General features: G+C 72.8%; 51 protein-coding genes, 3 pseudogenes and 1 riboswitch. Of the genes and pseudogenes, 25 read left to right on the top strand and 29 right to left on the bottom strand.

What is annotated here, in order from left to right; genetic code table 11:
* The 7 genes from BLW04_RS16065 to crcB all read right to left on the bottom strand — a co-directional run.
* The coding region (locus tag BLW04_RS16065; RefSeq protein ID WP_091543394.1) for an MCP four helix bundle domain-containing protein at window positions 1–1,147 on the bottom strand (1,147 nt) is incomplete at its 3' end.
* A gap of 72 nt (window positions 1,148–1,219) precedes the next feature.
* Window positions 1,220–1,684, bottom strand: a complete 465-nt coding sequence (locus tag BLW04_RS16070) for a chemotaxis protein CheW (protein ID WP_217631080.1) — start codon at window positions 1,682–1,684, stop codon at window positions 1,220–1,222.
* A 1-nt stretch (window position 1,685) separates the two neighbouring features.
* The gene (locus tag BLW04_RS16075) at window positions 1,686–4,058 is read right to left on the bottom strand and encodes a chemotaxis protein CheA (protein ID WP_091543307.1); all 2,373 of its coding nucleotides are present in this window, start codon (window positions 4,056–4,058) and stop codon (window positions 1,686–1,688) included.
* Window positions 4,059–4,417: 359 nt separating this feature from the next.
* Window positions 4,418–5,161: a trehalose-phosphatase gene (otsB, locus tag BLW04_RS16080; protein WP_091543310.1), complete on the bottom strand. Its 744-nt coding sequence runs from the start codon at window positions 5,159–5,161 to the stop codon at window positions 4,418–4,420.
* Window positions 5,158–6,576 (bottom strand): alpha,alpha-trehalose-phosphate synthase (UDP-forming), encoded by a 1,419-nt coding sequence (locus BLW04_RS16085; RefSeq protein ID WP_091543313.1) that lies wholly within the window; start codon window positions 6,574–6,576, stop codon window positions 5,158–5,160. Before BLW04_RS16085 ends, otsB begins: the two co-directional genes overlap by 4 nt.
* A 13-nt stretch (window positions 6,577–6,589) precedes the next feature.
* A complete protein-coding gene (locus BLW04_RS16090) occupies window positions 6,590–6,943 on the bottom strand; it encodes a fluoride efflux transporter FluC (protein WP_091543315.1) in 354 nt (117 codons plus the stop codon).
* Window positions 6,940–7,377: a fluoride efflux transporter CrcB gene (gene crcB, locus BLW04_RS16095; RefSeq protein ID WP_254781665.1), complete on the bottom strand. Its 438-nt coding sequence runs from the start codon at window positions 7,375–7,377 to the stop codon at window positions 6,940–6,942. Before crcB ends, BLW04_RS16090 begins: the two co-directional genes overlap by 4 nt.
* Before the next feature lie 48 nt (window positions 7,378–7,425).
* Between crcB and BLW04_RS16100 the strand changes: the two genes are divergently transcribed.
* Window positions 7,426–8,535 (top strand): CaiB/BaiF CoA transferase family protein, encoded by a 1,110-nt coding sequence (locus tag BLW04_RS16100; RefSeq protein ID WP_175484088.1) that lies wholly within the window; start codon window positions 7,426–7,428, stop codon window positions 8,533–8,535.
* Window positions 8,536–8,551: 16 nt separating this feature from the next.
* Here the strand turns inward: BLW04_RS16100 and BLW04_RS16105 are convergent, their stop codons facing one another.
* Entirely contained in the window at window positions 8,552–9,037 is a 486-nt protein-coding gene (locus BLW04_RS16105; RefSeq protein WP_254781667.1) for a peroxiredoxin, read from the bottom strand.
* 73 nt (window positions 9,038–9,110) lie between these two features.
* Here BLW04_RS16105 and BLW04_RS16110 point away from each other — a divergent pair, with 73 nt between their 5' ends.
* From BLW04_RS16110 to BLW04_RS16120, 3 genes are all read left to right on the top strand, one after another.
* Complete coding sequence (locus BLW04_RS16110) at window positions 9,111–10,103, top strand: aldo/keto reductase (protein WP_091543317.1); 993 nt, start codon at window positions 9,111–9,113, stop codon at window positions 10,101–10,103.
* Window positions 10,104–10,167: 64 nt separating this feature from the next.
* Window positions 10,168–10,533, top strand: a complete 366-nt coding sequence (locus tag BLW04_RS16115; protein WP_091543319.1) for a hypothetical protein — start codon at window positions 10,168–10,170, stop codon at window positions 10,531–10,533.
* Complete coding sequence (locus tag BLW04_RS16120) at window positions 10,526–11,086, top strand: hypothetical protein (protein ID WP_254781669.1); 561 nt, start codon at window positions 10,526–10,528, stop codon at window positions 11,084–11,086. The genes BLW04_RS16115 and BLW04_RS16120 overlap by 8 nt, the downstream gene beginning before the upstream one ends.
* Here BLW04_RS16120 and BLW04_RS16125 read toward each other — a convergent pair.
* Window positions 11,026–11,739: a hypothetical protein gene (locus BLW04_RS16125; RefSeq protein WP_091543322.1), complete on the bottom strand. Its 714-nt coding sequence runs from the start codon at window positions 11,737–11,739 to the stop codon at window positions 11,026–11,028. The two genes, BLW04_RS16120 and BLW04_RS16125, sit on opposite strands and share 61 nt — an antisense overlap.
* Window positions 11,740–11,979: 240 nt before the next feature.
* Here BLW04_RS16125 and BLW04_RS28565 point away from each other — a divergent pair, with 240 nt between their 5' ends.
* Both BLW04_RS28565 and BLW04_RS28570 read left to right on the top strand, forming a co-directional pair.
* Window positions 11,980–12,306, top strand: coding sequence for a SpoIIE family protein phosphatase (locus tag BLW04_RS28565; RefSeq protein ID WP_254781671.1), 327 nt, complete (start codon window positions 11,980–11,982; stop codon window positions 12,304–12,306).
* Window positions 12,307–12,326: 20 nt separating this feature from the next.
* Window positions 12,327–12,491 carry a hypothetical protein gene (locus BLW04_RS28570; protein WP_371327795.1) on the top strand — a complete coding sequence of 55 codons (165 nt, stop codon included), beginning with the start codon at window positions 12,327–12,329 and terminating at the stop codon, window positions 12,489–12,491.
* Between the two features lie 6 nt (window positions 12,492–12,497).
* Here the strand turns inward: BLW04_RS28570 and BLW04_RS16135 are convergent, their stop codons facing one another.
* The 5 genes and pseudogenes from BLW04_RS16135 to BLW04_RS16150 all read right to left on the bottom strand — a co-directional run bounded on the left by BLW04_RS16135 (window position 12,498) and on the right by BLW04_RS16150 (window position 15,851).
* Complete coding sequence (locus BLW04_RS16135; protein ID WP_217631081.1) at window positions 12,498–13,001, bottom strand: flavin reductase family protein; 504 nt, start codon at window positions 12,999–13,001, stop codon at window positions 12,498–12,500.
* Window positions 12,998–13,957 carry a hydroxymethylglutaryl-CoA lyase gene (locus BLW04_RS16140; RefSeq protein ID WP_091543325.1) on the bottom strand — a complete coding sequence of 320 codons (960 nt, stop codon included), beginning with the start codon at window positions 13,955–13,957 and terminating at the stop codon, window positions 12,998–13,000. The genes BLW04_RS16135 and BLW04_RS16140 overlap by 4 nt, the downstream gene beginning before the upstream one ends.
* Window positions 13,958–13,991: 34 nt before the next feature.
* Window positions 13,992–14,312 (bottom strand): alpha/beta fold hydrolase, encoded by a 321-nt coding sequence (locus BLW04_RS28575; protein ID WP_371327796.1) that lies wholly within the window; start codon window positions 14,310–14,312, stop codon window positions 13,992–13,994.
* Window positions 14,239–14,880, bottom strand: a pseudogene (locus BLW04_RS29695) (alpha/beta fold hydrolase); the annotation flags it as partial. The gene BLW04_RS28575 and the pseudogene BLW04_RS29695, both read right to left, overlap by 74 nt.
* The gene (locus BLW04_RS16150; protein WP_091543328.1) at window positions 14,766–15,851 is read right to left on the bottom strand and encodes a M20 family metallopeptidase; all 1,086 of its coding nucleotides are present in this window, start codon (window positions 15,849–15,851) and stop codon (window positions 14,766–14,768) included. The pseudogene BLW04_RS29695 and the gene BLW04_RS16150, both read right to left, overlap by 115 nt.
* Before the next feature lie 232 nt (window positions 15,852–16,083).
* On the opposite strand from BLW04_RS16150, the gene BLW04_RS16155 reads away from it, so the two are divergent.
* Complete coding sequence (locus BLW04_RS16155) at window positions 16,084–16,530, top strand: DUF222 domain-containing protein (protein ID WP_091543331.1); 447 nt, start codon at window positions 16,084–16,086, stop codon at window positions 16,528–16,530.
* A gap of 862 nt (window positions 16,531–17,392) precedes the next feature.
* On the opposite strand, the gene BLW04_RS25995 is transcribed toward BLW04_RS16155, so the two are convergent.
* Window positions 17,393–17,626 carry a hypothetical protein gene (locus tag BLW04_RS25995; protein WP_139306866.1) on the bottom strand — a complete coding sequence of 78 codons (234 nt, stop codon included), beginning with the start codon at window positions 17,624–17,626 and terminating at the stop codon, window positions 17,393–17,395.
* A gap of 42 nt (window positions 17,627–17,668) precedes the next feature.
* On the bottom strand, window positions 17,669–19,399 hold the full coding sequence (locus BLW04_RS16160) for a glycerol-3-phosphate dehydrogenase/oxidase (RefSeq protein ID WP_091543333.1): 1,731 nt from the start codon (window positions 19,397–19,399) through the stop codon (window positions 17,669–17,671).
* 155 nt (window positions 19,400–19,554) lie between these two features.
* Between BLW04_RS16160 and BLW04_RS16165 the strand changes: the two genes are divergently transcribed.
* From BLW04_RS16165 to glpK (BLW04_RS16175), 3 genes are all read left to right on the top strand, one after another.
* Window positions 19,555–20,280 (top strand): IclR family transcriptional regulator, encoded by a 726-nt coding sequence (locus BLW04_RS16165; protein WP_091543336.1) that lies wholly within the window; start codon window positions 19,555–19,557, stop codon window positions 20,278–20,280.
* Between the two features lie 6 nt (window positions 20,281–20,286).
* Entirely contained in the window at window positions 20,287–21,789 is a 1,503-nt protein-coding gene (glpK, locus tag BLW04_RS16170; protein WP_091543338.1) for a glycerol kinase GlpK, read from the top strand.
* Window positions 21,790–21,917: 128 nt separating this feature from the next.
* Entirely contained in the window at window positions 21,918–23,435 is a 1,518-nt protein-coding gene (gene glpK, locus BLW04_RS16175) for a glycerol kinase GlpK (protein ID WP_091543340.1), read from the top strand.
* A gap of 36 nt (window positions 23,436–23,471) precedes the next feature.
* Here glpK (BLW04_RS16175) and BLW04_RS16180 read toward each other — a convergent pair whose 3' ends face one another.
* Window positions 23,472–24,335: a DUF559 domain-containing protein gene (locus BLW04_RS16180; protein ID WP_139306867.1), complete on the bottom strand. Its 864-nt coding sequence runs from the start codon at window positions 24,333–24,335 to the stop codon at window positions 23,472–23,474.
* An 80-nt stretch (window positions 24,336–24,415) separates the two neighbouring features.
* On the bottom strand, window positions 24,416–26,050 hold the full coding sequence (gene pgm / locus BLW04_RS16185; protein ID WP_091543344.1) for a phosphoglucomutase (alpha-D-glucose-1,6-bisphosphate-dependent): 1,635 nt from the start codon (window positions 26,048–26,050) through the stop codon (window positions 24,416–24,418).
* Between the two features lie 90 nt (window positions 26,051–26,140).
* Here pgm and BLW04_RS16190 point away from each other — a divergent pair, with 90 nt between their 5' ends.
* The 3 genes from BLW04_RS16190 to BLW04_RS16200 all read left to right on the top strand — a co-directional run bounded on the left by BLW04_RS16190 (window position 26,141) and on the right by BLW04_RS16200 (window position 30,159).
* Window positions 26,141–29,437, top strand: coding sequence for a DEAD/DEAH box helicase (locus tag BLW04_RS16190; RefSeq protein ID WP_091543405.1), 3,297 nt, complete (start codon window positions 26,141–26,143; stop codon window positions 29,435–29,437).
* A gap of 63 nt (window positions 29,438–29,500) precedes the next feature.
* Window positions 29,501–29,758, top strand: coding sequence for a type II toxin-antitoxin system Phd/YefM family antitoxin (locus BLW04_RS16195; protein ID WP_091543346.1), 258 nt, complete (start codon window positions 29,501–29,503; stop codon window positions 29,756–29,758).
* The gene (locus tag BLW04_RS16200; protein WP_091543348.1) at window positions 29,755–30,159 is read left to right on the top strand and encodes a type II toxin-antitoxin system VapC family toxin; all 405 of its coding nucleotides are present in this window, start codon (window positions 29,755–29,757) and stop codon (window positions 30,157–30,159) included. Before BLW04_RS16195 ends, BLW04_RS16200 begins: the two co-directional genes overlap by 4 nt.
* A 6-nt stretch (window positions 30,160–30,165) precedes the next feature.
* Here the strand turns inward: BLW04_RS16200 and BLW04_RS28580 are convergent, their stop codons facing one another.
* A complete protein-coding gene (locus BLW04_RS28580; protein ID WP_254781675.1) occupies window positions 30,166–30,915 on the bottom strand; it encodes a VOC family protein in 750 nt (249 codons plus the stop codon).
* Window positions 30,916–31,113: 198 nt separating this feature from the next.
* The gene (locus tag BLW04_RS27605) at window positions 31,114–31,497 is read right to left on the bottom strand and encodes a hypothetical protein (protein WP_217631082.1); all 384 of its coding nucleotides are present in this window, start codon (window positions 31,495–31,497) and stop codon (window positions 31,114–31,116) included.
* 175 nt (window positions 31,498–31,672) lie between these two features.
* On the opposite strand from BLW04_RS27605, the gene BLW04_RS16220 reads away from it, so the two are divergent.
* Genes BLW04_RS16220 through BLW04_RS16230 form a run of 3 tightly spaced genes read left to right on the top strand, consistent with a single transcriptional unit; the run spans window position 31,673 to window position 34,769 of the window.
* Window positions 31,673–34,081 carry a helicase-associated domain-containing protein gene (locus BLW04_RS16220; protein ID WP_175484089.1) on the top strand — a complete coding sequence of 803 codons (2,409 nt, stop codon included), beginning with the start codon at window positions 31,673–31,675 and terminating at the stop codon, window positions 34,079–34,081.
* A gap of 53 nt (window positions 34,082–34,134) precedes the next feature.
* Window positions 34,135–34,386, top strand: coding sequence for a ribbon-helix-helix domain-containing protein (locus BLW04_RS16225; protein ID WP_091543355.1), 252 nt, complete (start codon window positions 34,135–34,137; stop codon window positions 34,384–34,386).
* The gene (locus BLW04_RS16230) at window positions 34,383–34,769 is read left to right on the top strand and encodes a type II toxin-antitoxin system VapC family toxin (protein WP_091543357.1); all 387 of its coding nucleotides are present in this window, start codon (window positions 34,383–34,385) and stop codon (window positions 34,767–34,769) included. Before BLW04_RS16225 ends, BLW04_RS16230 begins: the two co-directional genes overlap by 4 nt.
* Before the next feature lie 3 nt (window positions 34,770–34,772).
* On the opposite strand, the gene bluB is transcribed toward BLW04_RS16230, so the two are convergent.
* From bluB to BLW04_RS16245, 3 genes are all read right to left on the bottom strand, one after another.
* Entirely contained in the window at window positions 34,773–36,521 is a 1,749-nt protein-coding gene (gene bluB, locus BLW04_RS16235) for a 5,6-dimethylbenzimidazole synthase (protein WP_254781677.1), read from the bottom strand.
* A 4-nt stretch (window positions 36,522–36,525) separates the two neighbouring features.
* Window positions 36,526–37,383, bottom strand: a complete 858-nt coding sequence (locus BLW04_RS16240) for a phosphomethylpyrimidine synthase ThiC (protein WP_091543360.1) — start codon at window positions 37,381–37,383, stop codon at window positions 36,526–36,528.
* A riboswitch (TPP riboswitch) is annotated at window positions 37,377–37,488 on the bottom strand. It overlaps the preceding gene by 7 nt.
* Before the next feature lie 273 nt (window positions 37,489–37,761).
* Window positions 37,762–38,484 (bottom strand): FadR/GntR family transcriptional regulator, encoded by a 723-nt coding sequence (locus BLW04_RS16245; protein WP_091543362.1) that lies wholly within the window; start codon window positions 38,482–38,484, stop codon window positions 37,762–37,764.
* Window positions 38,485–39,215: 731 nt separating this feature from the next.
* On the opposite strand from BLW04_RS16245, the gene BLW04_RS16250 reads away from it, so the two are divergent.
* The 7 genes from BLW04_RS16250 to BLW04_RS16280 all read left to right on the top strand — a co-directional run bounded on the left by BLW04_RS16250 (window position 39,216) and on the right by BLW04_RS16280 (window position 45,905).
* Window positions 39,216–40,376 carry an amino acid ABC transporter substrate-binding protein gene (locus BLW04_RS16250; RefSeq protein ID WP_175484090.1) on the top strand — a complete coding sequence of 387 codons (1,161 nt, stop codon included), beginning with the start codon at window positions 39,216–39,218 and terminating at the stop codon, window positions 40,374–40,376.
* Window positions 40,377–40,380: 4 nt separating this feature from the next.
* Window positions 40,381–41,256, top strand: a complete 876-nt coding sequence (locus tag BLW04_RS16255) for a branched-chain amino acid ABC transporter permease (protein ID WP_091543368.1) — start codon at window positions 40,381–40,383, stop codon at window positions 41,254–41,256.
* A complete protein-coding gene (locus BLW04_RS16260) occupies window positions 41,253–42,362 on the top strand; it encodes a branched-chain amino acid ABC transporter permease (RefSeq protein WP_091543369.1) in 1,110 nt (369 codons plus the stop codon). Before BLW04_RS16255 ends, BLW04_RS16260 begins: the two co-directional genes overlap by 4 nt.
* On the top strand, window positions 42,359–43,135 hold the full coding sequence (locus BLW04_RS16265) for an ABC transporter ATP-binding protein (RefSeq protein WP_091543372.1): 777 nt from the start codon (window positions 42,359–42,361) through the stop codon (window positions 43,133–43,135). The genes BLW04_RS16260 and BLW04_RS16265 overlap by 4 nt, the downstream gene beginning before the upstream one ends.
* Window positions 43,128–43,832, top strand: a complete 705-nt coding sequence (locus tag BLW04_RS16270; RefSeq protein WP_091543374.1) for an ABC transporter ATP-binding protein — start codon at window positions 43,128–43,130, stop codon at window positions 43,830–43,832. The genes BLW04_RS16265 and BLW04_RS16270 overlap by 8 nt, the downstream gene beginning before the upstream one ends.
* A 2-nt stretch (window positions 43,833–43,834) precedes the next feature.
* Window positions 43,835–44,623, top strand: a complete 789-nt coding sequence (locus tag BLW04_RS16275; protein ID WP_091543377.1) for an enoyl-CoA hydratase/isomerase family protein — start codon at window positions 43,835–43,837, stop codon at window positions 44,621–44,623.
* A 100-nt stretch (window positions 44,624–44,723) separates the two neighbouring features.
* On the top strand, window positions 44,724–45,905 hold the full coding sequence (locus tag BLW04_RS16280) for a CaiB/BaiF CoA transferase family protein (protein ID WP_091543379.1): 1,182 nt from the start codon (window positions 44,724–44,726) through the stop codon (window positions 45,903–45,905).
* Window positions 45,906–46,022: 117 nt separating this feature from the next.
* Here BLW04_RS16280 and BLW04_RS16285 read toward each other — a convergent pair whose 3' ends face one another.
* Window positions 46,023–47,609 (bottom strand): PucR family transcriptional regulator, encoded by a 1,587-nt coding sequence (locus BLW04_RS16285; protein ID WP_175484091.1) that lies wholly within the window; start codon window positions 47,607–47,609, stop codon window positions 46,023–46,025.
* 35 nt (window positions 47,610–47,644) lie between these two features.
* Window positions 47,645–47,881 (bottom strand): hypothetical protein, encoded by a 237-nt coding sequence (locus BLW04_RS16290; RefSeq protein WP_139306869.1) that lies wholly within the window; start codon window positions 47,879–47,881, stop codon window positions 47,645–47,647.
* 177 nt (window positions 47,882–48,058) lie between these two features.
* On the opposite strand from BLW04_RS16290, the gene BLW04_RS16295 reads away from it, so the two are divergent.
* Window positions 48,059–48,784 carry a haloacid dehalogenase type II gene (locus BLW04_RS16295; protein ID WP_091543385.1) on the top strand — a complete coding sequence of 242 codons (726 nt, stop codon included), beginning with the start codon at window positions 48,059–48,061 and terminating at the stop codon, window positions 48,782–48,784.
* A gap of 322 nt (window positions 48,785–49,106) precedes the next feature.
* Here the strand turns inward: BLW04_RS16295 and BLW04_RS16300 are convergent, their stop codons facing one another.
* Window positions 49,107–49,949 (bottom strand): alpha/beta fold hydrolase, encoded by an 843-nt coding sequence (locus BLW04_RS16300; RefSeq protein WP_091543387.1) that lies wholly within the window; start codon window positions 49,947–49,949, stop codon window positions 49,107–49,109.
* 124 nt (window positions 49,950–50,073) lie between these two features.
* Between BLW04_RS16300 and BLW04_RS16305 the strand changes: the two genes are divergently transcribed.
* A complete protein-coding gene (locus tag BLW04_RS16305) occupies window positions 50,074–51,882 on the top strand; it encodes a DEAD/DEAH box helicase (protein WP_091543390.1) in 1,809 nt (602 codons plus the stop codon).
* A 45-nt stretch (window positions 51,883–51,927) separates the two neighbouring features.
* Here the strand turns inward: BLW04_RS16305 and BLW04_RS29700 are convergent, their stop codons facing one another.
* From BLW04_RS29700 to BLW04_RS16315, 3 genes and pseudogenes are all read right to left on the bottom strand, one after another.
* Window positions 51,928–52,692: a LamG-like jellyroll fold domain-containing protein gene (locus BLW04_RS29700; RefSeq protein ID WP_371327797.1), complete on the bottom strand. Its 765-nt coding sequence runs from the start codon at window positions 52,690–52,692 to the stop codon at window positions 51,928–51,930.
* Window positions 52,669–52,920 (bottom strand): annotated as a pseudogene (locus BLW04_RS29195) (LamG-like jellyroll fold domain-containing protein); the annotation flags it as partial. The gene BLW04_RS29700 and the pseudogene BLW04_RS29195, both read right to left, overlap by 24 nt.
* A gap of 30 nt (window positions 52,921–52,950) precedes the next feature.
* A pseudogene (locus tag BLW04_RS16315) lies at window positions 52,951–53,237 on the bottom strand (ISAzo13 family transposase); the annotation flags it as partial.

Raw genomic sequence — 53,237 nt, forward strand, 5'->3', positions numbered from 1 at the left:
CGATCGAGGTGATCGCCTTCACCACCGCACCGATCTCCTGCGACGACGTCCCCAGCTTCGTGATCGTGATCGTCGTCGCCTCCGCCTCCGCCACCGCCGTCGCCGCCACCCGCGCCGCCTCGTTCGCGTTCTGCGAGATCTCCCGGATCGAGGCACCCATCTGCTCAGCACCCGCCGCCACCGTCGCCACGTTCCGGCTGACCTCCTCCGCCGCCGAGGACACCACCCCGGACTGCGCGCTGGTCTCCTCCGCCGACGCCGAGATCTGCGCCGACGACGCCGACAACTCCTCCGACGACGCCGCCACCGCATCCGCCGACGCAGCCACCGCCGACAGCACCGACCGCAGGCTCTGCTGCGCATCGACCAACGAGCCGGCCATCCGGCCCAGCTCGTCGGCGTCGCGGGCCTCGGGGACGACCGTCAGGTTGCCGGTCGCCATCGCCGTCAGCGACGCCTGCACCGAGCGGACCGTGCCGGTCATGCGACGGACGACGACCACAGTGAGCGCGACGGCCACCAGGACGGAGAGCAGCGCGGTGGTCACCAGCGTGGTGATGGCGCTGCTGGCCTCGTCGGCGGCCCGGGCGTTCCGCGCCGCCGCCTGCTCGGACTGGGCGACGCCTTCGGCCTCCAGATCGTCGGCCATGATCTGCAGCAGCGGCTGGAGCTGCTCGGACTGCACCTGGGCGAAGCTCGGGAAGTCACCCCGGTCGGCAGCCGGGAACAGCTGCTTCTCCACCACGTCGAGGAACCCCGCCCGGGTGGCGACGAACTCGTCCATGGCCGCCGGCGCCACGATGTAGGGCTGGTAGTCGGAGAGGGCGGCATCGAGGTCGGCGTTCTTCTCGTCCATCTGCCCGACGAGCTCGGCCCGCCGCTCGGGGGTCGACACCGCGTACTCGAGCGTCCGCACCCGGTGCGCAGCGTTCGCCCGCTGCACTTCGGCCAGGGCGTTCAGCGGCAGCAGGTTCTCGTTGTAGATGGCCTCCTGGCCCGACCGCAGGTCGTCGATGCGGTTGATGGCCAGCAGGTTGGTGCCCAGGACCACCGCCGCCAGCAGGGCGACGAGAGTGCCGATCTTGACGCCGACCGGGCGATCGGTGAACCACCCGAATCGCCGGGAGGGAAGGGCTGAGGTGCTCATGCGAGGACTCCTGGGCTGCGGGCGGGCGGGGGCCGGCGGTGCTGGGGGTTGCGTGGGGAGGGGCGGGAGAGATCAGGTGCCGACGGCGCGGTTGACGTCCAGGGCCAGTAGCAGCTGGCCGTCGAGCTTGTAGGCGCCCCGGATCAGCTCCCGAGCGGAGCCGTCCAGAGTGTCCGGCGGGGCCTCGAAGTCGCGGACGTGGACGTCGACCACGTCGGCGATGCTGTCGACGAGCAGGCTGACCGCCTCCCCGTGCAGCCGGACGACGATCACGACGGCCTCGGTGCCCGCGGGGCGGGCCGGCCGGCCGAGCCGCTCGCGCAGCTCGATCGCGGTGACGACCTGGCCACGCAGGTTGATCAGGCCGGCCACCGCCGGGGGAGCCAGCGGCACCCGGGTGATGCTCTGGCTGCGCAGCACCTCCTGGACGTGCTCGACCTCCACGCCGTAGAGGGCGCCGTCCAGCCAGAACGTGGCCAGCTGGCTGGTGGCGGGCATGGCGTGGGCGGCGGGGTGGGACGAGAGTGCGGTGCTCATGTCAGACCTTCGAGAAGGGGGAGGGGGCGCCGTCGAAAGCGAAGGCGGGGGACAGGCCGGCCGGGGCCGTGCCGGCGCTGGGGGAATAGAACGCCGGGTCCGCGGCGAGGATGGCGGCCCGGACGTCGAGCAGCTCGGTCACCCGGTCGCCGATGACGGTGGAGCCCAGCAGGCCCAGGTCGTCGATGTCGCTGTGCACGTTCGCCTCGCCGTCGACGATGTCAAGGATCTCCTCCACGACGATCGCGACGCTGCGGCCGTGGTCGGCGTAGACGATGACCTCGAGCACCTCGCGCTCGCCCCCGCCGAAGGCGCCCAGGTGCCGGTCCAACCGGACGATCGGCAGGATCGCGCCGCGGTACTGCACCACCTCGCGGGAGCCCACCCGCTCGACGGTCTCGCTGCGCACCTGCTCCAGCCGGGTGACGGTGTCCAGCGGGATGGCGACCCGCCGGCCGCCGCCGATGGCGGCGAGCAGCATCCGCTGGCGCTCGGTCGATGCTGCGGCGGCGGTGACGTTCTTCCGGCTCTCCTGGCGCTCGGCGGTCTCCGGCCGCAGCGCCCGGCGGGCCAGCGCCTGGACGTCGAGGATCAGCGCGACGGCGCCGTCCCCGAGCACGGTGGCGCCGGAGTACAGGCCGATGGCCTTCATCTGACCACCGACGGCCTTGACCACGATCTCCTCGGTGTTGATCACCCGGTCGACGACCAGGCCGAAGCGCCGTCCCTCGGAGCGCAGGACGGCGATGACCACGTGGCCGTCGTGCCGGTCCGAGGGCAGGCCCAGCACGTCGGCCAGGCGGACCAGCGGCAGCAGCTCGCCGCGCAGGCGGTACACAGACGCGCCGCCGACCTCCTCGACCGCGGCCGCGGCCTTCTCGGCGTCCAGCGCCACCAGCTCCTGCAGGCTGATCTGCGGAATGGCGTACCGGTCGCCGGCGCACTCGATGGTCAGGGCGGGGACGATCGCCAGGGTCAGCGGGATGCGCAGCCGGGTGCAGGTGCCCCGGCCGGGGACCGACTCGACCTCGATGGTGCCGCCGATGGACTCGATGTTGGTCTTGACCACGTCCATGCCGACACCGCGGCCGGAGACGTTGGTGACCGCGGCGGCGGTCGAGAAGCCGGGCAGGAAGATCAGCTGCAGGATGTCGGTCGGGCTCATCCGGGACAGCGCGTCGGCGGTGAGCAGCCCACGCTCCACGGCCTTGGCACCGACCTTGGCCGGGTCGATCCCGGCACCGTCGTCGGCGACCTCGACCACGACCTGGCCGCTCTCGTGGCGGGCCCGCAGGGTCAGCACGCCCTCCGCGGGCTTGCCGGCCGCGACGCGCGCCGGCGAGGCCTCGACCCCGTGGTCGACGGAGTTGCGGACCAGGTGGGTCAACGGGTCCTTGACCGCCTCGAGCAGGGTCTTGTCCAGCTCGGTCTCGCGGCCCTCCATCTCCAGGCGCACGTTCTTGCCGCACTGCAGGCCCAGGTCGCGGACGACACGGGGCAGCTTGGACCAGATGTGGTCGATGGGCTGCATGCGCGTCTTCATGACGCCCTCCTGCAGCTCGCTGGCGATCAGGTTGAGCCGCTGGGAGGCGCGGACCAGGTCCTGGTCGGTCTGCCGGCCCACGTACTGCACGATCTGGTTGCGGGTGAGGACCAGCTCCCCGACCAGCAGCATCAGGGCGTCGAGCAGGTTGACGTCCACGCGGATCGTGCTGTCGGCGACGGCCCGGCGGCCGGGCTGCTGACCCTTGCCCTCGGCATCCACCTCGGGCAGGGCCGGCTCGGCCGCGGGGGCGGCGGGCGTCTCCATCGGGACCTCCCCGGGGACCTCCACGGGGACCTCCGCCGGCGCCGCGGCGGCCGGCAGCGCGACGGCGGGCACGTCGAGGACCGGTGCGGGCAGCACCGGCAGCTCGGCGACCAGTGCGTCGGCGGTGGGCAGGAAGGTGGTGCGGGCCGCCGCCGGCTCCGGGGTCACCGGGGCGGGAACGTCCTCCAGCGCGGCGCTGAGGACGGCGACGGCCGGGGCCACGTCGACCCCTCCCTCGCCGCCGTTCGCCTCGATCGAGGCGAGCAGGGCGCGGACGCAGTCGACCATTTCCAGCAGGGCGGACGTGCGGTGCGGGGTGAGCTCGAGGGCGCCGTCCCGGAGCCGCGACAGCATGTTCTCCCCGACGTGGGCGACCTCCTCCAGCCGGTTGAAGGCGAGGAAGCCGCTGGTGCCCTTGATCGTGTGGATCGTCCGGAAGATGCTCGAGAGCCGGTCCCGCGACCGCGGGTCCTGCTCCAGGGCCACCAGGTCCTGGTCCAGTTGGTCGAGGTTCTCGTGACTCTCCACGAGGAACTCCTCGACGATGTCGTCCAGACCTTCCACGCCTGCCTCTTCCCCTTGGTACACCGGCGGGCCTGCCCCGCTCAGCGATGGGTTCTTCGGCACGACTCCTCACACCTTGAGGTGAGTTTCCCGCCTCGGACGCATTTCTCCGAATCGCCGGGGAGTGCATGGTGACCGCCATTCTGCGGCCATTCATGCACTTATCGACAATTGCGCGCGGTCACCGTCCGTGCAGGTGGGAGGGGCGTGACACCCATGTGACCGCAGGGATCGGCGGAAGAGCGCGCCGGGATGACCGCCCGTCCGCGCGCCGCGGCCGGCCGGTGTGGGCGCCGAGGAAGGAATGGCCTGTGGGAGGGGTGTGGTGCGAGTGGTGACGGTGCGAACGGGCCCGGACGTCAGCCGGTGAGGGCGCCGGCCAGCCGTTCCAGGACCCCACGCACGTCGGACAGGTCACCGACCCGGTGCCGGGCCGTGGTGTCCCCGGCGCCGACCTTGATGGTGACCGCCGGCGCCGGCAGCGCCCGGAAGACGTCCTCGTCGGTGACGTCGTCCCCGAGGTAGAGCACGCCCGCCGCCCCGAGGGACTGGGCCAGCCGGACGACGGCCGAGCCCTTGTCGGCGTCGGTCACCGCGAGCTCGAGCACCGCCTTGCCGGGCTTGGCGGTGAGGGCTGCGTCCGCGCCCGGGCCGGCGGCCACGTCGGCCAGCAACCGGGCGGCGGCGTCCGGGTCGGGCACCGTGCGCACGTGCACGGCCACGCTGGCCGGCTTGACCTCCAGTCGGGCCCCGTGAACGGCGCCGACCAGCGGCGCCAGCGCGGCGGCCAGTGCGTCGCGGCGGGCGGCGAGCTCCCCGGCGATCGGGCCGTCGAACTCCGCCCCGTGGCTGCCCACCCAGCGGAACGGCCCGATCAGGCCGCTCGTCGTCCGCAGGTCTTCGACGCCGCGACCGCTGACCAGCGCGACCGTGATGCCGTCCACCGCGGCCAGTCGGGTCAGCAGATCCCCGATGCCGGGTTCGAGCACGGCGGCCGCCGGGTCATCGCGCAGCCGGGCCAGCACCCCGTCGTAGTCGCTGGCCAGCAGCAGCGGGCGGCGGGGGAGCAGCCCGTCGAGCGCCGCGGCGAGCTCCGGGGTCATGCCTGCGCCTTGAGCGAGTCGAAGAACGAGTTCGCCCAGTGGTCCAGGTCGTGCCGGAAGAGGTGGCGGCGCATGGCGCGCATCCGCTTGGCCGCCTCGGCCGGCTCGATCCGCAGCGCGCGGACCAGTTGGGCCTTCACCCCGGAGATGTCGTGCGGGTTGACCAGGAACGCCTGCTTGAGCTCGGCCGCCGCGCCGGCGAACTCGCTGAGCACCAGCGCCCCGGCCAGGTCGCCACGGGCGGCGACGTACTCCTTGGCCACCAGGTTCATGCCGTCGCGGTAGGGGGTGACGAGCATGACGTCGGCCGCCCGGTAGAGGGCTGCCAGCTCCTCGCGGGGCATGGACTGGTTGAAATACTGGACGGCGTTGCCCGAGATCGAGCCGTACACGCCGTTGATGTGGCCGACCTGCTGCTCGATGGTCTCGCGCATGGTCACGTAGTGCTCGACCCGCTCGCGGCTCGGCGTGGCCACCTGGACCAGGACCGTGGCCGGGGCCTCGAGAACGCCTTCCTCCAGCAGCTCCTCGAACGCCTCGAGCCGGACGCCGATGCCCTTGGTGTAGTCCAGCCGGTCCACGCCGAGCACGATCTTCTCCGGCTGACCGAGCTCCTCGCGGATCTCCGCGGCCCGGGCGAGCACCTCCGGGGAGGCGGCGAGCTGGTCGAAGGCTGCGACGTCGATCGAGATGGGGAAGGCCTTGGCGGTGACTGTCCGACCGTCGTAGCTGACCGTGTTGCCCAAGGTCCGCAGGTCGTGCAGCCGCCGGGCCAGGGCCACGAAATTCGACGCGGCGCTGGGCTGCTGGAAGCCGATGAGGTCCGCACCCAGCAGGCCCTCCACGATCGCTCCGCGCCACGGCAGCTGGGTGAACAGCTCGTAGGGCGGGAAGGGGATGTGCAGGAAGAACCCGATGGTGAGGTCGGGTCGGCGCTGCCGGAGCATCGCCGGCACCAGCTGCAACTGGTAGTCGTGCACCCACACGATGGCACCCTCGGCGGCCACCTCGGCGGCGCGCTCGGCGAAGCGCTTGTTGACCTGGACGTAGGCGTCCCACCACTGCCGCTGGTACTCCGGCTTCTCGACGACGTCGTGGTAGAGCGGCCACAGCGAGGCGTTGGAGAACCCCTCGTAGTACCGGTCCACCTCCTGCTCGCTCAGCGGCACCGGGACCAGGGACATCCCGCCGGACTCGAAGGGCTCCGGCGCGGCCCCGGCCGACCCGGACCAGCCCACCCAGGCGCCGCCGCGACCGGCCACGAAGGGCTCCAGCGCGGTGACCAGCCCGCCGGGGCTGCGCTGCCAGCGGGTCGTGCCGTCGGGGTCGGTGACCTGGTCGACGGGCAGCCGGTTGGCGACCACGACCACCGGGCTGTCGGCGCTGGGCCGCGGATCGCTCGATTCGTCAGTCATACCGGCCCTGACCCTACTGAGCGAGCAGGTAGCCCGCTGCCGCAGCGCCCAGCCCGAGCAGCAGCGTCGCGACGAGGTAGCCGACGGCGCGGAGCACCGCCCGGGCCTCCACCAACCGGACGACGTCGTACCCGAACGTGGAGAAGGTGGTGAGGGCGCCGCAGAAGCCGGTGCCCACCAGCGCGACGACGGCGGGGGAGAGCCCGCGGAGCCCGAGCACCACGCCGAGGACCGCGCTGCCGACCACGTTGACCGCCAGCGTGCCCAGCACGCTGCCAGGGCCACGACGGGCGACGGCGATCCGGTCGGCCAGCAGCCGCAGCGGTGCACCGGCAAGTGCGCCGAGGGCCACCAGCAGAGGGGTCACGAGCGGCCCTCCCCGGCGGTCAGGTCGGCCTGGACCGGCTCCGGGGCCCGGACGACCGCCCGGGTCGTCATCAGCCCGGTGGCGACGGCGACCACCCCGCCGATGACCGAGGCCACCACGTAGCCCGCCGCCGTCCCCCACGCGCCGGCCTCTGCCAGTTGCACGACGTCGACGGCGAAGGTGGAGTAGGTCGTCCAACCGCCGAGCAGCCCGGTGGCCAGGAACGGGCGCAGCCAGGGGTGCGCGGGGAAACGGGCCAGCAGGACGGCGAGCAGGACGCCAATGAGCAGGCAGCCGGTGATGTTGACCACCAGCGTGGCAGCCGGCCAGGCGCCGGGGGAGTGCGGCAGCGCCCGGCCAACGGCCCAGCGGGCCAGTGCGCCGAGCGCCCCGCCGACCGCGGCGGCGAGGTAGCCGATCACATCGGGCAGCATGCCATCGACGGGGCCGCGCCGACGTGGTCCCACGTCGGAGGAGGTCGGATGGTCGCTGGGACGGGTCCGTTGCGCGGGGTGCGGGTGCTGGAGTTCGCCGGGTTGGGGCCGGGCCCCTTCTGCGGCATGCTGCTGGCCGACCTGGGCGCCGACGTGGTGCGCATCGACCGGCGGGGGAACCGCGGCGGCCTGATCGGCGCGCTCGGCGGCACCTCGCTGCTGGACCGCGGCAAGCGCTCGATCGCCCTGGACCTGAAGGACGCCGCGGACCTGACCGTCGTCCGGGCGCTGGCGGCCCGCTCCGACGTGTTGCTGGAGGGGTTCCGTCCCGGCGTGATGGAACGGCTGGGCCTGGGGCCGCAGGAGCTGATGGCCGACTCCCCGGCCCTGGTCTACGGGCGGATGACCGGCTGGGGGCAGACCGGCCCGCTGGCCGCCTCCGCCGGGCACGACATCGGCTACATCGCGCTGACCGGCGCGCTGGGGGCCACCGGCCGGCCCGACGAGCGGCCGGCGCCGCCGGCCAACCTGCTCGGCGACTTCGGCGGGGGAGGGGTGTTCCTGGCCCTGGGTGCCGTCGCGGCGCTGCTGCACGCCCGGACGACGGGGGAGGGGCAGATCGTCGACGCCGCCATCGTCGACGGCACCGCGGTGCTCACGACGATGCTGCACGGGCTGCTGTCGGGCGGGGCGTGGACCGACCGGCGCGGGGCGAACCTACTGGACACCGGGGCGCCGTTCTACGACGTGTACCGCTGCGCCGACGGAACCTTCCTGGCCGTGGGGGCGCTGGAGGAGCAGTTCTACGCGGCGCTGCTCACCGGCCTGGGGCTGGCCGACGACCCCACGCTCCCCGACCGCGCCGACCCGGCGGGGTGGCCGGCCCTGCGGGCCCGGTTCACCGAGGCCTTCGCCGCCCGTACCCGGGCCGAGTGGTGGGCGGTCTTCGCCGGCACCGACGCATGCGTGGCGCCGGTCTGGTCGCTCACCGAGGCCGCCGACGACGGGCACAACCGGGCGCGGGAGGTCTTCACCGAGGTGGACGGCGTCGTCCAGCCTGCCGTGGCGCCCCGGTTCTCGCGCACGCCCGGCACGGTGGGCACGGTGCCGCGGATCGGCGAGCACGACGCGGAGATCCGCGCCGAGCTCGGCCGGTGAGGGCCGGGCCTGGTCGTCAGCGGGCGGTGAGGGCGACCAGCGCCTTGTCCGCGTGGGCGGTGAACCGGAACCCGCTGCGGAACACCTCGCGCACCACGCCGTCCGCGCCGATCACCACGGTGTGCCGCTTGACGGGCGCGGCGCGCAGATTGCGGGCGACCCCGTAGGCGGCGCAGACGGCGCCGTTCACATCGGCCAGCAATGGGTAGCCTAACCCGTTGCTGTGGGCGAACTTCTTCTGCTCGGGCACCGTGTTGCGGCTGATGCCGACCCGCTGGGCACCGGCGGCGGCGAACTGGCCGTCCAGGTCGCGCACGCTGCACATCTCCGCCGTGCACCCGCTGCTGCTGGCCTCCGGGTAGAAGAACAGCACCACGGGGCCCGCCCCCAGCAGCGTGGAGAGCCGGCGGGGGACACCGTCGTGGTCCGGGAGCTCGAACTCGGGGGCGATCTCTCCGCGCTTCATGCCCACGGTTCGGCGCCAACCCCGGGTGCGGTTCACGTTCCACGTGGAACGCCCGGATCCCGGCGCCGCCGACCGGTTGCGCGCTGCACATCAGGGGCAGGAGGAGGCCATGCAGACACGCACGCTCCGCGACCTGACTGTCCCCGCCCAGGGCCTGGGGTGCATGGGGATGAGCGAGTTCTACGGCACCGGCGACCAGACCGAGGCCGAGCACACCATCCACCGGGCGCTCGACCTGGGCGTCACCTTCCTGGACACCGCCGACATGTACGGCCCCTTCACCAACGAGCGCCTGGTCGGCCAGGCGATCGCCGGCCGCCGCGACGAGGTGACGCTGGCGACCAAGTTCGGCAACGAGCGCGGCGAGGACGGGTCCTTCTTACGGATCAACGGCACGCCCGACTACGTCCGGCGCGCCTGCGACGCCTCGCTGCAGCGACTCGGCGTCGACGTCATCGACCTCTACTACCAGCACCGGGTGGACACCACGGTCCCGATCGAGGACACCTGGGGTGCGCTCAAAGAGCTCGTCGAGGCCGGGAAGATCCGGCACGCCGGGATCTCCGAGGCCGCTCCGGACACCATCCGCCGGGCGAACGCCGTCCAGCCGGTGACTGCGCTGCAGACGGAGTACTCGCTGTGGAGCCGCGACCCCGAGGACGACGGCGTGCTCGCCGTCTGCGCAGAGCTGGCCATCGGCTTCGTCGCCTACTCACCGATCGGCCGGGGTTTCCTGTCCGGGCAGATCCGCAGCGTCGACGACCTGGCCCCCGATGACTTCCGCCGGCACAACCCGCGCTTCCAGGGCGAGGCGTTCGCCCAGAACCTGGAGTTGGTGGACCGGGTGCGCCAGCTCGCCGAGGCCAGGGGCGTGACCGCCACCCAGCTGGCGCTGGCCTGGGTGATGGCGCAGTCGGGCCGGGCCGGCAACCCCACCGTGGTGCCGATCCCGGGCACCAAGCGGGTCAGCTACCTCGAGGAGAACGCCGCCGCGGCCGACGTCGAGCTGACCGACGAGGACCTCCGCGCACTGGACGAGGCCGCACCGCGGGGCGCGACGGCCGGCGACCGCCACCCGGACATGTCCTCGGTCCACCGCTGACCGCCCCGCGGTTCCGGGCTTGCAAGGATGGGCGCGTGCCCCCCTCCCTGCCCGGACCGCGCCGGTGACCACACCGCTGGTCCTCGTCGCGACCGTGCTGGCCGTCGCGGTCGCGCTGCTGGGTGCGCTGTCGACCCTGCTGCGCCGCCGGATCGGGCAGGCGCATCTGGTCGGTGCGGCCGCCCTGGAGCTGGTGCTCGTCGTCCAGGCCGTGGTCGCGGGGGTCGCGCTGGCCGGCGGCCACCGTCCGGTGGAGACGACGACCTTCCTGGCCTACCTGGGCACCGTCGTCCTGCTCCCGGTGGGCGGGGTGCTGTGGGCCCGGTCGGAGCCGACCCGCTGGGCCGGCACGGTGCTCGGCGTGGCCGCGGTCGCCGTCGCGGTGATGCTCTGGCGGCTGCTGCAGCTGTGGCAGGTCACCCGTGGCTGACCCGGACGCCGGCGCCCGGCCGGCCGACGACCGCGCCCTCGGCCGGCCCGCCGTCGAGTCCAGCAGCACGGACGGCGGCACTGCGCGCGGGCCGGGCCGGGTGCTGGTCGCGATCTATGGCGTGTTCGCGGTGGCCGCCGGTGCCCGCGCCGCCGTCCAGCTGGCCCTGCAGTTCGACGAGGCGCCGCTGGCGTACCTGCTGTCGGCGCTGGCCGCGGTCGTTTACCTGGTCGCCACCGTCGGGCTGGCCTGCGGCGGCCGCGGCGGCCGGCGCACCGCCACCGTGGCCTGCGCGGTCGAGCTGGTGGGGGTCCTGACGGTCGGCACGCTCTCACTGGCCGACCCGGCCGCCTTCCCGGACTCCACGGTCTGGTCGGGGTACGGCTCGGGCTACGGGTTCATCCCGCTGGTGCTGCCGGTGCTCGGCCTGCTCTGGCTGCGCCACCAGGCGGACGTCGCCGCGGAGGTCGCCGCCGAGCAGGCCGGGACGGCTCAGAAGTCGCCGCCACCACCAGAGTCGCCGCCGCCGAAGTCGCCGCCGTCGGCCGAGTAGTCGCCGCCGCCGTCCCCCTGGTCGTTCTCGGCGCCGTCCTGATAGCCGTCGGCGTAGGCCTCCTCGTCGCCGCCACCGAACAGCCCACCGTCGCCGAGGCCGGTGTCGAACAGCGCGTCGGCCACCGCGGAGCCGACGACGACGCCGGCGACCGTGCCGAGCAGGCTGCCGCCGATCATGCTGCCCATCCCCATGCCGCCCATCCCCATGCCCATGCCGGGCCCGCGGCCGTAGCCGTAGCCGCCCCCGCCGAAGGCACGTTCCAAGGTGCCGGGCTGCCGGACCTCGGCCCGGGTAGCCGCCCGGGCCAGTGACCGCGCGTCGTCACCCCGCGGGCGCTCGCCGCCCGGCACGGCGGCGAGCTGCTCGAGCACCTGCCGGCGCTGGTCGGGCGTGAGCTTGCCGAACGCCTCCTCGTGCGCGGCCTCCACCTGGTCCGGCGGGGCGGTGCGGAGCAGGTAGCGGTACCGCTCCAGCGCCTGCTCGTCGGCGGAGCGGGGGGCGGACCGTCCCGGCTGCCCGTCGGCGTAGGACCCGGCGTAGCCGGGCTCGTCGTACTGCTGCTGGTAGGGGCCCGCGTCGTACCCGCCGCCCTGCGGGCCGTAGGCGGAGGGTCGGCGCGATCGGCCGAGCAGCCGGTCCAGGAGTCCCATGACACGTCCTTCCTCAATCGGGTCCCGGCATCCCTACCCCGTAGGCCTCCTCGCCATCCCGGAGTCCACCAGGAAGCAAGGCACAGGCGGCGCTGCCCGCCGTGCTCTCCGACGTCCCGGTCGCCGTGCTCGTCATCGATCAGCTGGCCGGCAACGTCGGGCTCCCCATGCCGGTCGACTCCTGGGGCGCCGCGGTCGGTCTCACCGGCTGACGGGACGGTCGCCGTCGCGGTGGGCGACGTGGTCGGTCACGACCTGGCCGCGGCCGCCGCGATGGGCCACCTCCGCGGGCTGCTGCGCGCCTGCATGTGGAACGCCGCCGAACCCGACCCGGGCGCGGTGCTCGGCCGGCTCGACCGGCTGGTGCAGGGGCTCGCGGTCGCCCAGATGGCGACCATCGTCTACGTCCGGGCAGTGCGTCCAGCCGCCTCCGGTCGGCCACCGATGCTGCTGCGACCCCGACGGCTCGGTTCGGCAGCTGGACGGCGTCACCGGTCTGCTGGTCGGCGTGGACGCCACGCACCACCGCGACTCGGTCGTGGAGGACGTCGGCCGGCACGACGCTGATCGCCTACACCGACGGGCTGATCGAGCACCCGGGGCTGGACCCGGACCAGCGCATCACGGCGCTGGCCGACCCTCTGCGGGCCGCCCCGGTTGGCGCCGACCCCGCGGACCTGTGCCGGTACGCCGTCGGCCCGACGCCCGACCGCCGGGACGACGTCGCGGTCATCGCCGTCCGCTTCGACTGAACACGCCTACCGCTGCAGGCCGTACCCGCCGCGGTGGAACACCAGCGGGCTGCGGCCGGCGTCCGCGCCCAGGTCCAGCACCCGGGCGACGACAATCGTGTGGTCGCCGCCGTCGTACTCGGCCCACAACTCGCTGTCGATCCAGGCCACGACGTCCTCGATCACCGGAGAGCCGTGCGGGCTGGGTGCCCAGCTGACGCCGACGTACTTGTCGGTGCCGGACCGGGCGAAGGCCTGCGACAGGCCGCGCTGCTCGTCGGCCAGCACGTTGACGCAGAACCGGCCGGCTGTTCGCAGCCGCGGCCAGGTGGTGGAGGTGCGCGCCGGGGCGAACGCGACCAGCGGCGGGTCGAGGGACAGCGAGCTGAACGACTGGCAGGTGAAGCCGAGCGGCCCGTCCGGTCCTATCGCGGTCACCACCGTGACCCCGGAGGCGAAGTGCCCGAGCACGTCGCGCATCATCTGCGGGTCGACCACTGGGGGCGGAACGTCGGCCGCGTCTGCCGTCATCCGGCCGTCCCGGCACGGCCCACGGGCGCGACGGCGCCGCTCGGCGCGTTCCGCCCACCGGCCCGGACCAACGAGCTGGGCAGCGGATGGCCGACCGCTTTTCCGGTGACCGCGGCGGCGGCGAGGACAGCGTCCAGGTCGATGCCGGTGGCCACCCCGGCGTCGGTGAGCCAGTAGACGAGCTCCTCGGTGGCGATGTTGCCGCTGGCGCCGGGGGCGAACGGGCACCCACCCAGCCCGCCGACGGAGGCGTCCAGCTGGGTCACCCCCGCCTGCACGGCGACCAGCGCGTTGGCCTGGCCGGTGCCCCGGGTGTCGTGGAAGTGCACGCCCGGCGGCGTGCCGGGGCAGGCGCGGCGGACGGCGTCGAGCAGCTGGACGACGCGCAGCGGAGTGGTCGTGCCGATGGTGTCGCCCAGGCAGAGCGCATCGGCGCCGGCGGTCACCGCGGCGCGGGCGACGTCCACGGTGCGGACGACCGGCGTCCGGCCGTCGAAAGGGCAGTCCCAGGCGGTGGCGATGATGACCTCGAGCGAGCCGCCCGCGCCGTGGGCGAGCCCGGCGATCTCGCCGACGGCGGCCACCGCGGCGGCGGTGGGCCGGCCGGCGTTGGCCTGGCTGTGCGAGTCCGACGCGGAGACGACGTACTCCAGGTCGGCGATCCCGGCGTCCACGGCCCGGACCGCGCCGCGGGAGTTGGCGACCAGGGCGGAGAAGTGCACGCCGTCGAACTGGTGCAGCTCCGCGGCGAGCCGGTCGGCGTCCGCGAGGGCCGGTACGGCCTTCGGTGAGACGAAGGAGGTGACCTCGATCCGCCGGACGCCGGTGGCCACCAGGGCCTCGAGCATGGCGAGTTTGTCGACCAGCGGGATCGGGTCCTCCAGTTGCAGGCCGTCGCGCATGCCGACCTCGCGGACGTCGACGGCCGTGGGCAGTACCAGATCGAACTCGTTCACGGGGATCTCCTCGTCGTCCCCTGCATGATGCCCCTCACGAGAGGAAGTCGCGGACGGCGGCCAGCCACTCCGTGGGGGAGTCGACGTGCGCCATGTGCCCGGCCTCCTCCAGCACCACGGCCCGGGCGCCGGGCAGCAGCGCCGCAGCCTGCCCGGCCAGCGCGGCCGGGAACACCATGTCCTGCCGGCCGTGCAGCAGCAGGACGGGCAGTCCGGTGGCCGCCAGCTGCGCGACCGGGTCGGGGAGCCGGGGCGAGGGCAGCTTTCCGGCCCGCCACGGACCCAGCCACTCGGCGGAGAACCGGACGGCGGCCAGCCGGTCCAGGTAACCGGGCAGGGCGGCGGCCCGCCACACGTTCGCCGGTGCACCGGCGGACGCCGCGGCCCGGGCGAACGCGGGTCCGGACAGGGTCGGGTCGGCCCACACCGCCGCCTCGGAGGCCCGGAGCCGCCACGGCCAGCCGCTGGGCGACCAGCCCGCCCCAGGAGAAGCCGAGCACGTCGACCGGGCCCGGGCCGAGGTTGTCGACCAGCGCCCGCAGGTCGGCGACCACGGCGTCCGGGGTGTAGGCGTCGACACCGAGGCCGCTGCTGGAGCGGCCGCAGCCGCGCACGTCGGGGATGACCACTCGGTGCTGCCCGGCCAGCTGGGACAGCGGGTCGCGCAGGTAGCTGCCGTCCCAGTCAGGGCCGCCGTGCACGACGAGCAGCGTCCGGTCGGCCGGGCCGCCAGTGCGGGCGGTGAACAGCTGCACGCCCGGCGCGACCACGACGAGCTCCTCGGGGAACGGTTCCACGTGGAACGCGTTCACCGGGGCCAGCGGGCGAGCACGTCGCCCAGCGCGGCCGTCGCCGCATGCAGCTCGGCGACCTCCACGTACTCGTCGACCGCGTGCATGACCGCCGGCGTGCCGGGTCCCCACACCACGATCGGGGCATCGCCCACCACCGGCCGCAGCACCGAGGCGTCGGTGAAGTAGGTGGCCGGCTCGGCACGGACGCCGGCGGGCAGCGTGGCGACCCAGGGGTCGCCGGCCGGGGTCTGCACCGCCGGCAGGTCGACCAGCACCTCCACCTCGGCGACCTCGGGCTGCGCGCGCCACCAGTCCAGCAGCGCCGTCCCGTCGCCGACCGTGCGCTGGTCGACGACGACCTCCGCCCGGTCGGGGACGACGTTGGGCACCGTGCCCCCGGCGATCAGGCCCGGGTTCCAGGTCTCCCCGCCCAGGAACGGGTCGGAGCCCAGCGGCAGCCCGGCGCCGGCCCGGCCGAGCACCGACACGAGCCCCAGGACGGCGTTGCGTCCCCGCTCGGGCGTGCTCCCGTGCGCGGCCACCCCGTGCGCCCGCACCGCCAGCCAGAGCGCGCCGCGGTGCCCGAGCATCACCTCGTTCCCGGTCGCCTCCGGGACGACGACCGCGCCGACGGTCAGCCCGGCCACCGCCGCGGCGGCTGCGGCGGCGCCCTTGGAGCCGATCTCCTCGTCGCTGGTCAGCAGCAGCGCCACCGGGATCTGCGGATCGGCGGCGACGAGCGCGGCCGCCGCGGCGACCAGCCCGGCCTTCATGTCCGATCCACCCCGCCCCCACACCCTCCCCGCCTCCAGATCGGCCCCGAACGGGTCGCGCTGCCATCGGCCCGGCTCGGTGGCCGGCACGGTGTCGACGTGGCAGACCAGCAGCAGGCGCGGCCGGGCCGGGTCGCTGGGCGTGGTCAGCAGGGTCCACGGCTGGACCGGGTCGTCACCGTCGGTGCGCTGCAGGTGCGGTGCGGCCGCGGTGAGCACCTCGGTGAACACGCCCATGACGTCGCGCTGCGGGCGCGGGTCACCGGAGACGGTGGGCCGACGGACGAGTTCCCGGACCAGGTCGACCGGGTCGACGGTGGCGTTCATGGGCCGATCATGCACGCGCACGCCTGCCGTCGGACCCCCGAAATCGTCAGACCCCTCCGCTAGCTTCGGGGCATGGAGATGGCGGGCGGGTGGGGTCTGGCGTTGAGCATCGGCCCGCTCGTTCCCGACGTCGTGCCGCCGGGGGTGGCGCGGCGTACGCGGCTGACGGAGTTGCTGCGGCCGGATCGGTTCGACGACGTCCGGTGCGCATCCGAGCTCGCGGTGCTCGGACATGCGAGCCCAGCAGGACGCCTACGAGCTGGCGGTGGTGAAGCGCCTGGCCGACCTGCGGCCGGACCTGTGGGACCTGACGGCGGACGACCCGGGCGCAAGAGCGGAGGGGTGGGTGCCGGCGCGGACGATCGCCGGGGTCACGGAGTTCTTCGCCGACGAGCTGGCTCTGGTCCTGAGCTGCACGCGGACCCGCGCGCACAACCTCGCCGAGTGTGCGTTGGTGCTCACCGAACAGCTCCCGACCACGTGGGAGGCGCTGGCCGACGGGCGGATCGACCTGCGCCGGGCAGCTGCGTTGGCGAAGGCGCTGGGGTGGCAGACCAACGTGGACGCCGACGTCCTCGCGGCGGTGGAGCGGGAAGCGCTGGCCTGGGCTGTCGCGGGTGAGACCCCGTGCAAGCTCCAGGACCGGACCGCCGACAGGCCCAGAAGCTCTCCGACGTGAGCATCCGCTGCAAGCGGGACGGGATGGCCGAACTCGTCATCGACCTGCCGGGCCCGGTGGCGGCGGCCTGCCGGGATGCCAGCGACGCCTACGCCCGGATGTGGAAGGCGGACGGCGACGAACGCCCCATCGGGCAACTGCGGGCCCTGGTGGCCGCGGACCTGATGCTCCGCCCCTGGGACACCAGCCGGGTACCCGTGACCGCGCACCTGACGGTGCTCGCGTCCCTGCCCTCGCTCGTCGATGTGCGGGCAGCGGATGGGCCGACCGGCCCATCCGCTCGATCCGGTGGAACCGATAGGCCCGGGGTGCCCGGTGAGCCCGTCGAGCAGTGCGGGACCGTCGACGGGCAGCCCATCACTGCCGCGCACCTGCGTGAGCTGCTCACCGAGCTGGACGCCTTGTGCCCGGGCGGGCTGCAGCCGCCGATCGACGGCAGCCTCGACATCGCCCTGGTCGATCAGGCCACCGGGCAGCTCCGCGCCACCGTCACCCGGCCCCAGCTGGAGCGCCTGGTCCGACGGGGCTGCCCGGACCACCCCGCTCGAGCTGACGGTGCGCCACCGGCACGGGCCTGTACCTGCCCGGTGGTCGACCGGCCGCCGAAGGTCGACCGCTACGGACCCACTCCCCAGCAACGCCGGTGGGTGAAGGCCCGCGACCGCGGCTGCCGCCACCCGGGCTGCCGCAGACCCGCGGCGCGGGCCGACCTCGATCACGTCGTACCGCACGCCGATGGCGGGGACACCGACTGCGCCAACCTCTGCTGTCTCTGCCGGCGCCACCACCGGATCAAGACCTTCGCCCCCGGTGTCACCCGGGTCGGGTCGGGTCGGGGACGCCGATCCCGTTCACGCCGGCCTCATGCCCCGTACTGGCAGGCGGGGCACAACCCGGCGTCGTCCGGGACCTGCTCGGCGCCGACCACCCGCACCCACTCCCCGCACAGCGCCTGCACCGGAGCGGACGACTCCTGGGCGGTGCGGCCGGCCGCACCCGCCACCGCGTGCAGCGGGCCTTTCCCGGGTGGGGTCGGGGCGGCGTCCTCGTCTGCGGCGACGTCCCGGCGCACCTGGAACCCCACGACGTTCGGCATGCCCTCAGCCTGCCCGACGGCACTGGCTCGCGCCCCGCCGGATCATCCCAGCGCGCGGCCCACGGCGATGGCGCGGGTGTCCGGCGCGGCCACCCGGGCGGCGTCGGCCTCCTGGTCACCGGCCGCCTCCTGCGAGGCCCGCTCGGCCTGCACCCGGGCGGTGTAGCTGGCCACCTCGTTGGCGATCCGCTCCGCGTCCCAGCCCAGCACCCCGGCGACCGCGCGCGCCACCGGCTCGGCGGACTCGACCCCGCGGTGCGGGGTCTCGATGGAGATCCGGGTGCGCCGGGCGAGCAGGTCGTCCAGGTGCAGGGCGCCCTCGTGCGCGGCCCCCCACACCATCTCGACCATCAGGTACTCCTCCGCCCCGGGCACCGGCTCCAGCAGGCTCGGGTCGTCGGCGGCCGTCGCCAGCACGTCGGGGGTCAGCGACCCGAACCGGTTGAGCAGGTGCTCGGCCCGGAAGCGGGCAATGCCCCAGCGCTCGGCGAGGGTGTCCAGCTGGTTGATCATCGCGGCGTAGCCCTCGGCGCCCACCAGCGGCACGTTCTCCGTCACACTCGGCGGCACCCGGCGGGTCACGTCCTCGGCGACGGCGTCGACCGCGTCGGCGGCCATCGGCCGGTACGTCGTGTACTTGCCGCCGGCCACGGCGATCACCCCGGGCATCGGGCGGGCCACGGCGTGCTCGCGGGAGAGCTGGCTGGTCGACTCGCTCTCCCCGGACAGCAGCGGCCGCAGCCCGGCGTAGACGCCGGTGATGTCGTCGTGGGTCAGCGGGACGGCGAGCACCTCGTTGACGTGCTCGAGGATGTAGTCGATGTCGGCCCGGCTGGCCGCCGGGTGGGCCTTGTCCAGCGACCAGTCGGTGTCCGTCGTCCCGACGATCCAGTGGCTGCCCCACGGGATGACGAACAGCACCGACTTCTCGGTCTTCAGGATCAGCCCGGTCTCGCCGTTGATCCGGTCCCGGGGGACGACGATGTGCACGCCCTTGCTGGCCCGGACGTGGAAGCGTCCCCGGCCGCCGACCAGGGTCTGCAGGTCGTCGGTCCACACCCCGGTGGCGTTGACCACCACCTCGCTGCGGACGTCGACCTCCCGGCCGGTCTCCACGTCACGCACCCGCGCCCCGACCACCCGGCCGCCGGCATGGGTGAACGCGACGACCTCGGCCGAGTTGAGCACCGTGGCGCCGTAGTGGGCCGCGGTCCGGGCCACGGTGAGGGTGTGCCGGGCGTCGTCGGCCTGCGCGTCGTAGTAGCGCACCGCGCCGACCAGCGCGTCCGGCCTGAGCGCGGGGAACATCCGGCGGGCGCCGGTGCGGGTCAGGTGCTTCTGCCCGGGCATCGGGTTCGACAGCGCACCGACCCGCGCCAGGCCGTCGTACAGCGCCAGCCCGGCGGTGACGTAGGGCCGCTCCCAGATGCGGTGGGTGAGCGGGTAGAGGAACGGAACCGGCTTGACCAGGTGCGGGGCGATCCGGTTCACCGACAGGTCACGCTCGTGCAGCGCCTCGCGCACCAGCCCGAAGTCGAACTGCTCCAGGTAGCGCAGGCCGCCGTGGAACAGCTTGGAGGAGCGGGACGACGTGCCGCTGGCGAAGTCGCGGGCCTCGACCAGCGCCGTCCGCAGGCCACGGGTCGCGGCGTCCAGCGCGACCCCCGCGCCGGTGACGCCCCCGCCGACCACCAGCACCTCGAACTCGCCCTCGGCGAGCTCGGCCCAGGCGCGGGCGCGCTGGTCCGGGCCGAGCGGGGGGACTGCGGTCATCAGGACTCCTCGGTGTGCGGCTGCCGGGCGCACGACCGGTCCGGTCACGCTGACCCACAGGACTCGGCACCCACGGTAGGACCGCCCCGACCAGCGCGTCGACGGGCGCTGTCCTACATGGTCGTACGCCCCGCGATGGCCTAGCGTCGTGCGCCGTGCCCGGCACCGTGCAGTCCATCGAGCGGGCGGCGGCGATCCTGCAGGTCGTGGCCGCGTCGCACGGGACGCTGGGCGTCACCGACATCGCCGAGGCCGTGGGTCTGGCCAAGACGACGACGCACAGTTTGCTGCGCACCCTGCTGCTCGTGGGCTTCGTCGACCAGGACCGGGCCACCGGCCACTACGCGCTGGGCACCGGCCTGTTGCGGCTGGGCAGCAGCCACCTCGACGTCAACGAGCTGCGCGCCCGCTCGTCGAACTGGGCCGACGCGCTGGCCTCCCGCAGCGGGCAGTCCGTGCGGCTGGCCACCCTGGTGGGCGGCCAGGCCGTCGTCGTCCACCACGTGTTCCGGCCCGACGACTCCGCACAGGTGCTGGACCTGGGCACCGCGCTGCCCGCGCACTCCGCGCTGGGCATGGTCCTGCAGGCATTCGCCGTGCAGCGGCCGGCGGCGGCTCCGCGGCCGCCCGATGGGTGGCGGGAGGAGCTGGCCGCGGTCCGCTCCCGCGGGTGGGCCGCCGAGCGCGGTGAGCACGCGGCCGGGGAGGGCGGCCTGGCCGCGCCGGTGCGGGGGGCCACCGGTCTGGTGGTTGGTGCGCTGGGCGTCAGCGGGCCGGTGACCGCCGTCTTCGACGGCCGCCGCCAGCCGCGCAGCTCGCTGGTCGCGATGGTGACCGACGCCGCCTCGGCGGTCTCCCGCGAGCTCGGCCACGGCGGCTGAGTTCCGGTGACCGAGCGCTACGTGCTGGCCGTCGACCAGGGGACGACGTCCACCCGCTCGCTGGTCTTCGACCGCGCCGGGCGGATGGTCGCGGTGCGCCAGCGCGAGCACCGCCAGCACTTCCCCCGGCCCGGCTGGGTGGAGCACGACCCGATGGAGATCTGGGCCAACACCCAACGCACCGCGGCGCAGGTGCTCGGCGACATCCCCGACGCCGGCGACGTGGTGGCCCTGGGCATCGCCAACCAGCGGGAGACCACCGTCGTCTGGGACCGGCGAACCGGCCGTCCGGTCACCCGCGCCCTCGTCTGGCAGGACACCCGCACCGCTGACCTGGTCACCGAGCTGTGCGCCCGCCCCGACGCCGGTCTGGTGGCCGAGCGCTGCGGGATGGCGATCGCGGGCTACTTCTCCGGTCCGCGGCTGCGCTGGATCCTCGACGCCGTTCCGCACGCCCGGGAGCGGGCCGACCGCGGGGAGCTGCTGTTCGGCACGATGGAGACCTGGCTGATCTGGAACCTCACCGGCGGCCCGAACGGCGGCGTCCATGTCACCGACGTCACCAACGCCAGCCGCACGCTGCTGATGGACGTGCGGACCTGCCGCTGGGACCCCGACCTCCTCGCCTTCTTCGGCATCCCGGCCGCGATGCTGCCCGAGATCCGACCCTCGGTCGGCAGCCTCGGCGTGGCGACGGCGCTGTCGCCGGCGCTGCCGATCGCCGCGGCGCTCGGCGACCAGCAGGCGGCGCTGTTCGGCCAGGTGTGCTTCGCCCCCGGCGAGGCCAAGTGCACCTACGGCACCGGCAGCTTCCTGTTGCAGAACACCGGCACCGAGCTGGTCCGCACCCGGTCGGGGTCGATCAGCACCGTCGCCTACCAGCTGGCCGGGGAGCCGGTGCACTACGCGCTGGAGGGGTCGGTCGCGGTCACCGGAGCGCTGGTGCAGTGGCTGCGCGACGGCCTGGGCCTCATCGGGTCCGCCGCGGAGGTGGAGACGCTGGCCCGGACGGTCACCGACAACGGCGGCTGCTTCGTCGTCCCGGCGTTCTCCGGGCTGCTGGCCCCGCACTGGCGGGGCGAGGCGCGCGGCCTGATCGCCGGGCTGACCTCCTACGTCACCAAGGGCCACCTCGCCCGGGCCGCGCTGGAGGCGACCGGCTGGCAGACCCGCGACGTCGTCGGGGCGATGGCGGCCGACTCCGGGCTGGCGCTGACCACGCTGCGGGTCGACGGCGGGATGACCACGAACAACCTGCTCATGCAGTTCGTGGCCGACGTGCTGGACACCCCGGTGGTGCGCCCGATGGTCGGGGAGACCGTGTCGCTCGGGGCCGCCTACGCCGCCGGGCTGGCGGTGGGCATCTGGTCCGACGTCGAGGCGCTGCGCCGCAACTGGCACCGATCGGCACTGTGGACCCCTGATCCCGGCCGGGCGCGCGAGTGCACGGCGGAGTACCCGAGGTGGGAGCGGGCGGTGCAGCTGAGCGTCGCGTGGGGAGCGCCCTGAGCCCGGCGGCAGCCACTCGTCCGACCATGTCGCACGGAGGCGGTTGTTGCCGGGCGTGATGGGCGCGACAGTGGGCAGCCCCGCCGTCGCCCGTCGCCGTCCCACCCGGCACCGAGAGGAAACCCACCGTGAGCCAGTACGTCGCCGCGATCGACCAGGGCACCACGAGCACCCGCTGCATGATCTTCGACCACGAGGGGGCCGTGGTCTCCGTCGGGCAGAAGGAGCACCAGCAGATCTTCCCGCGTGCCGGGTGGGTGGAGCACGACCCGAAGGAGATCTGGACCAACACCCGCGAGGTCGTCGGCCAGGCCCTGGCCCGCAGCAGCGTGGGCATCTCCGACATCGTCGCCGTCGGGATCACCAACCAGCGCGAGACCACGGTGGTGTGGGACCGCACCACCGGCGAGCCGGTCTACAACGCGATCGTCTGGCAGGACACCCGCACCGGGAAGATCTGCGAGGAGCTCGGGGCCCTCGGCGGCGGCGCCGACCGCTACAAGGACAAGGTCGGCCTGCCGCTGGCGACCTACTTCGCCGGTCCGAAGGTCCGCTGGGTGCTGGACAACGTGGACGGCGCACGGGAGAAGGCCGAGCGCGGTGACCTGGTCATGGGCACCATCGACTCCTGGCTGATGTGGAACATGACCGGCGGTGCGGACGGCGGCCTGCACCTCACCGACGTCTCCAACGCCTCCCGCACGATGCTGATGGACTACCGGACCCTGGCGTGGGACGAGAGCATCGCCCAGGAGATGGGCATCCCGATGTCCATGCTGCCGGAGATCCGCTCGAACTCCGAGGTCTACGGCAAGGGCCGGGCGGCCGGCTTCCTCGCCGGGGTGCCGATCGCCGGGTCACTCGGTGACCAGCAGGCGGCGACCTTCGGCCAGGTCTGTTTCACCAAGGGCATGGCCAAGAACACCTACGGCACCGGCAACTTCATGCTGCTCAACACCGGCGAGGACGCCGTCCCCTCGCAGAACGGCCTGCTCACGACGCTGTGCTATCAGCTGGGCGACGCCAAGCCGGTGTACGCCCTGGAGGGCTCCATCGCCGTCACCGGGTCGCTGGTCCAGTGGGTCCGGGACAACCTGGGCATGATCAAGAGCGCCCCGGAGATCGAGGAGCTCGCCCGCACGGTCGAGGACAACGGCGGCTCCTACTTCGTGCCCGCCTTCTCCGGCCTGTTCGCCCCGCACTGGCGCTCCGACGCCCGCGGGGCCGTGGTGGGCCTGACCCGGTTCGTCAACAAGGGTCACCTGGCGCGGGCGGTGCTGGAGGCCACCGCCTACCAGACCCGCGAGGTTCTCGACGCGATGAACGCCGACTCCGGGGTGGACCTGACCGAACTGCGGGTCGACGGCGGGATGGTCGGCAACGAGCTGCTCATGCAGTTCCAGGCCGACCTGCTCGACGTCCCGGTGATCCGGCCGAAGGTCGCCGAGACGACGGCGCTGGGCGCCGCGTACGCCGCAGGCCTGGCCGTCGGCTTCTGGTCCGACCTGGACGAGCTCACCGCGAAGTGGGCCGAGGACAAGCGCTGGGAGCCGCAGATGCCGGCTGAGGAGCGGGAGCGTACCTACCGGAACTGGCAGAAGGCGGTCACCAAGAGCCTGGACTGGGTGGACGAGGACGTCCTCTGACGCGACGAGGGGGCAGAAATGGCCATTTCTGCCCCCTCACACGGCCAGGGCAGCACGCACGCGCGCGACGACCCCGTCGAGGTCACGCAGGTCGAGAGCGCTGACCCGGATGACCTGCCACCCGGCAGCCAGCAGGCGTGCGTAGCGCTCGTCGTCCTGGACGATCTGGACGCCGTCGAAGTGGTAGGCGCCCTCGTACTCCACGGCCACCTTCGCCTCGGGGTAGGCGAGATCCACCCGGCCGAGAGGTACCCCCGCACAGACCACCTGGTACTGCGGGACCGGAGACAGGCCGGCGACCGCCAGTGCGACCCGCACCCGGCTTTCCGGTGGCGACTCGGCGCAGGCGTCGACGAGCGGCACCGCACGTCGTACCCGGCTGACACCCCACCGGTTGGTGGCCGCCGCTGCAAGCTCGGCCAACTGCGGAACGGTGACAGCTCGGGACCGAACCATGGCGTCGAGCGCCGCGACCGCCGTGCCGAGCGGCTCCAGCGCAGCGACGTCCCACGCTGTCCGCAGTGCGGTCGTGACGGGCACGTCGTCCCGCACCTCGACGTCCCCGCTGCGCAGGTCCGTACGGTGCACCCGGACCTGACGGGGCCCCCGCCACTCGACCTCCGCTGAGCGCACGACCATCACAGGGTCGTGGACACCGGCGAACGGCGCGCCGTGCCAGGCCGCCGCGGAATGGCCGCCGATGGCCGCCCCCTCGGGGAGCAGCAGCGCGACGCCACGGCAGCGGAGCTCGTGGTCCAGTCGGAGCGCCGGGTCGGCGTACACGCCCTGCACCAGACGGCGGTACCCGAGCGTGCGCAGCTCCTTGGCAGTGACCACGCCTTCGGCGACGGCGTGGCTCCCGACGAAGACCCCGGTCAGGCGGTGGCGGCGGCTGGACACCGGGGAAGGGTGCGCCTCACCGGGCATTGCCCGCTGACGTCGTCCACAACCCCAGGAAATGGCCATTTCTGCCCTGGGGCTCAGCTTTCGAGGGCGGCGCTGACGACGGCGCGGGCCTCCTCCTGCACCTGCGCCAGGTGCTCGGGGCCCCGGAAGGACTCCGCGTAGACCTTGTAGACGTCCTCGGTGCCCGACGGGCGGGCGGCGAACCAGGCGTTCTCGGTGGTGACCTTCAGCCCGCCGATCGACGCGTCGTTGCCCGGAGCGCGGGTCAGCTTGGCGGTGATCGGCTCCCCGGCCAGCTCGGTGGCGGCGACGTCTTCGGGGGAGAGCTTGCCGAGCTTCGCCTTCTCCTCCCGGGAGGCGGCAGCGTCGACCCGGGCGTAGGCGGACTCGCCGAACTCGGCGGTCAGCGACGCGTGCAGCTGCGAGGGGGACCGTCCCGTCACGGCCTGGATCTCACTCGCCAGCAGGGCGAGCAGCAGCCCGTCCTTGTCGGTCGTCCACACGCTGCCGTCGCGGCGCAGGAACGATGCCCCGGCGGACTCCTCACCGCCGAAGCCGACCGATCCGTCGAGCAGGCCGGGCACGAACCACTTGAACCCGACCGGAACCTCGACCAGCCGGCGACCGAGCGAGGCGACGACCCGGTCGATCAACGAGGAGGAGACCAGCGTCTTGCCGACGGCGGTCCCCGGCGACCACTCCGGCCGGTGGCTGAACAGGTAGGAGATGGCCACGGCCAGGAAGTGGTTGGGGTTCATCAGCCCGCCGTCGGGGGTGACGATGCCGTGCCGGTCGGCGTCGGCGTCGTTGCCGGTGGCGATGGTGAACTCGTCCTTGCGCCCGATCAGCGAAGCCATCGCCGCCGGCGAGGAGCAGTCCATCCGGATCTTGCCGTCCCAGTCCAGGGTCATGAACCGCCAGGTGGGGTCGACCAGCGGGTTCACCACGGTGAGGTCCAGGCCGTGCCGCTCGCCGATCGCACCCCAGTAGTCGACGCTGGCGCCGCCCAGCGGGTCGGCGCCGATCCGCACCCCGGCGTCCCGGATGGCGGCCACGTCGATCACGTTCGGCAGGTCGTCGACGTAGGTGCCCAGGAAGTCGTAGGACTCCGCGGCGGCGCGGGCCCGGGCGAAGGGCACCCGCCGAACGCCGTCCAGCCCGGCGGCCAGCAGCTCGTTGGCCCGCCGGGCGATCCAGCCCGTCGCGTCGGTGTCGGCCGGGCCGCCGGTGGGCGGGTTGTACTTGAAGCCGCCGTCCCGGGGCGGGTTGTGCGACGGGGTGACGACGATGCCGTCGGCCAGCCCGCTCGTCTTCCCCCGGTTGGCGGTGAGGATCGCGTGGCTGACCGCCGGCGTCGGCGTATACCGGCCGGCCGAGTCGACGAGCACGGTCACGTCGTTGGCGGCGAGCACCTCCAGGGCGCTGACCCAGGCCGGCTCGGACAGGCCGTGGGTGTCCCGGCCGACGAACAGCGGGCCGTCGTACCCCTGCCCGGCCCGGTATTCGCAGATCGCCTGGGTGGTGGCCAGGATGTGCGCCTCGTTGAACGCGCCGTCCAGCGACGAGCCGCGGTGCCCGGAGGTGCCGAACACGACCTGCTGGCCGACGTCGGCCGGGTCGGGCTCGATTGCGTAGTAAGCCGTCACCAGGTGTGGGACGTCGACCAGGTCGCTGGGCTGGGCGGGCTGGCCGGCGCGGGGGTCGCTCATGGCCTGATCTTGACCCTGGGGTGGCCGGCGGCGCGACCCGGACGCCGGGGAACACGACATGGTCGATGCCGGCGCCACTAGCCTCGTGTGGTGGCGACCGGGTGGGCCAGGGCAGTCACTGATCGGGAGATCCGCGACGCCGTAGGTCAGAGTTCGTTCCTGCGGGCGGTGACCTACGTCCGCCAGGGCCGGGTCTTCGACCTGCGCGCCGAGCCCAACGGGCAGGTGCTGATGGCCAAGGTGAAGGGCGCCGCCCCCACCCCCTATCGCACCGTGATCACCGCCGAGAAGGGCGGGGACGGCAGCTGGTGGTCCGGGCACTGCAGCTGCCCGATCGGCGGGGACTGCAAGCACGTCGCCGCGGTGATCCTCGCCGCGCGGGAAGCCCACTCCAAGCCTGGTCAGCCGGCCCTGCGCGGCTGGGAGCGGTCGGTCGCCGAGCTGCTCGGAGATACCGATCGGGTGGAAGTCGGCACCGCCGTCCCCCTGGCGCTGCAGTTCGAGCTGAGCACGACGCCGCAGGTCAACGGCCGGGCACGTGGCCCGGGAGGTCCGAGCCCGGCGCAGCCCCGGGTCAGCATCCGGCCGGCCGTGCCCGGCAAAAACGGCGGCTGGATCCGGACCGGAGTCTCCTGGCGCGACCTGCAGTACGAGGTCGCGTACCTGCGCCGGGTACCCGCACATCGGGCGGCCCTCCTCGCGCTGTTCCGGGCGAACAACGCCACCAGCGACCCGTACTACTACCGGGCCAACGACCTCTACCTCCACGACTTCGGCCCGGCGCTGTGGCCGCTGCTGGACCAGCTCGTCGATGCCGGCGTCCTGCTGGTGCCGGCGAAAGGCACCCCGGGGCCGATCGTGCTCGCGGGGACCCCTGCGGACGTGGAGCTGGACCTGCGCCGCGCCCGTTCCACCGGTCCGGCCACGCTCGAACCCCTCGTCTCCATCGGCGGTGCCAGGGTGGACCCGGCCGCGACCACCTTCCTCGGCGACCCGGCGCACGGTCTGCTCGTCGACGGCGCGGCGGCGCCGTTGCCGCCCGACGCCGGCGCCGGCGCCGGGTTGCTGCTGGCCCCCCTGGCCGCGCGGCCGACCCGCCAGCTGTCCCGACTGGTGCGCGGAGGGCAACTGTCCATCCCGGCGAAGGACGTCGATCGCTTCGTCCGGGACTACTACCCGGGCCTGCGTCAGGTTGCGCCGGTCCGATCCTCGGACGACACCGTCCCGCTGCCGGAGATTCTCCCGCCCCGGCTCGCCCTGGCCGCCACCTACGCCGCCGACCACCGCGTCACCCTCGGCTGGAGCTTCGCCTACCCGGTCGGGGACGACGTCCGGCGTCTCCCGCTGCACGGGCCGGACGCCGGGACGACGCGGGACGCAGGCGCCGAACGGCGCCTGCTGGCGGATCTCCGGCTACCCGACGAACAGTTGCCCCAGCTGCGCGAACCGGGCCCGGAACGGCACCCGGCCAGCGGCGTGCAGCTGACCGGCATGGACACCGTGTTCTTCACCGAGGACATGCTGCCCGGCCTTCAGCTCAGTGACGACGTCCTGGTCGAGGTGGTCGGAACGCCACCGGACTACCGGCGGGCCGAGGCGGCGCCGCTGGTCCAGGTGTCGACGACCGAGGGGGAGGACGCGGACTGGTTCGACCTGGGCGTCACCGTCTCGGTGGAGGACGAGGACATCCCGTTTCAGGATCTGTTCCTCGCCCTGGCGCGGGGAGACAGCCATCTGGTCCTGGACAGCGGCACCTACTTCAGCCTGGAGCGACCGGAACTCGAGCAACTGCGCCGGCTGATCGAGGAAGCGCGGGCGTTGCAGGACCGGGAGAGCGAGGGACTCCGGATCAGCCGGTACCAGGTCGGGTTGTGGGAGGAGCTGACCGAGCTGGGCGTCGTCCAGGCACAGAGCGAGCGCTGGGCGCGCAGCGTGCAGGGTCTGCTGGACATCGACGCCGTCCCTGCCGCCGAGCAGCCCCCGGGTCTGGCGGCGGAACTGCGGCCCTACCAATTGGAGGGCTACCAGTGGCTGAGCTTCCTGCTGGAGCACGAGCTCGGCGGGATCCTGGCCGACGACATGGGACTGGGCAAGACGCTGCAGACGCTGGCCATGGTCGTGGCGGCCCGCGACGGCGGCCGGCTGCCGCACCCGATGCTCGTCGTCGCGCCGACCAGCGTCGTTCCCAACTGGGCGGCCGAAGCCGAGCGCTTCACGCCCGGGATCACCGTCGTCACGGTCGGTGAGACCGAGGCGCGCCGCGCCACCACACTGTCCGAGCTGGTCTCCGGCGCGGACCTGGTGGTCACCTCCTACGCGCTGTTCCGGATCGAGGAGGAGGAGTACCGGTCACTGCCGTGGAGCGGGCTGGTCCTGGACGAGGCGCAGTTCGTCAAGAACCACCAGGCCAAGACCTATCAATGCGCCCGCCAGCTATCCGCCCCGTTCAAGCTGGCCATCACCGGCACCCCGCTGGAGAACAGCCTGATGGACCTGTGGTCGCTGCTGTCGATCGTGGCCCCGGGCCTGTTCCCCAGCCCGAAGCGGTTCTCGGAGTTCTACCGGACGCCGATCGAGCGGGGCACCGACCCGGAGCTGCTGGCCACCCTGCGTCGGCGCATCCGGCCGCTCATGCGGCGGCGGACCAAGGAGCAGGTCGCCACCGAGTTGCCGCCGAAGCAGGAGCAGGTGCTCGAGGTCGTGCTGAACCCGCGGCACCAGAAGATCTACCAGACCCATCTGCAGCGCGAGCGCACCAAGGTGCTCGGCCTGGTCGACGACCTGAACAAGAACAGGTTCACCATCTTCCGGTCCCTCACCCTGCTGCGGCAGCTCAGCCTGGACCCCGCCCTGGTCGACGAGAAGTACGCCGGCGTCCGGGCCAGTAAAGTCGACGTCCTGCTCGAGCACCTGGCCGAAGTCGTCGGCGAAGGTCACCGGGCGCTCGTGTTCAGCCAGTTCACCGGCTTCCTGCGCACCGTCCGGGACCGGCTCGATGCCGAGGGCGTCTCCTACACCTACCTGGACGGACGCACCCGGGACCGCGCGAAGCGGATCGAGGAGTTCAAGACCGGCAGTGCCCCGGTCTTCCTGATCAGCCTCAAGGCCGGTGGCTTCGGGCTGAACCTCACGGAAGCCGACTACGTCTTCGTGCTCGACCCGTGGTGGAACCCGGCAGTCGAGGCGCAGGCCGTGGACCGGTCCCACCGGATCGGGCAGCACAAGACGGTGATGGTCTACCGGATGGTCTCCACCGACACGATCGAGGAGAAGGTCATGGCCCTCAAGGCCCGCAAGTCCGACCTCTTCGCGCGGGTGATGGACGACGACGCCCTGCTGTCCGCACCGCTGACCGCCGAGGACATCCGGGGCCTGTTCGCGCCCTGATCCGGCGGTTCCTGCCATGAGCGCAACACCTCCTCGCTGTAGCAGTCCTGCTACGGTGAGGCCATGACTGATGTGCCGGCTCGTGATCTCCGCAACGACGTGAGCGGCGTCCTGCGCCGCGTCGAGTCGGGGGAACGCCTGCGTGTGACGGTCAGCGGTCGGCCGGTGGCGGAACTGGTGCCGCTGCCCACCCGGCGGCGGACCATGTCCTGGGTGGAGTTCCGGGAACTGCTCGACGGGGGCAGGGCCGACGCCGGGCTCGCCCGCGACCTCGGCGAGCTGGTGCCGGACACCACCGACGACGTGCCGGTCAGCCGATGACCGACCCGTCCGGCGGCGTGGAGCTGGGGCTGGCCGACACGTCGCTGTTCATCGCCGTCGAGCAGGATCGACCGCTGGTCGATACGCCGCCCCGGCGGGTCGCCGTCTCGGTGATCACCATCGCCGAACTTCGCCTCGGCGTGCTCGCGGCCTGTGACGGCCCGACGCGCGCCCGTCGTCTGGAGACCCTGACTCGGGCCGACGCCCTCGATCCGCTCCCGGTCGACCGGCCGGTCGCTGCTGCCTGGGCTGCCCTGCGACTGGCACTGCGCGACGCGGGCACGCGCATGCCGCTCAACGACTCGTGGATCGCCGCCACGGCCATCGCCCACGACATCCCTGTCGTCACCCAGGATCCCGACTACGACGGCGTGCCCGGGCTCCGGGTCCTGCGGATCTGAGCCGCCTCAGCCCGCCGCGCGCGGATCTGCCCGGTACGTGCCGAAGTTCCACCGGCTCCCCTCCGGGTCACGTACGGCGAAGTCCCGGGAGCCGTGGTCGGTGTCGTGCAGCGGCTGGAACACCTCCGCGCCGGCGGCGACGGCCCGGTCGTGCAGCGCGGCCGGATCGTCGGTCACCACGTAGCAGCCGACGCTGCCCGGCGGCACCGGCCACTCGTCGTCCGCGCCGTCCCGGACGGAGCCGAGCATGACCCCGCCGCCCAGCGGCCAGGACAGCTGGGCGTGCATGACGACGTCGCCGCTCCCGCCGGGCTGGTCGCCGTAGGTGACGACCTCCTCGAAGCCGAAGGCGTCGACCATGAAGCGGATCAGCCCTCGCGCGTCGTGGGCGCGCAGGGTGGGCCAGACAGTGGGCGGCGGTGCGTCGGGAATGGTCATGTCGGCAAGGCTCCCCGCACCGGCATGAGTTTCGTCGTGGACGAAATCGCCCTCCGTGGCCAGCCACCGAGTCGGCGACAGCCCGCTGAACGCCCGCCGCTCCCGGGTCAGGTGCCGCTGCGACCAACCCACCCGGCCGGCCAGCTCGGCGATCCGCAGCCGTCCGCCCGGAGCCGTGGTCAGCCGCCAGGGCCTCGGCGACCTCCGGGGCGGACGTGCTGTCCAAGCGGCCCGAAGGACCAGCACCGCCTCGACCGCGGCGAACCGGCCGACCCAGTGCGGCGCGCGGGCACCGAGCGGGGTGAGCGAGAGCTGCATCCCGGCCTGCTGGCCCGGGTGCCTGGTCAACGCCGGGCGCGCAGCGCAGGCGCGGGCGGTGGTCGACCCACTCCTGCGGCACCCCATGAGCGCCCCAGCTCCAGGTGGGCTGCGGCGCGTTCACATTTCTGCCCACAGCAAGCCGCACGACTTGACGACGGTTTTGCGGAACCGCGTGCGAGCCACGCATACGTTGGCCTACGGGGTCCCGACGTCCGGCAGCGGCCCGGCAGCGCCTTCCAGGGCCACCGCCACCGCCTCGAACTCGGCCAGGGCAGCGGTCAGGTCGTCGACGACGATCTGGCGGGCGATGACTTCCGGTGCCGGAAGGCTGTCCAAGTCCTCCAGCGAGGTCTCCCTCGACGCGTGCGACGAGCTGATCGCAGTCGAACGGGTGGAACCGTTCCGTCTCGACGCGCTCCGTCCGCGGTCGCCCAGGCCTACGGCGAGGACGTAATCGGCACGGCCGTGTCCCGGCGCCATGATGACCTCGCGGACGGCGACGCCCTGAGCAGCGAAGAGGATGTTCGGCCTGCTCTGCACGGACCAGCCCGCGCCGGTGAGCTGACGGTCGATGAGCACGCGCGCACGCTGCTCTGCCGTCAACGAACTCGCGTCCCCCCGCGTCAGGCAGGCCGCCGGACACGATAGGTGGCGGTGCGGACGGTCGCGGGGTCCGCCACTCCATCGAGTGGCCGGTCGTCGGGTGCTGTGGACGGCGCGCGGGTCTCCAGCGTCCGCGCGGTTGAATGGGCCCATGGCCGAACACCGCGGACTGGCCGACTGGCTGGCCGGCCTCGATCAGGACGCACTCGCCGAACTGCTGACCCGGCGACCCGACGCCGTCACCGGCCGGCCGCCGGGATCTCTCGGCGAACTGGCTGAGCGGCTGACCCACCCCGAGTCGGTGGCCGCCACGCTTCGCGGCCTGCCTGCGCCGTTCCTCCAGATGGTCGAGGCCCTGCATGCCCTCGGGGAATGTCGTACCACGACGGCCCTCATCGACCTGTTGGACGACGCCGGCCGCGGAACCGACCACCCCACCGCGGTGCGAGCGGTGCTCACCGAGCTGACCCGCCTCGCCGTCGTCTGGCCCGGCCCCGGTGACGAGTGGGAAACGCCGGCGCGGCTCAGCGAGTTGTTCCCGAAGCCGCTCGATCTCGATCCGCCGCTGCGCGAGCTGTGGCGGGAGCAGACGGCCGACACGATCAACCGCACGCTGCGTCTCCTCGGGCACCAGCGCGTCGGGCGCAAGGCGGAATCACTCGATCTGCTGCTGGCGGTGCTGTCCACACCGGAGACGGTCCGTGCGCTGGCCGCCCAGGCACCCGCCCAGGTGGCCGCCGACCTCGAACGGCTGGCGCAGACCGGTTCCGCCGACGACGAGCCGGAGGACCGCTACGACCAGCGCGCCTACCGGCGGAAGGCAGCCACCCGGCAGTGGGGGATGGAACACGGGCTGCTCGTCGGTCCGTCCTGGGGGAATGAGTGCTGGCTGCCCGCAGAGATCGCGCTGGCCCTGCGCGGGCCCGCGTACCGGGCACCGTTCACCCCCGACCGGCCAGCGGTACCGGCGCGGGAAACGGCCACCGGCGTCGTGGAGTCGGCCGCGGCGGCGGCGGCCACGCAGTTCGCCGGGTATGCGATCGCGCTGCTCGACCGCATGGCCCGCGCCCCGGTGCCGCAACTCGCCAGCGGGGGAATCGGCGTCCGCGAACTGACCCGGCTGGCGAAGGAGACCGGCGCGACCGAGCCGGAGGTGCGGCTGGTTCTCGAACTGGCCGCCGCGGCCGAGTTGATCGAGCCGGGTGAGCAGGTCCACGTCGGCTCCCGGTTCGGGGCCTGGCGGGCGGCCGAACCCGCCGCCCAGCTCGCCGCCCTCCTGCTCGCCTGGTGGCGGCTGCCCGCCGTGCCGACCGATTCCCGGGACGCCGACGGCAAGGCGCTGCGGGCGTTGCGGGCCCGCGGGACATGTGCGGGATGCCTCGCCGCACGGATGGTGCTGCTCCAGGCGGCGTCGACGGTCCCGCCCGGCTCGGCCGCCACCGATCCGGCCGCGGTGGCCGCGGTGGCGCTGTGGGAGCGGCCGCTGGTGCACGTTCTCGCGCAGGACGCCGACACCCCGCTGCGCACGAGTTGGCGGGAAGCCGAGCTGCTCGGCGTGCTCGGGGCCGGCGCGCTGAGCCCGGCGGGCGCCGCTCTGCTGACCGGCGACGTGGAAGCGCTGGGCGAACAACTCACCCGGATGCTGCCGGCGAGCAGTGACCAGGCGATGTTCGGCTCCGACCTGACCGTCCTGGTGGCCGGCAGCCCGTCGGCCCGGGTCACCACGCTGCTGGACGGCTGCGCCGATCGGGAGAGCCGTGGCGGCGCGACGACCTGGCGGTTCAGCCCGACCAGCGTGCGCCGGGCGCTGGACGAGGGCATGACCGCCGATGCGCTGCTCGAACAGCTGGCCGCCTGCGCAGCGCGGGAGCTGCCCCAACCCTTGCGGTTCCTGATCGCCGACGTCGCCCGGCGGCACGGCCGACTGCGGCTGCTCCCCGCGGCCAGCGTGATCCGCAGCGAGGACACCGCGCTGCTGGCCGAGGTGGCCGCCGACCGGCGGTTGACCAAGCTGGGGCTGCACGTCATCGCCCCCACGGTGCTCGCCTCCACCGTGCCGCTGGACGCCGCGCTGGCCCGACTCCGGGAGGTCGGCTACTTCCCGGTCGCCGAGCCGACCAGCGAGGGGGTTGGGGCTGCGCCGACGGATGTTCCCGACGACGACACGCCATCCCGGGTCACCGTGCTGCGGAGCGCACTCCGGTCCCTTCAGGGCCGCCCGGGGCGCACGGAGGCGGCGGGGCCGGTGAATCCCACCGAACTCGCCCGCCGGTTGGCCAACGGAAGCACGGCCCCCCCGCCGCCGGTCTCGGACGTGGCGCTGGCGCTGGCCGGCGTGGCCCCGCGCCTGACCGGCAGCGAGATCGACCAGCTGGCGCACGCCATCGAGACCGACGCCCCTGTGCGCATCCAGTACGAGTCGCCCAGCGGGGCGGTGACGTCACGGGTGATCACCGACGTCGAGCTGTCCGGCCCGATGCTCTACGCGTGGTGCAAACTCCGCCAGGACGAACGGGTCTTCACCCTTGCCCGGATCCGGTCGGTCTCCGCGGTGGGATGAGGGCCGGCCCGCGATGCTCGGTCCGGAAGCCCGGCGCGTGCATGTCGCGGTGTATGCGGCGGACCAACCTGCACCTGGACGAGTTCCAGACGGCAGCTCTGGACACCGTCGCTCGCGCGGAGGGCGTCTCCCGTGCCGAGGTGGTCCGCCGGCTGATCGATCGCGGGATCCCCACCGCACTCCCCGACCTCGATGCCGACCTGACCGCGATCGAGGACTCGTACGGGGTGTGGTCGGAGGACGACCTCGTCACCCGCGAGCCGGACACCCGCGCCGCGCACCTGAACCGCATCCGCCGCGGATGATCCTGGTGGACAGCGATGTCCTCATCGCCCACCTCCGTGGCTCGCCGACGGCGCGGGACTGGCTCCTGGACGCTCGTCGTCGCTCCGGCCGCTTGGCCACCAGTACGGTCACCATCACGGAGGTCACCGGTGGGATGCGCTCACCCGCGCGCCACGAGGTGATCCGGTTGCTGTCCAGCCTCGACGTCTTCCCGGTCACCGAACGCGTCGGCTGGCGAGCCGCAGAGTTCATGCGCAGCTACCGCTGCTCACACAGCGGGATCGGCCTCGGCGACTACCTCATCGCCGCGGTCGTCGAGGTGAACGGCCTGGAGCTGGCGACGCTGAACGTGCGTCACTTCCCGATGTTCCCCCACCTCACCCCCGCCTTCGCGTTGACCTGACGGTCAGGACTCGACCCGTGCGGTCTCCCGCCGCAGCCGCAACGCGGACAGCAGCAGCCCCGCCGCCAGCGCGCCGCCGGCGCCCTCCCCGGCGCGCATCCGCAGGTCCAGCAGCGGCTCGAGGCCCAGGTGCTGCAGGACGACGTCGTGCCCGCGCTCGCGGCTGCGCTGGCCGGCCACCAGGCATGCCTGCACGCCCGGCTCCACCAGCACTGCGACCAGCGCCGCCAGCGACGCGGCGAACCCGTCCAGGACGACGACGGCGCGCGCCTCGGCCGCCCCCAGCGTCACCCCAGCCAGGACGGCGAGTTCGGGGCCGCCGAGCTCGGCCAGCGCAACCAGCGGGTCGGTGCCGAGCGACGGGTGCGCCGCGCGGGCCCGGTCCACGGCCACGCACACCACCTCCCGCTTGCGCTCCACCATGGCCGAGTCGGCGCCGGCCCCCAGGCCGACCACCTCGGTCGGGCCCAGACCGAGCAGGCCGCAGGCCAGCGCGGCGGCCACCGTGGTGTTGCCGACCCCCACCTCGCCCAGGACCAGCAGACCGTCCGCCGCGGCGGACGCCCCCACCCGCCGGCCTGCGGCCAGCAGACCGGCCACGTCCGCGGTGGTCAACGCCGCGCCGGACACCAGGTCGCCCCGCCGTCCGGCCGGTCGGACGTCGACCGCGCCGGGCACCGCGTCCCCGGCCACGCCGGCGTCCAGCACGGAGGTGCGCAGTCCGGCGGCGCGGGCCGCAGTCACGCCGAGGGCGGTGCCGGCCACCGCCGCGGAGACCACGTCGCGGGTCGTGCGGGCGTCGTAGGCGGACACGCCGTGCCCCGCGACCGGGTGGTCGGCCGCGGCCAGCACGAGCACGCCACCGGCGACGTCCCCGCGGCCCAGCGCGACGGCACGGTCGACCGCGCGGTCGAGCACGCCCAGGGACCCGGGCGGGGTGAGCAGCCGGTCGGCGCGGTCGCGGGCGGCGACGACGGCGGCCTGGTCCGGCGCGCGCAGCCGGGAGGGCGGCGGCGGCGGCGCGTCGTCCTGCGGCCACCGGTCGGTCAGCACGACGTCGGCCAGTTCCAGCTTCCGCGACCAGCCGGCCCGCTGCAGGCCGGGCTCGGGCGGCCGCTCGTCCGGCCAGCCCAGGCACAGCCAGCCCAGCGTGACCACGCCGTCGGGCAGGCCGAGCAGGCCGGCCAGCTCCGCGGGCCGGAACAGCGTCACCCAGCCGGTGCCCAGGCCCTCGGCGCGGGCGGCCAGCCAGAGGTTCTCGATCGCCGCCGCACAGCTCCACAGGTCGGCGTCGGGAAAGGTCGCCCGGCCCAGCACGCCGGCCGCGGGGGTGCGCCGGTCGCAACAGACCACCACGCCCAGCGGCGCCTCGCGCACCCCCTCGAGCTGCAGGTCCAGCAGCCGGCGGCCGGCGTCGGGGTCGAGCAGGGCGGCCTGGCGTAGCCGCTCCCGGTCGGTGAGGACGGCAGCCCGGTCCCGCAGAGCGTCGTCAGCCACGACGACGAAGCGCCACGGCTGGCTGTGGCCCACCGACGGTGCGGCGTGGGCGGCCCCGAGCACCCGGTCGAGCACGTCGGCGGGCACCGGGTCCGCACGGAACCGGCGGACGTCGCGGCGGGCACCGACCACCCGGTAGAGCGCGGCCCGGTCCGCCTCGGGCATCGCCCAGCCGGCCGGATCGGCCTGTCGCTGGGACGCCGACGTCCGGTCACCGATCAGCGGGACCGGCCGGGGCCACACGTCCGGGGGCACCGGACTACTCGGCCAGCGGGAGCTCGATGCGGCCGCCGAGTTCTCCGAACTGCGCGGCCTGCTCCTTCAGCCCGGCGGTGATCGCCTCCTCGGAGGTGGGGCCGCGCTCCTCGGCGTAGCGGCGGACGTCCTGACAGATGCGCATGGAGCAGAAGTGCGGACCGCACATGGAACAGAAGTGGGCCGTCTTCGCCGGCGCCGCGGGCAGCGTCTCGTCGTGCACCGACCGGGCGGTGTCCGGGTCGAGGGCCAGGTCGAACTGGTCCTCCCAGCGGAACTCGAACCGGGCATCGGACAGCGCGTCGTCCCAGGCCTGCGCGCCGGGGTGCCCCTTGGCGACGGCGGCGGTGTGCGCGGCGATCTTGTAGGCGATCTTGCCCTCCTTGACGTCGTCCCGGTCGGGCAGGCCCACACCTTCCCGGACGACGATGTACTCCATCTCCGCGGTGACCTCCCCCCGGCGGGCGTAGCCGAGCTGGGTGACCGGCCGGCTCCCGGTGGACCGGCGCGGACGGCGGCCGCCGTCGGCGAACACGGCGTCCAGGTTGCGCAGTTCATCGGAGCGGCGGCCGTCGTCCTCGGCGCGGGCCGGGCGCCCGTCGTCGGTCTCGGTGTCGCCCCGCTCGCCGATCCAGGCCGACCGCACAGCGGGCAGCCCGGCGCGGACGTCGGTGTCGGCCGTGCCGTCGGTGTAGGGCCCGGAGGTGTCGTACAGGACGACGGAATCCCCGCTGGTCAGCACGATCTCGCGCATGGGGACCCGCATGTCCGGGCGTCGGCCCGGCAGGTAGGTCCTGCGGCTGGCCCCGGTGGAGGTGGCGGATGTGGGGGAGATGGCGGATGTGGTGGTGGGAGCCGTCATGGCTGTCCCCTCCCCACCCCGGACTGACCCGGATCAGGTTGTGGCGGTCAGCGGCCGATCAGCCGTCTTATCAGCCCGGTACGCCAGGCTCCCGCGGTGACGAGCGCCAAGGTACCCACGGCGCTCCGGGCAGCGACCGCCGGGGGCCCCGGGTTCACGTTCGATGCCCGACTATCTGGGGGCGGCGGGGGTCGCGACGACAGCGTCCGGGACTACCGCGGCCATGCGTCGTCGTCGCCGGCTCAGGCGGCAAGTACAACCACAGCCACCAGGTCGAGGCACTGGCTTACACGGTCGCCCTCACTCCAGCGGCCTGATCACCACTCGTCGGCGAGTCCATTCTCCGGTCAGGCAACCGGGGACTCCCGTACCCCGCGCTCAACCGTGCCTGGCGTCGTCCTCCTCGCGCAGCACGGCGACGTCGGAGACGAGCTGGATGTGGGCCTCCATCGCGGCCGCCGCCCCGACGGCATCCTGGTCATGGATGGCGTCGGCGACCCGCTGGTGCCCAGCCAGCGATGCCGTAGGGCGACCCGGCTGGCTCAGGGACTCCAGCCGGCTCTCGCGGATGAGGTCGGAGATCTCCTGCATCAGGCGAGCCAGCAACGCGGAGTGCCCAGCCGCCGTCACCGCGGCGTGAAACCGTTCGTCGCCCTCCACACCCCGACCGCCTGAGTCGATGTCCGCCGCCATTCCGGCCAGCGCATCGTCGATGGCGCGCAGATCGGCCCGGGTGCGGCGCTCGGCGGCCAATGCCGCAAGCTTCACCTCCAGCGCGGCGCGGGCCTCCAGCACTTCGGGCAGACGGTCGCGGTGCGCCCGCAGCGCCGAGACGACCTGACGGTCGCTGGAGTGCTCGACCACGACGACGCCGTCGCCGTGCCGGACGGTGACGACGCCCAGCACCTCCAGCGCGACCAGCGCCTGCGCGAGGGAGGCCCGGCTGACCCCGAGCCGCGCCGCAAGCTCACGTTCCGGAGGCAGCCGATCACCGGGACGGAGGCCGGCGGTGCCTATGTGCTCGAACAGCTGCTGGGCGATCTGCTCGTACAGCCGTTGCCGCGGGACCCGTCCCAAGCGGGCGGCAGACACCTCCACCATGCCGTCCAATCTATTGAAGGTGCGACCGGTCGCCTAGCGACAGATCGGGTGGGGTCCCGGTCGTCGTCGCCGCCACCTGCAGTCGCTCGTGGTAGCCGTACACCGGCGGACGGCCCGATCGCTGAGCCCCTTCCCGGCCTGGGCATACCGGTGACGCGCCCGGTTGGTCAGCCCATCGGCCGCCAGCAGCACCACGCCCTCGCGCAACCATCAGCTGCCCGGTCCGGTGCGTTCGGAACCAGCCGTCCAACACCGCGCGGTCCTCAGCGCTGACATCGAGCGGGGGAAGGGTCGCCACGACGGTCTTCTCTCTGGTGGCGAGAACACCACGCCGATGCAACTTCTGCGGTGACGCACTAGCGGTCGAGCCACTCCATCACCCCACCGACATCCGGGACACGGCCGGTTCCGATACCGCTGGTTCGAGTCGTGACCACCTCGTGACCGGATCGGGGAGAAGTCTCCCTTGACCCGCAGTGTGACCGCCGCAACACTACGGCGAGTGGTTCAGCCACTGAGCCGGACGTACACCCGTCGCTCACTCGGTGGACGTCGCCCAGCCAAGGCCGCCGTCGCCGACGCCGCCGTACCCAAGGAGAAGTGTCGTGAACGGTCATGTCTCGCAGAGTCGTATCGTGCGTGCCGGTGTCCTCGCAGCGGCATCTGTGCTGGCGATGACGGCGTGCGCGCCGTCGCAGTCCCCAAGCAGCAGCGGCAGCGGTTCGTCCGAGGTGCCCGGAACGATCGTGATCGGCGCGACGCTGCCGTTGACGGGCGCGGAGTCCAAGACCGGGGGCCGCTACAAGCAGGGCTACGAGCTCGCCGTCGAGGAGGTCAACAACGCCGGCGGCATCGACATCGGGGGCAAGAAGGTCAAGGTCGAGCTCAAGCTGCTCGACGACACCAGCGACCAGGCCAAGGCCGTGAACCTGGCCCAACGCCTGATCACCTCGGACAACGTCAACGCCTTCCTGGGCACCTACTCGACCTCGCTCGTGGAAGCGCAGAGCACGGTCGCGGAGCAGAGCCAGATCCCCTACGTCAACGGCGGTGGCGCGGCGACCTCGATCTACGGCAAGGGCTACAAGTGGGTCTTCGGCGACCTGGCCCCGGTGGAGAACCTGGCCACCACTGAGATGGAGTGGATCGACGAGCAGCAGAAGGCCGGCAAGCTCCCCAAGCCGGCCAAGATCGCCGTGGTCTGGGAGAACACCTCCCACGGTGAGGATTTCCGCAAGGGCATCCAGGAGTTCGCCGATGCCAGTGGCGGCGCGTACGACATCGTCGTGGACGAGTCCTTCGCGCTGAACAGCAACGACTTCTCGGCGGTGCTGAACAAGGTCGAGGCGGCGAACGCCGACATGTTCATGGTCGACGCGCACGTGCCCGACTTCATCACGATGCAACGCCAGTACCTCAGCTCGGGCATGTGCAACAAGCTGGTGACCTACGGAGCCCGTGGCACCGAGGCTGACGCCCAGGCCGCACTCGGCCAGGAGGGCGTCAACTACATCCTCTCGGCGGTCTGGTGGAACAGCCAGCTCGGTGACGAGGGTCTGAACAAGCAGTTCATCGACGACTACAAGAAGAAGTACGACGCCGAGCCCGAGTGGTACCAGGCCGTCTCCTACGAGGCGGCACGAGCTCTGTTCACGGCCATGGACAACGCCGACTCCGTGGACAAGACAAAGGTCCGTGACGAGCTGTCGAGCATGGAGATGGAGTCCATCCTCCCGGGCGGCAAGCTGAGCTTCCCGGCCGACAAGGGCGGCCAGGCGAGCTACCCGTTCGTCGTCCAGCAGAACCTGCCCGACGGCACCTCGCCGATCATCTACCCGGCCGACGTGGCCACGGGTGAGGGCGTCACCCCCAACCCGAACTGCGCGGGCTGACCGCATGGGACAAGCTCTCGCGCTGGCCGTCTCGGCGGTGCTGCTCGCGGGGTTCTACGCATCGATGGCCTACGGACTGGGCCTGATCTACGGCGTCCTCCGGGTGGTGAACCTCGCGCACGGCGGCATGATCATGGTCTCGGCGTACGCGTCCTGGCTGCTGTTCACCAGGCTGCACATCGACCCGTACCTCGCGATTCCGATCGTCATGGTGGTTTTTTTCTTCATCGGGATGGCGATCTACCGGGGCCTGGTGCGCTTCCTACCGCGGGGAGCGGCAGGGGGCGTGCAGTCCCTGCTCCTGCTCTTCGGCGTCTGGCTGGTGCTTCGCAACGTCATGTACCTGCTCTTCGGCGGTGACGACCAGGCCGTGCGCACGTCCTACTCGACGGCCTCGGTGTCGATCTTCGGCAACTCCTACTCGCTGAACCGGGTGCTGGTGTTCGCGATCTCGCTGGTCGTGCTGGTGTGCCTGCAGCAGTGGCTGTCGCGCACCTACACCGGCAAGGCGGTCCGGGCAGTGACGCAGAACCCGGACAGCAGCACGCTGGTGGGTATCGACGTCGAACGCATCTACTCCCTGACGTTCGGAGTGGGGACGGCGCTGGCCGGGCTGGCCGGCGTGCTCGCATCCACCCTGTTCGCCTTCAATCCCTCGTTCGGGTCCGGCGAACTGCTCAAGAGCTTCGTCATCATCGTGCTGGGCGGGCTGGGCAGCGTCGTGGGCATCGCACTCGGCGCGCTCGTCCTCGCGTTCGCCGAGGTCGGGTCCATCTACGTCGTCCCGTCCTATCTCACCGCTGCGGTCGGCTTCGTACTTCTGGTCGTCGTGCTCGTGGTGCGGCCCGGTGGCCTCTTCGGTCAGAAGGTGCTCAGGTGAGTTCGACGCGGACCCGGACAGCCGGTCGGCGAGCCGGACGCGGGCTGCCCCTGTGGCTCTCGCCGAAGGCCCTCGGGATCTTCGTCGTTGCGCTGGTCGCGCTGTATCTGGCGCCCCTGGTGCTTTCCCTCGACGGCTACCTGCACAACGTCGTCGGCCTCACGTTCATGTTCATGGCGGCTGGCCTCGCCTGGAACTGGCTCGGCGGCTATGTCGGGCAGATCAGCTTCGGGCATGCGGCGATGTTCGGGACCGGCGGTTTCGTGGCGGCGCGGCTCGCCATCACCTTCGGGCTGCCGTTCTGGCTCACCTGGGTCGTCGGCGGGCTGGTGGCCGGCCTCTACGCGCTGATCTGGGGGCACCCCACGCTCCGGCTGCGGGGCCCCTACTTCAGCATCGCCACGATCGGGGTGGGAGAAGCCACCCGTCTCGTCGCCACGTACTGGAGCGACTTCACGGGTGGCTCCTCCGGCCTGTCCCTGCCCATCGGGAACGGACCCACGAAGTACGAGCTTTACTGGTACGGCCTGTACCTGCTCGCCGCGGTGGTCGCCATCTCCTACTGGCTCCGCAAGTCCCGCATCGGCCTGGGCCTGCTGGCAATCAAGGAGGACGTCGAGGCCGCCGCCGACGTCGGCGTCAACGCCACGCTCTACCAGGACGCAGTGCTCTTCCTGTCCGGCTTCGTCGTCGGAATCTGCGGCGGTTTCTACGCGTCGTACCAGGCCTTCATCGACCCGCTCGACATGTTCAGCTTCGACCGCTCGATCTCCTTCGTGCTGATCGGCGTCATCGGCGGCATCGGCACGATCCTCGGGCCGGCGATGGGCGCCATCGTCTTCGTCGTCATCCAGGAGTTCCTGCTGGCCAGCTACCCGCAGCTCTACCTGGGCCTGTACGGGACGCTGCTCATCATCGTGATCCTGTTCGAGCCGCTCGGCCTGAGCGGCCTGCTTCTGCGACTCGGCAAGCGGCTCGGCAGGAAGCCGCCTGCGTCCACCGCTGCAGGCGGCATGGGGTCCGCCTCCGCGGATCCGGACGGGGCCCCTCCCGTCCTCACCGGTGTCCCCGGCCAGGACGACAGCAAGGGAGGGACATCGGCGTGAGCGCGCTGCTGGTCGGGGAATCGGTCTGCAAGTACTTCGGCGGCCTCAAGGCCGTCGACGACGTGAGCTTCGAGTTGGCCGAGGGCGAGATCCTCGGCCTGATCGGCCCGAACGGCGCCGGCAAGACGACATTGTTCTCCGTCGCCGCGGGGTCCGTGCCGGCCACCCACGGCAGGGTGCTGCTGGACGGCAAGCCGGTGAACGGCAAGGCCGGCTATCGCTCCGTGCACCAGGGAATCTGCCGCACGCACCAGATCGTACGGCCGTTCGCCCGGCTATCGGTGCTGGACAACGTCCTGGTCGGCCACCACTACGGGAGCCCGGAGGGAAGCCACTCCTCCCCCCGGGACCGGGCGATGGAGATCCTGGACTTCATCGGGCTGGCCGAGCGGGCGAACCAGCTCCCCGGTGAGCTGACGCTGGCCGGCCGGAAACGGCTCGAGGTGGCGCGGGCGCTGGCGACCGGGCCGCGGGTGCTGCTCCTGGACGAGGTCGTGGCGGGGCTCAACCCCGTGGAGGGCAAGCGGTTCGTCGACCTGATCCGCCAGATCCGGGAGCGCGGCACCTCGATCATCATGATCGAACACGTCATGCACGCGGTGATGGGCCTGTCCGACCGCATCATGGTCCTCGACCATGGGCGCCTGATCGCCGAAGGAAACCCGCAGGACGTCGCCCACGATCCGCAGGTGATCGAGGCGTACCTCGGCCGCGAGGACGACGAGGACGGCGAGACCGTCACCCCTTCCGCTGAGGAGCGCCACGATGCTTGAGGTCAAGGACATCGACGTCTTCTACGCCGACGCGCAGGCGTTGTACGGCGTGGGGCTGCGGGTCGAGGAAGGCGAGGTGGTCACCCTCGTCGGGTCCAACGGTGCCGGCAAGACCACCACCCTGCGGGCGATCTCGGGTCTTCGACCGATCAGTCGTGGGGACCTGGTGTTCGAGGGTTCCTCGATCGCCGGTCTGCCGGCGCACGGTCGTGCCGAGCTCGGTATCGCACTGGTGCCCGAGGGCCGCGAGCTGTGGCCGTCGTTGACGGTGCTCGAGAACCTCGAGCTCGGCTGCTACTCCAAGACGGCGCGCAAGCACCGCGATGAGTCGCTCGAGCGCGTGTTCGACCTGTTCCCCCGGCTGCAGGAACGCAGCAAGCAGGTGGCCGGCAGCATGTCGGGTGGCGAGCAGCAGATGGTCGCGATCGCGCGAGCCCTGATGACCAGGCCGCGGCTGCTGATGTTCGACGAGCCGAGCCTCGGACTGGCTCCGGTGATCGTCACCCAGGTGTTCTCCATCATCCGAAGGCTCGCGAAGGAGGGCTTGACCATCCTGCTGGTGGAGCAGAACCTCAAGAAGGCGCTGGAGGTCGCCGACCGCGGCTACGTCGTGGAGACCGGCTCCATCACCCTGCAGGGCCCGGCCGGCGAGCTCATGGCCAACGAGGGTATCCGCTCGGCGTACCTGGGGATCTGAGGATGACGGCACCTCAGATCACGCTCGATCTGCCCGACCAGCGCTTCGGGCACGCAACGCTGCGCATCTGCCGTCCCGGCTCCGGCAATGCCTTGAGCCGGGATGCGGCCGAGGAGCTTTCGGACGCCGTCGACATCCTGGCGGCGGACCCGCCCGCCGGGGTGCTGCTGGCCGCCCAGGGCGAACGGTTCTTCTGTGCCGGCGGAGACCTGGTGGACTACCGGGCCCTGACCGACTCCGACAGCACGCTCACGGCCTTCCTGCGCATGCAGGACATCCTCGGTCGTCCGCGCGCGCTTCCGTGCCTCGTGATTGGTGCGGTGGAGGGTGCCGCGATCGGTGGCGGGGCGGAGCTGGCTCTCGCCTGTGACCTGCGCGTCGCCGGTGCGCGGGCCACCTTCGCGCTGCCACAGACCCGGCTCGGCGTCGTGGTGGGGTGGGGCGCCGGCCCCTGGCTGGTCGAGGCGGTCGGCCGTGGCCGTGCCATCGAGCTGCTCACGACCGGCCGGACCCTGGGGGCGGAGGAGGCGGCCGCAGTTCGGCTCGTGGACGTCTTGGTTCCCGCGGGACAGGCGGAGTCGGCGGCCGCCGCGATGGTGGCGCAGGCGCGCACGGCATCCCCGACGGCCGTGCGTGCTGTCAAGAAGGTCCTCGATCCGGCCGCGGCACCGGAGGAGGTCACGCGGATCTTCGCCGGGCTGTGGGTCGGCGACGACCATCGCGCGGCGGAGGATGCCTGGCGCAACCGGGCGCGGGCGACCGGGACTGCGGCTCCCTCCGAACGGGCGTGAGCGGCCCGACGTACGCGCCGTCGCGTCGTACATCCAGGACACCCGTACGTCGGCCGAACGAACGATGCGACCGGTCCGCCCGGTACCTACTGTTCCAGGGATGACGACGAACTCACGACCGCCGCTGGCGGGTGTGCGGGTGGTCTCGATCGAGCTCGCGGTGGCAGCTCCACTATGCAGCCGCCACCTGGCCGACCTGGGTGCCGACGTCATCAAGGTGGAGCATCCCGACGGCGGTGACTTCGCCCGGTCTTACGACGACGCCGTCCTCGGGCAGTCGGCCTACTTCGTCTGGGCGAACCGCGGAAAGCGGAGTCTGGCGCTCGACCTCAAGAGCGATGCCGGCAGAACGGCGGTGGAACGCCTGCTCGACACGGCCGATGTTCTCCTGCACAACCTCTCGCCCGGCGCGATGGATCGGCTCGGGTTCGACCCGGGCACGGTGTCCCGCCGGTGGCCGGCCCTGGTGAACTGCGCCATCAGCGGCTACGGCGCGAGCGGCCCCTATGCCGACCGTAAGGCGCTGGACCTGCTGATCCAGGGGGAGAGCGGAATGCTCTCGGTCACCGGGACGCCGGAGGAGCCGTGCAAGGTGGGCATCTCGGCAGCGGACATGTGCGCGGCCATGTACGCCCTGTCGAGCATCCTCGCGGCGCTCCATGCACGGCAGAGCACGGGGCTGGGGGACTCCATCGACGTCAGCATGCTCGAGTCGATGGCCGACTGGATGGGAGCGCCGCTCTACCTGCAGATGTACCGCGGTAGCGCTCCCAGCCGCAACGGCGCGCGGCACAACATGATCGCGCCGTATGGCCCCTATCCGACCGGGGACGGCGCCGTGGTGAACCTTGCGGTGCAGACCCGGGCGCAGTGGGAGGGCCTGTGCCGCATCGTGCTGCAGCTCCCGGAACTCATCACCGACGAGCGCTTCCGGACCAACGACGCCCGGGTGCGCAACGGTGCGGAGCTGGACCGCGTCATCGAGGAGGTCCTGGCCGGTCACACCGGGCAGTCCGCACTGCAGCGGCTCGGTGATGCGGACATCCCGTGCGGCGAGGTACGGACCCTGGGAGGTGTGCTGACGCACCCGCAGCTCGAGGCGCGGGGACGTTGGACGAGCGTGTCCACCCCCAATGGTCCGGTGCGGGCGCTCGCGAGCCCGTTCAGTGTGCGTGGGACGGGCGGGACGCCCGGACGGGTCCCGGCGCTGGGTGAGGACACCGCGGCGATCCTGGCCGAGCTCGGGCTCGACGCCGCGGCGGGCCCGTCGCCGGCCGGTTAGGTTGCCGGCCGGCCGGGGCATGTCGGCCGGATCGTGGCGGGCGGGGTTCTTGAGCCAGATCCTGATCGAGGCGACGTCGACGGCGTTGCGGTCTCCGTAGGACTCGGCATCGAGCACCTAGAGCATGGTGTGCAGCTCCAAGGCGAGCACCAGACGCGCGGCCGGGTCGTCCAGGTCGACCCCGAACAGCTCGCGGGCCCGCTGCAGGCGGTGGCGCAGCGAGTTCGGGTGCAGCTGGAGGCGCGCTGCGGCGGTCCGTACATCCCCGAAGCAATCCAGGTAGACCCGCAGCGTCCGCACGTACTGGGTCTGGTGCGAGGCGTCGTGCGCGGTGAGGACCGCCACCTGCTCCGAGGGCGCGAGCCGCTGCTGCTCGAACAGGTCGCGCAGGTCGAGCAGCGCGATGTCGGCCCACACGCTCTCCACCAGACTGACGGAGCGGTCGCGGTCGCCAGCACCGAGCACGCACAGGACCTGGTCCACGTCGCGACGCGATCGGGTCACCTCGGTCAGGGTGGGCACGGTCCGCCCGACGGCCCCGAGGACGACCAGGCTCATCGCCTCGGCGCGAGCGGCGACGTGCTCGGTCAGCCGCCGGAGCCGGTCACGGCCGGTCTCCTCGGCGGTCGGCAGCAGCGCGTAGACAGTCGAGCCCAACGCGTACGTCGCCGACCGCCGGTGGAAGGTCTCGGTCAGGGCGCCGGTCAGGTGGACGAAGCGCTCCCGGTGCCCGACGACGTCCGGTGCCCGGCCATCGTCGGGCCGCACCGAGAACCCGATCACCGTGTATCGCATGTCGAGGCTCAAGTCGAGATGCCGGGCGTGGGTCTCGACCCGGCCCCGGCCGTCCAGGAGCGAACGCAGGACGCCACCTCGCACGCTCCGGGTGAGGTCGTGGGCCAGCTGGTGGCGCAGGAAGTGCGGGGCCGCGAGCCTGGCGGCCTGCTGCAGTGCCGCCTCGGCTCCCTCGGGGAAGGGAGTGCTGGCCTCGGCGACCGAGATCTCGCCGACCAGATCCTCGCCCGCGCGGACCGCGACCCGCAGCCGGGTCCGCAGGCCCTCGTAGCCCTCGAGGCGGGTCACACCTGCGTCGGGCCGCCCAGCGCTGTACACCCCGTCGCGTTCGAAGCGGAGGATCCAGGCCGGCGGGGTGCGCCGACCCAGGATGGTGTCCCGGCGGACCTCGTCGACGTCGTCGTCGAGGTTGGAATAGGCCATCACCTGGTGACGGGCGTCGTACAGCACCACCGAGCCGCCCACCATGTCCGCGACGGCGTTGGCCAGGGCGAACAGGTCGCCGCCGGCGAGTTCGGGCGCGTCCTCGGGGATGTCTGGCGCGCTCAGAATGAGCCCGCGGGTGAGCGTGAAGAACTGGCCCCACTCCAGCTCCGGGTTCAGTTGGAGGATCGCGACCCCCGTGCCCGGGCCGGACGAGGATGGCACTGCGCCGGACGGCGCCGACCGGAAGGCCACGGCCGCGGCTCGGGAGTCCTCCGCCAGGCGCAGAAGGTCTGCGCCGTACCGGTCATCGAGCGCCAGACCGACGGCCAGGATGACGTCACCGGGCTCGATCACCGGCGCCGCGGCGGAGTCGTAGATCACCAGATCCGTGACAGGGACGTCGAGTCCGCCGGGCGTGGCCAACGGCGTCACCATCGCCTCGCCGATGGACTCGAGCAGGTACCGGAGCGTGACCCGCGCCATCGTCCTCGCGGGGACGGGTCCCACCGGCGGGCCAGTCATCCGCCGGCCGGCGCGAACCGCAGGACCGCGAGCCCGATGTCTCCGCGATGCGAGAGCACGTCCGCGCCCAGGGCCATCAGCGCGCCGCTGTGGACGGTGACCGAGCGGTTGGCCAGGCCGGGTGTCACCGGGGCGTAGAAGAAGTCACCGGTCGCGCGTGTCTCGGCCCCGGCTCGGCGTGCGCGTCGGCTGGCGTCGGCGTCGGCGTCGTCCGAGCGGGGTCGCAGGTCCACCAGGAGATGGTGGCAGGTGCCGACCGGAGACGGCATCGTGGGAGCTGACAACGCGGCGTGGTTCATGTTGGTCGATCACACGGTGAAGTCCGCCATCGGCGTCCGTACCTTTGCTCTCAGTAGCACCTGTACCCACAGCACGAAACTCGGATCCGGATCGACGAGAGGCGCACTCCCATGGGGCAGAGCCCGATCACCGGGATCAGCACGGTGATGTTCGACTTCTACGGCACCGTCGTGGACATGCAGGGCGGCCTGATCACGGCGCTCACGCCGTACCTGGAGGAGAAGGGATACACCGAGAACCCGCCGTCCCGCCTGGTGACGTGGTGGCGCCGCACGCACTTCGAGAACTCCATGATCGACGCGTTGCTCCACCGTGACCACACGCCGTACAAGGAGATCGGCCGCCAGGCGGTCGACTACACGCTCGACCGGGCCGGCATCCCGCACACGATGAACGAGGTCGTCTCCCTGGTGGCGCAGATCGAGCGGCTCGAACCCTTCGACGACGTGGTGGCGGGCCTGGAGGCCTTGAAGGGGAGCGGCCTCGAGCTCGTCATCTTGTCCAACGGCGACCCGGACATGCTCGAGCGGGGAGTCGCCTACTCCGGGACGGCGCACCTGTTCGACCGGGTCGTCTCGGTCGCCGAGGCGGGCAGCTTCAAGCCGCACGCGGTGACGTACCGCACGGCGGCCGAGCTGGTCGGCGTGCGCCCCGACGAGGTCTGCTTCGTGGCCAACCACGCTTTCGACTGCATCGGCGCCAAGGCCGCCGGGATGCGCACCGCGTTCGTCGACCGGCGCAAGCGGCCCTTCGGCAACGACCAGTACCCGCCGGACGCGGTGGTGGCCGACTTCACCGAGCTCACCGCGATGCTCGGGGCGGCGCCGGTGGCATGAGCGTCACCCTGGACGCGTTCATCGCCCTGAGCGACTCCTGGGCGGGACTCCTCGCCGGTCCTCCATCGGATCGCCGTGCGCCAGCACCGGTCGCTGACTGGAAAGCCGCTGTACGAGGCGCGGGACCGTCGCCACGGGCACCTGCAGCTCGAGTGCCGGCAGTGGGGAGCCGTTCGCCGCGCCGGGCCACCGGGCCCCGGTCCTGGTGAAGGAGTAGCACCAGCTCGGCGATGTCGACGCCGCGATTCACGACGTGCGATCATGGCTCGGCGACTGACCGCTGCGGCCGTGATCACTACCCGATCGAGCGGCGGAACGCCCGTCAGCCGTCCACGGCCTGCAGGAAGCGACGGACCGTCTCGGTGAAGACCTCCGGCTGCTCGGAGTGCACCCAGTGCCCGGCGTGCTTGACCCGCACCAGCCGGGTCGCCGGGAACAGCTGGTCCATCCGCGCGCGGTCCCGGTCGAGCACGTAGCTGGAGCCCGCCCCGGCGATCCACAGCACCGGGCCGGGGTAGGTCGCGCCGGGCGGCGGGTCGGGGAAGCGCCGCAGCTCGCCGAGGTCGCGGGCCAGCAGATCCAGGTTCAGCCGCCAGCGCCAGCCGCCGTCCGGCCCGACGCCGTCGCGCACCAGGCTCTGCAGCAGGAAGGCCCGCACCATGTCACTGGGGACGGCGACGCGCAGCGCGGCGTCGGCCTCCTCGCGGCTGACCAGGGCGCCCAGGTCGACCTGCTGCATCGCGGCGATGAACGCCGCGAACGGCGAGGCCTCCTCGTCCGGGTCGTCGGTGCGGCCGCCGGACTCGGGGTAGTCGGTGGGGGCGATGTCGACGACGACGAGCGCCCGCAGCAGCTCCGGACGGCGCAGCGCCAGTTGCATGGCCACCTTGCCGCCCATCGAGTGCCCGACCAGGGTGACCGGGTCGCCGAACGACTCGAGCTCGGCGGCGACCAGCGCGGCCATGTCCAGGTAGTCGACCCGGTCGGTCCACGGTGAGTGCCCGTGGTTGGGCAGGTCCAGCAGGGTCACCCGGCGGCCGTCCTCGGCCAGCCGCCGGGCGATCGTCGTCCAGTTGCGGCCCTGGCCGAACAGGCCGTGCACGAACACCACCCGCGGCCCGGCGTCGCCGAGCGTGCGGGCCGCCAGCCGGATCGCCTCGGTCATGACCCCATCCCATCAGACGACGCGGCCGATCCGATGTCGCTGCCGGGAACCGCCGGTGGTGGCCTCTACCGTCGGCAGCGACCCGGCCGGACCCGCCAGCCGGCACCGAGCGAGGAGGCGACGCGTGCCCGGACGCCGTCGGCGCACGAGTTCCACCCGCCGGACCGGCACCGCCACGAGCCGGGAGACGACCGCAGCCGCACCGAAGAAGGCGGCACCGAGGAAGGCCACTGCGGCGAAGGCAACCTCGCGGAACGCAGCTCTCCAGAAGCCGACCCGCAGTGCGCCGGCGGCCCCGGAGCTGCCGGTCGCGGGGCCGGGGGAGCGGGTGTGGGTGCTCGCCGTCCCGTTCCGAGCCCCGGCGCCGGGTGCCAGCTGGCACGCCGGCCTGCAGGCGACGGTCCGCGTGGGCGCCACCCTACCGCCGGAGCTGGCCGGCTACGACTCCGCGCCGTACACGTTCGAGCGCTTCCTGGAGGACGACCTCAACGCCGAGCCTCGTCCGGTGCCGGCCGCCCTGCCGATGCAGCCCCGTGCCGAGCAGCTGTCCGGCGCGGCGGCGATCGCCGCCTCCGTCGCCGCGGGGAGCCGGATGTTCCTGCTCGGCGACGACCCGGGGGTCGGCAAGACCGGGACCGCCGTCCTGGCCGTGCGCCAGATCGCCGCCCAGCGCGCCAGCGGAGCGCGGCCGGTGCGCACCGTGCTGGTGGTCGCCGACCGGCCCGCCGCGATCACCGTCCCGCACTGGACCCGGTCGATCGCCGCCTTCGGCGACGGCGGGCTCCGCTGGTGCGTGACCACCTGGGACCGGCTGGGCAAGGTCGCCACGCTCAGGTTCGACGTGGTCGTCGCCGACGAGGCGCACATGGTGCGGCACACCACGACCCAGCGGTGGAAGCACTGGAAGGCCGTCTCGGGCGCCGGCCGGGTGAAGGACGCGCCGTTCGTGCTGCTCGCAACCGCCACCCCGGCGCACAGCCCGCTCGAGCTGCCCTACCTGGCGCCGCACTTCGCCACCGTCCACGGCGAGCCGCTGCGCGCCTGGTCCGACCTCCCGACCCGGCTGGCCGCCCACGGGTTCCACGTGGAACGAGGCCGCTACGGCTGGACATGGACCGAGGACGCCGACGAGCGCCGCGCCGACCTGGCCCGGCTGCGCGGCTGGCTGGCCGACACCGACCCGCCGGCGACGCTGCACCGGCCGGCACCCTGGGGCCCGGTCTCGGTGACCGGCACCCCGGTGCTGCTGACCCCGGCCGAGCGGGCGCAGTACGAGGCCGAGTGGTCTGAGTTCCGCGCCGAGATGCAGCTGGCCCGCCGGAAGCGGGAGACCGCCCGCGGGCGAGCGGCGCTGCTGCGCTTCCGGCAGAAGGCCGGGTTGATCCGCGCCCAGGCCACCGTCGAGTGGGTGAAGGCGCAGGTGGAGGCCGACCGGCAGGTCGCCGTGTCGGTGGAGTTCGTGGAGACCGCGGCCGACCCGATCCGCGAGGCACTGCTCGACGGCGGCGTCCCGGTGGCCTCGATCTTCGGCCGGGACCGCTTCGACGTCGAGGCCGAGCGGCAGCGCTTCCAGATCGGCGAGGCGCCGGTGTGCGTGTTCACCGTGACGGCCTCGATCAGCCTGCACGCCGGGGAGCTGCTCCCCGGGGGCCTCGCGGCGTCGACCACCCCGCGGGTGGGGCTGTTCCACCAGCCCCGGTTCTCCGGCATCGCCGCCCGGCAGGTCACCGGCCGGACGCACCGGGACCACCAGGTCTCCCCGTGGCGGATCGCCTACGCCGCCGACACGGTGGAGGAGCAGGTCGCCCGGGTGATGGTGGAGCGGCTGGCGGTCACCGGCTCAACCGCCGGCGGCGACACCGCCGGGCTGCAGCAGGTGGCCGAGCTGCTCGACGCCGACTGGCTGCCCGCCGCCTCACTGACCGGCGACTGACCGGCGACTGAGGGGGCCGACCCGGTCCGGCCTGGACCGACCGCCTCAGCGCCCGGCGCTGTACTGGGCGCTCACCTCGGCCGCCGACAGGACCCGGTTGTAGACGCTGGGGTAGGCCACCGAGCCGGCCAGGAAGGAGCTGGTGGGTGTGCTGGGCCAGCCGGCGAGGCTGTCCTGGCCGATCCGCCAGTACCCGTTGTAGACCTCCGCCGACCTGGTGGCCGAGCTCTGCGCGACGAGCGCCCCGTCCGCGTAGAGCTTCATCCCGGTGCCGGGGGAGAAGGTTGCGGTGGCCAGGTGCCAGCGGCCGTCGTTGTAGGCGCTCGTGCCGCCCGCGGTGTAGTAGCCGTTGTTGTAGACGCCGAAGACCAACTGGCCGCCGTTGGTGAGGTAGACGTGCCGGTCGTAGTTGGTGGAGGCCGCCCCGGCCGCCCCGCTGCCGAAGCCGATCAGCTTGCCGCCGCCGGCCGTGGTGGTGGCGAACCAGATCTGCACGGTGAACGACTGCGGGTTGGTCACCAGCTGCGTCGTCCAGATCTTGCCGGCGGCCCCGTCCAGGCCGATGGCGCGGTTGGCACCGTTGCCGCAGGCCGGCCCGGCGACCCCGTAGGTCACCCCGCTGCCGCTGTACGTGCCGTTCCCGGCCGCACCGGTCGAGCCGCCGTTGACCGCGGTCGGGCCGACCGACTCCTGGAGGGCGAACGCGGTGACCGCCGCGGCCCCGTTCTGCCCGGCCGCGGCGGCGCAGGTCCACGGGCCTGCCCCGTACTGTTCGGCCACCGCGGCAGCGGACAGCACGCTGCCGTACACGCTGACGTGCGCCAGCGAGCCGGCGAAGTAGTTGCTGGTCGGCGTGCCGGTCCAGTTGCTCAGGTTGTCGTAGCCGACCCGCCAGTAGCCGTTGTAGACCTGGGCAGCCGTGGTCGAGGTGTTCGAGGCGACCAGGGCCCCGTCGACGTAGAGCCGCATGCCCGTCGACGACGAGAAGGTCGCGGTCGCCAGGTGCCACCGGCCGTCGTTGTACGCGGCCGGGCTGGTCGCCGTGTAAGAGCTTGGAAGGGAATTACATCAGTGTAATTCGTCGTCGATGGTTCGCGGTGTGATCGTGTAGTTCCACTCTGGGTGGAACGGATCGCCGTCGAGCCGGACGTCGGCGAGTTCGGCATCGGTGACCTTGATCTTGTCGGGATAGGAGCCCTCGTCCAGGCGGGCGTAGACCTTCAGCCCGGTGCGGGTGGTGGTCGAGGCGATCAGGTCGATGATCACCTGGCGGCTCTCCAGCGGTTTGCCGCGCCAGTTGATGGTGATAAAGCTGAACAGCCGATGTTCGATCTTGTTCCATTTGCTGGTGGCCG

Source organism: Modestobacter sp. DSM 44400, from assembly GCF_900107175.1.
Taxonomy (GTDB): Bacteria; Actinomycetota; Actinomycetes; order Mycobacteriales; family Geodermatophilaceae; genus Modestobacter.

What these genes read in the sequence shown, in the direction of transcription:
- BLW04_RS16275 (WP_091543377.1), top strand. Translation starts at nt 43,835, where the DNA reads ATGACGGCACCTCAGATCACGCTCGATCTGCCCGACCAGCGCTTCGGG.
- BLW04_RS16300 (WP_091543387.1), bottom strand. Translation starts at nt 49,949, where the DNA reads ATGACCGAGGCGATCCGGCTGGCGGCCCGCACGCTCGGCGACGCCGGG.
- crcB (WP_254781665.1), bottom strand. Translation starts at nt 7,377, where the DNA reads ATGCTGCCCGATGTGATCGGCTACCTCGCCGCCGCGGTCGGCGGGGCG.
- BLW04_RS28580 (WP_254781675.1), bottom strand. Translation starts at nt 30,915, where the DNA reads ATGCAGCTCTCGCTCACCCCGCTCGGTGCCCGCGCGCCGCACTGGGTC.
- BLW04_RS16070 (WP_217631080.1), bottom strand. Translation starts at nt 1,684, where the DNA reads ATGAGCACCGCACTCTCGTCCCACCCCGCCGCCCACGCCATGCCCGCC.
- BLW04_RS16255 (WP_091543368.1), top strand. Translation starts at nt 40,381, where the DNA reads ATGGGACAAGCTCTCGCGCTGGCCGTCTCGGCGGTGCTGCTCGCGGGG.
- BLW04_RS16270 (WP_091543374.1), top strand. Translation starts at nt 43,128, where the DNA reads ATGCTTGAGGTCAAGGACATCGACGTCTTCTACGCCGACGCGCAGGCG.
- BLW04_RS16220 (WP_175484089.1), top strand. Translation starts at nt 31,673, where the DNA reads ATGGCCGAACACCGCGGACTGGCCGACTGGCTGGCCGGCCTCGATCAG.
- BLW04_RS16150 (WP_091543328.1), bottom strand. Translation starts at nt 15,851, where the DNA reads ATGAACGCCACCGTCGACCCGGTCGACCTGGTCCGGGAACTCGTCCGT.
- pgm (WP_091543344.1), bottom strand. Translation starts at nt 26,050, where the DNA reads ATGAGCGACCCCCGCGCCGGCCAGCCCGCCCAGCCCAGCGACCTGGTC.
- BLW04_RS16245 (WP_091543362.1), bottom strand. Translation starts at nt 38,484, where the DNA reads ATGGTGGAGGTGTCTGCCGCCCGCTTGGGACGGGTCCCGCGGCAACGG.
- BLW04_RS16110 (WP_091543317.1), top strand. Translation starts at nt 9,111, where the DNA reads ATGCAGACACGCACGCTCCGCGACCTGACTGTCCCCGCCCAGGGCCTG.
- BLW04_RS16200 (WP_091543348.1), top strand. Translation starts at nt 29,755, where the DNA reads ATGACCGACCCGTCCGGCGGCGTGGAGCTGGGGCTGGCCGACACGTCG.
- BLW04_RS16280 (WP_091543379.1), top strand. Translation starts at nt 44,724, where the DNA reads ATGACGACGAACTCACGACCGCCGCTGGCGGGTGTGCGGGTGGTCTCG.
- BLW04_RS16240 (WP_091543360.1), bottom strand. Translation starts at nt 37,383, where the DNA reads ATGACGGCTCCCACCACCACATCCGCCATCTCCCCCACATCCGCCACC.
- BLW04_RS16285 (WP_175484091.1), bottom strand. Translation starts at nt 47,609, where the DNA reads ATGGCGCGGGTCACGCTCCGGTACCTGCTCGAGTCCATCGGCGAGGCG.
- BLW04_RS16155 (WP_091543331.1), top strand. Translation starts at nt 16,084, where the DNA reads ATGCGAGCCCAGCAGGACGCCTACGAGCTGGCGGTGGTGAAGCGCCTG.
- BLW04_RS16100 (WP_175484088.1), top strand. Translation starts at nt 7,426, where the DNA reads ATGGTCGCTGGGACGGGTCCGTTGCGCGGGGTGCGGGTGCTGGAGTTC.
- BLW04_RS16195 (WP_091543346.1), top strand. Translation starts at nt 29,501, where the DNA reads ATGACTGATGTGCCGGCTCGTGATCTCCGCAACGACGTGAGCGGCGTC.
- BLW04_RS16295 (WP_091543385.1), top strand. Translation starts at nt 48,059, where the DNA reads ATGGGGCAGAGCCCGATCACCGGGATCAGCACGGTGATGTTCGACTTC.
- BLW04_RS16135 (WP_217631081.1), bottom strand. Translation starts at nt 13,001, where the DNA reads ATGACGGCAGACGCGGCCGACGTTCCGCCCCCAGTGGTCGACCCGCAG.
- otsB (WP_091543310.1), bottom strand. Translation starts at nt 5,161, where the DNA reads ATGACCCCGGAGCTCGCCGCGGCGCTCGACGGGCTGCTCCCCCGCCGC.
- BLW04_RS16085 (WP_091543313.1), bottom strand. Translation starts at nt 6,576, where the DNA reads ATGACTGACGAATCGAGCGATCCGCGGCCCAGCGCCGACAGCCCGGTG.
- BLW04_RS16230 (WP_091543357.1), top strand. Translation starts at nt 34,383, where the DNA reads ATGATCCTGGTGGACAGCGATGTCCTCATCGCCCACCTCCGTGGCTCG.
- BLW04_RS16125 (WP_091543322.1), bottom strand. Translation starts at nt 11,739, where the DNA reads ATGGGACTCCTGGACCGGCTGCTCGGCCGATCGCGCCGACCCTCCGCC.
- BLW04_RS16225 (WP_091543355.1), top strand. Translation starts at nt 34,135, where the DNA reads ATGCGGCGGACCAACCTGCACCTGGACGAGTTCCAGACGGCAGCTCTG.
- BLW04_RS16160 (WP_091543333.1), bottom strand. Translation starts at nt 19,399, where the DNA reads ATGACCGCAGTCCCCCCGCTCGGCCCGGACCAGCGCGCCCGCGCCTGG.
- BLW04_RS25995 (WP_139306866.1), bottom strand. Translation starts at nt 17,626, where the DNA reads ATGCCGAACGTCGTGGGGTTCCAGGTGCGCCGGGACGTCGCCGCAGAC.